54 protein-coding genes, 1 pseudogene and 1 CRISPR repeat array (1 of these 56 running past the window's edge) are annotated in these 57,671 nt (G+C 34.7%); of the genes and pseudogenes, 20 read left to right on the top strand and 35 right to left on the bottom strand.

The features are described 5' to 3' along the window. The 4 genes in view from fliI to fliF are tightly spaced (each overlapping or abutting the next) and all read right to left on the bottom strand, a layout consistent with a single transcriptional unit that may run on beyond the window. Nucleotides 1-202 carry the beginning of a flagellar protein export ATPase FliI gene (fliI, locus tag ACGH6S_RS08385; protein WP_411578658.1) on the bottom strand. The gene continues 1,178 nt to the left of window position 1, outside the view, so 202 of the gene's 1,380 nt are visible here — the first part of the coding sequence; its start codon is at nucleotides 200-202; its stop codon lies off the left edge, out of view. Beyond that, nucleotides 198-968 (bottom strand): flagellar assembly protein FliH, encoded by a 771-nt coding sequence (locus ACGH6S_RS08380; protein ID WP_411578653.1) that lies wholly within the window; start codon nucleotides 966-968, stop codon nucleotides 198-200. Before ACGH6S_RS08380 ends, fliI begins: the two co-directional genes overlap by 5 nt. Then, nucleotides 961-1,959: a flagellar motor switch protein FliG gene (gene fliG, locus ACGH6S_RS08375; protein WP_411578652.1), complete on the bottom strand. Its 999-nt coding sequence runs from the start codon at nucleotides 1,957-1,959 to the stop codon at nucleotides 961-963. The genes ACGH6S_RS08380 and fliG overlap by 8 nt, the downstream gene beginning before the upstream one ends. Beyond that, the gene (gene fliF, locus ACGH6S_RS08370; protein ID WP_411578651.1) at nucleotides 1,956-3,689 is read right to left on the bottom strand and encodes a flagellar basal-body MS-ring/collar protein FliF; all 1,734 of its coding nucleotides are present in this window, start codon (nucleotides 3,687-3,689) and stop codon (nucleotides 1,956-1,958) included. The genes fliG and fliF overlap by 4 nt, the downstream gene beginning before the upstream one ends. Before the next feature lie 175 nt (nucleotides 3,690-3,864). Between fliF and fliE the strand changes: the two genes are divergently transcribed. Together fliE and ACGH6S_RS08360 are read left to right on the top strand one after the other, a co-directional pair. After that, nucleotides 3,865-4,173 (top strand): flagellar hook-basal body complex protein FliE, encoded by a 309-nt coding sequence (fliE, locus tag ACGH6S_RS08365; RefSeq protein ID WP_085164710.1) that lies wholly within the window; start codon nucleotides 3,865-3,867, stop codon nucleotides 4,171-4,173. 284 nt (nucleotides 4,174-4,457) lie between these two features. Continuing rightward, nucleotides 4,458-5,582, top strand: a complete 1,125-nt coding sequence (locus ACGH6S_RS08360; protein ID WP_411578650.1) for a hypothetical protein — start codon at nucleotides 4,458-4,460, stop codon at nucleotides 5,580-5,582. Between the two features lie 67 nt (nucleotides 5,583-5,649). On the opposite strand, the gene fliT is transcribed toward ACGH6S_RS08360, so the two are convergent. Genes fliT through fliD form a run of 3 tightly spaced genes read right to left on the bottom strand, consistent with a single transcriptional unit; the run spans nucleotide 5,650 to nucleotide 7,833 of the window. Then, the gene (gene fliT, locus ACGH6S_RS08355; protein WP_411578649.1) at nucleotides 5,650-5,997 is read right to left on the bottom strand and encodes a flagellar protein FliT; all 348 of its coding nucleotides are present in this window, start codon (nucleotides 5,995-5,997) and stop codon (nucleotides 5,650-5,652) included. Nucleotides 5,998-6,009: 12 nt separating this feature from the next. Further along, nucleotides 6,010-6,390, bottom strand: a complete 381-nt coding sequence (fliS, locus tag ACGH6S_RS08350) for a flagellar export chaperone FliS (RefSeq protein WP_034909484.1) — start codon at nucleotides 6,388-6,390, stop codon at nucleotides 6,010-6,012. A gap of 9 nt (nucleotides 6,391-6,399) precedes the next feature. Then, a complete protein-coding gene (gene fliD, locus ACGH6S_RS08345) occupies nucleotides 6,400-7,833 on the bottom strand; it encodes a flagellar filament capping protein FliD (protein ID WP_411578648.1) in 1,434 nt (477 codons plus the stop codon). Between the two features lie 330 nt (nucleotides 7,834-8,163). Here fliD and ACGH6S_RS08340 point away from each other — a divergent pair, with 330 nt between their 5' ends. From ACGH6S_RS08340 to flgL, 8 genes are all read left to right on the top strand, one after another. Next, the gene (locus tag ACGH6S_RS08340; protein ID WP_174799235.1) at nucleotides 8,164-8,979 is read left to right on the top strand and encodes a flagellin; all 816 of its coding nucleotides are present in this window, start codon (nucleotides 8,164-8,166) and stop codon (nucleotides 8,977-8,979) included. Nucleotides 8,980-9,161: 182 nt separating this feature from the next. Further along, nucleotides 9,162-9,878: an RNA polymerase sigma factor FliA gene (locus ACGH6S_RS08335; RefSeq protein ID WP_065590621.1), complete on the top strand. Its 717-nt coding sequence runs from the start codon at nucleotides 9,162-9,164 to the stop codon at nucleotides 9,876-9,878. Nucleotides 9,879-10,059: 181 nt separating this feature from the next. Continuing rightward, nucleotides 10,060-10,389, top strand: a complete 330-nt coding sequence (flhD, locus tag ACGH6S_RS08330; RefSeq protein WP_034909475.1) for a flagellar transcriptional regulator FlhD — start codon at nucleotides 10,060-10,062, stop codon at nucleotides 10,387-10,389. Between the two features lie 13 nt (nucleotides 10,390-10,402). After that, nucleotides 10,403-11,011 carry a flagellar transcriptional regulator FlhC gene (flhC, locus tag ACGH6S_RS08325; RefSeq protein ID WP_065609920.1) on the top strand — a complete coding sequence of 203 codons (609 nt, stop codon included), beginning with the start codon at nucleotides 10,403-10,405 and terminating at the stop codon, nucleotides 11,009-11,011. A gap of 51 nt (nucleotides 11,012-11,062) precedes the next feature. Continuing rightward, a complete protein-coding gene (gene motA / locus ACGH6S_RS08320; RefSeq protein ID WP_411578647.1) occupies nucleotides 11,063-11,950 on the top strand; it encodes a flagellar motor stator protein MotA in 888 nt (295 codons plus the stop codon). Continuing rightward, nucleotides 11,950-12,843: a flagellar motor protein MotB gene (motB, locus tag ACGH6S_RS08315; RefSeq protein WP_065590618.1), complete on the top strand. Its 894-nt coding sequence runs from the start codon at nucleotides 11,950-11,952 to the stop codon at nucleotides 12,841-12,843. The genes motA and motB overlap by 1 nt, the downstream gene beginning before the upstream one ends. Nucleotides 12,844-12,985: 142 nt before the next feature. After that, on the top strand, nucleotides 12,986-14,629 hold the full coding sequence (flgK, locus tag ACGH6S_RS08310; RefSeq protein ID WP_065590617.1) for a flagellar hook-associated protein FlgK: 1,644 nt from the start codon (nucleotides 12,986-12,988) through the stop codon (nucleotides 14,627-14,629). 14 nt (nucleotides 14,630-14,643) lie between these two features. Further along, nucleotides 14,644-15,600, top strand: a complete 957-nt coding sequence (gene flgL, locus ACGH6S_RS08305; protein WP_411578646.1) for a flagellar hook-associated protein FlgL — start codon at nucleotides 14,644-14,646, stop codon at nucleotides 15,598-15,600. 331 nt (nucleotides 15,601-15,931) lie between these two features. Here flgL and flgJ read toward each other — a convergent pair whose 3' ends face one another. From flgJ to flgB, 9 genes are read right to left on the bottom strand one after another with little or no spacing between them, the layout of a single operon-like run. After that, nucleotides 15,932-16,957 carry a flagellar assembly peptidoglycan hydrolase FlgJ gene (gene flgJ, locus ACGH6S_RS08300; RefSeq protein ID WP_065590615.1) on the bottom strand — a complete coding sequence of 342 codons (1,026 nt, stop codon included), beginning with the start codon at nucleotides 16,955-16,957 and terminating at the stop codon, nucleotides 15,932-15,934. A gap of 11 nt (nucleotides 16,958-16,968) precedes the next feature. Next, entirely contained in the window at nucleotides 16,969-18,078 is a 1,110-nt protein-coding gene (locus tag ACGH6S_RS08295; RefSeq protein ID WP_296317766.1) for a flagellar basal body P-ring protein FlgI, read from the bottom strand. A gap of 11 nt (nucleotides 18,079-18,089) precedes the next feature. Further along, nucleotides 18,090-18,779: a flagellar basal body L-ring protein FlgH gene (locus ACGH6S_RS08290; protein WP_411579495.1), complete on the bottom strand. Its 690-nt coding sequence runs from the start codon at nucleotides 18,777-18,779 to the stop codon at nucleotides 18,090-18,092. 10 nt (nucleotides 18,780-18,789) lie between these two features. Then, nucleotides 18,790-19,572, bottom strand: coding sequence for a flagellar basal-body rod protein FlgG (gene flgG / locus ACGH6S_RS08285; RefSeq protein WP_065590612.1), 783 nt, complete (start codon nucleotides 19,570-19,572; stop codon nucleotides 18,790-18,792). Between the two features lie 29 nt (nucleotides 19,573-19,601). Beyond that, nucleotides 19,602-20,357: a flagellar basal body rod protein FlgF gene (locus ACGH6S_RS08280; RefSeq protein WP_411578645.1), complete on the bottom strand. Its 756-nt coding sequence runs from the start codon at nucleotides 20,355-20,357 to the stop codon at nucleotides 19,602-19,604. A gap of 14 nt (nucleotides 20,358-20,371) precedes the next feature. After that, nucleotides 20,372-21,583, bottom strand: coding sequence for a flagellar hook protein FlgE (flgE, locus tag ACGH6S_RS08275; protein ID WP_411578644.1), 1,212 nt, complete (start codon nucleotides 21,581-21,583; stop codon nucleotides 20,372-20,374). Between the two features lie 16 nt (nucleotides 21,584-21,599). Beyond that, nucleotides 21,600-22,319 (bottom strand): flagellar hook assembly protein FlgD, encoded by a 720-nt coding sequence (locus ACGH6S_RS08270; RefSeq protein ID WP_034909450.1) that lies wholly within the window; start codon nucleotides 22,317-22,319, stop codon nucleotides 21,600-21,602. Nucleotides 22,320-22,332: 13 nt separating this feature from the next. Continuing rightward, a complete protein-coding gene (gene flgC, locus ACGH6S_RS08265; RefSeq protein ID WP_034909448.1) occupies nucleotides 22,333-22,740 on the bottom strand; it encodes a flagellar basal body rod protein FlgC in 408 nt (135 codons plus the stop codon). A 2-nt stretch (nucleotides 22,741-22,742) separates the two neighbouring features. Beyond that, nucleotides 22,743-23,153: a flagellar basal body rod protein FlgB gene (flgB, locus tag ACGH6S_RS08260; protein WP_034909444.1), complete on the bottom strand. Its 411-nt coding sequence runs from the start codon at nucleotides 23,151-23,153 to the stop codon at nucleotides 22,743-22,745. Nucleotides 23,154-23,305: 152 nt separating this feature from the next. Here flgB and flgA point away from each other — a divergent pair, with 152 nt between their 5' ends. The 5 genes from flgA (at nucleotide 23,306) to flhA (ending at nucleotide 28,177) form a co-directional block, all read left to right on the top strand. Next, nucleotides 23,306-23,965: a flagellar basal body P-ring formation chaperone FlgA gene (flgA, locus tag ACGH6S_RS08255; protein ID WP_411578643.1), complete on the top strand. Its 660-nt coding sequence runs from the start codon at nucleotides 23,306-23,308 to the stop codon at nucleotides 23,963-23,965. Between the two features lie 78 nt (nucleotides 23,966-24,043). Continuing rightward, the gene (gene flgM, locus ACGH6S_RS08250; RefSeq protein WP_297224443.1) at nucleotides 24,044-24,337 is read left to right on the top strand and encodes a flagellar biosynthesis anti-sigma factor FlgM; all 294 of its coding nucleotides are present in this window, start codon (nucleotides 24,044-24,046) and stop codon (nucleotides 24,335-24,337) included. 28 nt (nucleotides 24,338-24,365) lie between these two features. Next, on the top strand, nucleotides 24,366-24,800 hold the full coding sequence (locus ACGH6S_RS08245; RefSeq protein WP_296302131.1) for a flagella synthesis protein FlgN: 435 nt from the start codon (nucleotides 24,366-24,368) through the stop codon (nucleotides 24,798-24,800). A gap of 141 nt (nucleotides 24,801-24,941) precedes the next feature. Then, nucleotides 24,942-26,072: a flagellar biosynthesis protein FlhB gene (gene flhB / locus ACGH6S_RS08240; protein ID WP_065590606.1), complete on the top strand. Its 1,131-nt coding sequence runs from the start codon at nucleotides 24,942-24,944 to the stop codon at nucleotides 26,070-26,072. Between the two features lie 17 nt (nucleotides 26,073-26,089). Continuing rightward, the gene (gene flhA / locus ACGH6S_RS08235) at nucleotides 26,090-28,177 is read left to right on the top strand and encodes a flagellar biosynthesis protein FlhA (RefSeq protein WP_411578642.1); all 2,088 of its coding nucleotides are present in this window, start codon (nucleotides 26,090-26,092) and stop codon (nucleotides 28,175-28,177) included. A gap of 162 nt (nucleotides 28,178-28,339) precedes the next feature. On the opposite strand, the gene ACGH6S_RS08230 is transcribed toward flhA, so the two are convergent. The 9 genes from ACGH6S_RS08230 to carA form a co-directional block, all read right to left on the bottom strand. Further along, nucleotides 28,340-29,278 carry a hypothetical protein gene (locus tag ACGH6S_RS08230; RefSeq protein WP_411579494.1) on the bottom strand — a complete coding sequence of 313 codons (939 nt, stop codon included), beginning with the start codon at nucleotides 29,276-29,278 and terminating at the stop codon, nucleotides 28,340-28,342. A gap of 598 nt (nucleotides 29,279-29,876) precedes the next feature. Beyond that, nucleotides 29,877-31,224: a CRISPR direct-repeat array (repeat unit 28 nt; unit sequence TTTCTAAACTGCCTATACGGCATTGAAG). Between the two features lie 137 nt (nucleotides 31,225-31,361). After that, nucleotides 31,362-31,931 (bottom strand): type I-F CRISPR-associated endoribonuclease Cas6/Csy4, encoded by a 570-nt coding sequence (gene cas6f, locus ACGH6S_RS08225; protein WP_065561650.1) that lies wholly within the window; start codon nucleotides 31,929-31,931, stop codon nucleotides 31,362-31,364. A gap of 5 nt (nucleotides 31,932-31,936) precedes the next feature. Beyond that, the gene (csy3, locus tag ACGH6S_RS08220) at nucleotides 31,937-32,944 is read right to left on the bottom strand and encodes a type I-F CRISPR-associated protein Csy3 (protein ID WP_411578640.1); all 1,008 of its coding nucleotides are present in this window, start codon (nucleotides 32,942-32,944) and stop codon (nucleotides 31,937-31,939) included. 35 nt (nucleotides 32,945-32,979) lie between these two features. Continuing rightward, complete coding sequence (gene csy2 / locus ACGH6S_RS08215) at nucleotides 32,980-33,903, bottom strand: type I-F CRISPR-associated protein Csy2 (RefSeq protein WP_411578639.1); 924 nt, start codon at nucleotides 33,901-33,903, stop codon at nucleotides 32,980-32,982. Continuing rightward, the gene (gene csy1, locus ACGH6S_RS08210; RefSeq protein ID WP_411578638.1) at nucleotides 33,903-35,282 is read right to left on the bottom strand and encodes a type I-F CRISPR-associated protein Csy1; all 1,380 of its coding nucleotides are present in this window, start codon (nucleotides 35,280-35,282) and stop codon (nucleotides 33,903-33,905) included. Before csy1 ends, csy2 begins: the two co-directional genes overlap by 1 nt. 397 nt (nucleotides 35,283-35,679) lie before the next feature. Then, on the bottom strand, nucleotides 35,680-39,003 hold the full coding sequence (cas3f, locus tag ACGH6S_RS08205) for a type I-F CRISPR-associated helicase Cas3f (RefSeq protein WP_411578637.1): 3,324 nt from the start codon (nucleotides 39,001-39,003) through the stop codon (nucleotides 35,680-35,682). Next, complete coding sequence (cas1f, locus tag ACGH6S_RS08200) at nucleotides 39,000-39,953, bottom strand: type I-F CRISPR-associated endonuclease Cas1f (protein ID WP_411578636.1); 954 nt, start codon at nucleotides 39,951-39,953, stop codon at nucleotides 39,000-39,002. Before cas1f ends, cas3f begins: the two co-directional genes overlap by 4 nt. Nucleotides 39,954-40,118: 165 nt before the next feature. Next, complete coding sequence (gene carB / locus ACGH6S_RS08195) at nucleotides 40,119-43,334, bottom strand: carbamoyl-phosphate synthase large subunit (protein ID WP_411578635.1); 3,216 nt, start codon at nucleotides 43,332-43,334, stop codon at nucleotides 40,119-40,121. Between the two features lie 2 nt (nucleotides 43,335-43,336). Then, nucleotides 43,337-44,494: a glutamine-hydrolyzing carbamoyl-phosphate synthase small subunit gene (gene carA / locus ACGH6S_RS08190; protein WP_411578634.1), complete on the bottom strand. Its 1,158-nt coding sequence runs from the start codon at nucleotides 44,492-44,494 to the stop codon at nucleotides 43,337-43,339. A gap of 270 nt (nucleotides 44,495-44,764) precedes the next feature. On the opposite strand from carA, the gene argF reads away from it, so the two are divergent. Both argF and ACGH6S_RS08180 read left to right on the top strand, forming a co-directional pair. Beyond that, the gene (gene argF, locus ACGH6S_RS08185) at nucleotides 44,765-45,775 is read left to right on the top strand and encodes an ornithine carbamoyltransferase (RefSeq protein ID WP_296299979.1); all 1,011 of its coding nucleotides are present in this window, start codon (nucleotides 44,765-44,767) and stop codon (nucleotides 45,773-45,775) included. A 99-nt stretch (nucleotides 45,776-45,874) separates the two neighbouring features. Next, nucleotides 45,875-46,372, top strand: coding sequence for a phosphatidylglycerophosphatase A (locus tag ACGH6S_RS08180; protein ID WP_034947327.1), 498 nt, complete (start codon nucleotides 45,875-45,877; stop codon nucleotides 46,370-46,372). A gap of 55 nt (nucleotides 46,373-46,427) precedes the next feature. On the opposite strand, the gene nadK is transcribed toward ACGH6S_RS08180, so the two are convergent. Beyond that, the gene (gene nadK / locus ACGH6S_RS08175; protein WP_411578633.1) at nucleotides 46,428-47,306 is read right to left on the bottom strand and encodes an NAD(+) kinase; all 879 of its coding nucleotides are present in this window, start codon (nucleotides 47,304-47,306) and stop codon (nucleotides 46,428-46,430) included. 158 nt (nucleotides 47,307-47,464) lie between these two features. Here nadK and grpE point away from each other — a divergent pair, with 158 nt between their 5' ends. After that, on the top strand, nucleotides 47,465-48,049 hold the full coding sequence (gene grpE, locus ACGH6S_RS08170; RefSeq protein WP_034909401.1) for a nucleotide exchange factor GrpE: 585 nt from the start codon (nucleotides 47,465-47,467) through the stop codon (nucleotides 48,047-48,049). A gap of 44 nt (nucleotides 48,050-48,093) precedes the next feature. Here grpE and def read toward each other — a convergent pair whose 3' ends face one another. Beyond that, nucleotides 48,094-48,606, bottom strand: a complete 513-nt coding sequence (gene def / locus ACGH6S_RS08165) for a peptide deformylase (protein WP_065590597.1) — start codon at nucleotides 48,604-48,606, stop codon at nucleotides 48,094-48,096. A 156-nt stretch (nucleotides 48,607-48,762) separates the two neighbouring features. On the opposite strand from def, the gene dprA reads away from it, so the two are divergent. Continuing rightward, a complete protein-coding gene (gene dprA / locus ACGH6S_RS08160) occupies nucleotides 48,763-49,869 on the top strand; it encodes a DNA-processing protein DprA (RefSeq protein WP_411578632.1) in 1,107 nt (368 codons plus the stop codon). Nucleotides 49,870-49,957: 88 nt separating this feature from the next. Here the strand turns inward: dprA and rraA are convergent, their stop codons facing one another. The 5 genes from rraA to ACGH6S_RS08135 all read right to left on the bottom strand — a co-directional run bounded on the left by rraA (nucleotide 49,958) and on the right by ACGH6S_RS08135 (nucleotide 54,853). Continuing rightward, the gene (gene rraA, locus ACGH6S_RS08155; RefSeq protein ID WP_034909391.1) at nucleotides 49,958-50,449 is read right to left on the bottom strand and encodes a ribonuclease E activity regulator RraA; all 492 of its coding nucleotides are present in this window, start codon (nucleotides 50,447-50,449) and stop codon (nucleotides 49,958-49,960) included. Nucleotides 50,450-50,538: 89 nt separating this feature from the next. Then, on the bottom strand, nucleotides 50,539-51,441 hold the full coding sequence (locus ACGH6S_RS08150) for a 1,4-dihydroxy-2-naphthoate polyprenyltransferase (RefSeq protein ID WP_065590595.1): 903 nt from the start codon (nucleotides 51,439-51,441) through the stop codon (nucleotides 50,539-50,541). A gap of 141 nt (nucleotides 51,442-51,582) precedes the next feature. Next, nucleotides 51,583-52,743 (bottom strand): ABC transporter permease, encoded by a 1,161-nt coding sequence (locus ACGH6S_RS08145; protein ID WP_411578657.1) that lies wholly within the window; start codon nucleotides 52,741-52,743, stop codon nucleotides 51,583-51,585. A 17-nt stretch (nucleotides 52,744-52,760) separates the two neighbouring features. Then, the gene (locus ACGH6S_RS08140) at nucleotides 52,761-53,882 is read right to left on the bottom strand and encodes an ABC transporter permease (protein ID WP_296317330.1); all 1,122 of its coding nucleotides are present in this window, start codon (nucleotides 53,880-53,882) and stop codon (nucleotides 52,761-52,763) included. After that, the gene (locus tag ACGH6S_RS08135) at nucleotides 53,882-54,853 is read right to left on the bottom strand and encodes an HlyD family secretion protein (protein ID WP_411578631.1); all 972 of its coding nucleotides are present in this window, start codon (nucleotides 54,851-54,853) and stop codon (nucleotides 53,882-53,884) included. Before ACGH6S_RS08135 ends, ACGH6S_RS08140 begins: the two co-directional genes overlap by 1 nt. Before the next feature lie 337 nt (nucleotides 54,854-55,190). Here ACGH6S_RS08135 and ACGH6S_RS08130 point away from each other — a divergent pair, with 337 nt between their 5' ends. Then, a complete protein-coding gene (locus tag ACGH6S_RS08130) occupies nucleotides 55,191-56,480 on the top strand; it encodes an NAD(P)/FAD-dependent oxidoreductase (protein ID WP_411578630.1) in 1,290 nt (429 codons plus the stop codon). A 135-nt stretch (nucleotides 56,481-56,615) separates the two neighbouring features. Here ACGH6S_RS08130 and ACGH6S_RS08125 read toward each other — a convergent pair. The 3 genes and pseudogenes from ACGH6S_RS08125 to ACGH6S_RS08115 form a co-directional block, all read right to left on the bottom strand. After that, nucleotides 56,616-56,687, bottom strand: a pseudogene (locus ACGH6S_RS08125) (hypothetical protein); the annotation flags it as partial. 46 nt (nucleotides 56,688-56,733) lie between these two features. Then, nucleotides 56,734-57,243 (bottom strand): hypothetical protein, encoded by a 510-nt coding sequence (locus ACGH6S_RS08120; protein WP_411578629.1) that lies wholly within the window; start codon nucleotides 57,241-57,243, stop codon nucleotides 56,734-56,736. Continuing rightward, nucleotides 57,218-57,316, bottom strand: a complete 99-nt coding sequence (locus tag ACGH6S_RS08115; protein WP_411578656.1) for a hypothetical protein — start codon at nucleotides 57,314-57,316, stop codon at nucleotides 57,218-57,220. Before ACGH6S_RS08115 ends, ACGH6S_RS08120 begins: the two co-directional genes overlap by 26 nt. Between the last annotated feature and the right edge of the window lie 355 nt (nucleotides 57,317-57,671).

Genomic DNA, 57,671 nt, shown 5'->3' with positions numbered 1-57,671 from the left:
ACTCAACGGGCTCAATTCGACCGTCGGTTTGTCGTTCAACCAAGCAGTTAGACCCCAAAGGTAACTTTAGTCCAATAGCTTCTAGCACAAGTCCCGATGCTTTAATCAATCTTCCATATTGGCGGATTAGTGATAGTGATTCAAGTTGTTGTGTAGCTTGGTCAATTTTATTTAGCCATTGTGCAGAATATCTCACGTTAATGATTGTCCTCTTTTAGGCTATCAGACATTATTTGCCAGTGTTGATCGATATTTGCATCAATTTCATTAGTTTCGGTAAATATCTTGCATCCACCCTGTTCTACGTTAGGATCGGCAATAAGTTGCCAATGATGTTGACTGATTTCATCATTCAGCATGGGTTCTAACCACAGTAAATCAGCTGGATTTAGGTGCAATCCCATAGGTTCAGACAAAACTGAGCACTGTTCAACTAATGTTTTTATGGTATAAATAAGCTGTTTTTGCTTAGCTTTTGGTATCGTGCCTACTGTTTTTTGCGCAGCAATCAATGCTAAATCAAGCAGTTTAGGAACAATTAATTCATCGATCTCGTTAATCGAATTTTGAAAATTAGCTATTAAATTAGCTATAGCTTGAACGGCATTTAATTTTTCTTCATTAAGTTGTTGTTCAATGAACTGGCGCCCTTCTTGCTCGCCAATTTGATAGCCTTCATCATAACCAGCCTGTTTACCTGCATTGAAACCTTCTTGTTGACCTAAATTAAAACCGTCCTGATAAGCCTGTTTTTTTACCTCTTCTTTTAATTGCTCTAACTGTTGTGCCTGATTTAACTCTGGTTCAATTACAACATTATCTATCTCGGTAGCAGTTAGTTCTGTTTCAGGATCATCAGTTCCAACGTTTATAGCAACTTCATTTTTACTTAATTTCGGTAATTCGGGTAAAGAGAAATCTTGAAAACTTAATGGTTCCCAATTTAATCTATCTGGCCGATTACACATATTCATCATCACCGCTACTTAGGATCACTTCACCACTTTCTGCTAATCGACGAGCAATAGCCAGTATTTTTTTCTGTTCAGTTTCAACTTGAGATAAACGTACAGGAGGTCTATTTTCTAAATCTTCACGTAAGATAGATGCCGCTCGCTGTGACATGTTACTCAATAGTTTTTCTCGTAATTCAACCGATGCACCTTTCAATGCAATTATTAATATTTCATTATCGACTTCTTTAAGTAAGCGTTGAATACTTCTATCATCCACTTCAACAAGATTTTCAAATAAGAACATTTCATCAATAATTTTTTGGGTTAACTCGCCATCATAATCACGCAATGCATTAATAACTTGCTCTTCTTGCTGCGTTTTCATTAAGTTAATAATTTCTGCCGCAGTACGTATACCACCAAGATTATTAAGTTTGATATTTTGACCATGTAGTAAAGTCGATAATGAAGTTGAGAGTAATTGAAGTGCAGAAGGCTCTACTCCTCCAAAAGTTGCAATACGTAACATGACATCGTTTCGTAATTCATCATCAAATAGATTTAGAATTTCTGCCGCTAAATCACGATTTAGATGAACTAAAATAGTTGCAATAATTTGTGGATGTTCTTTTTTGACCAAATCAACTGCTCTTGTAGCATCGACATAGTTGAGCATTTCAAGACCATCGGTTGCTTCTTCTTTTCCTGTATCTAATAATTCATCCAGTAAACGTTCGGCTTTTTCACTACCAAGAGATCGACCCAATATTGTACGTAAGTAACCATCTGGATCGGTATTTAAAACAGCGCATTCTTCAAGAGCAACTTGGCACTCGTTAAGTATACCTTTCAACTTTTCTTGCGAAAATTGAGGTAATGACATCATCGCACTACTAATTTGTTGCACTTCTTTATGGTTAAGATGTTGCATAACTTGTGCCGCTAACCCTTCACCTAACACCATTAAAATCGCAGCTACTTTTTGAGATTCACTTAATATCATTGCTCAGTGTCCTCCTTATTTATCCAATTACGAATAATTAGTGCCATTACACGCGGTTCTTTTTCAACAATTTTCCGTATATGCTGTTGTTGTTGCGTATTATCTTCAAATATTTTTTGCTGTTGTTTACTGTGAGCTTTATAATCTAATTTATCGTCTACGGTAGATTGAGAAACTAATGATTCTCCATTATCAATAAGGAATTTACGTTGTAATTTTATCCATACCGAACGTAAAACCTTACGCCACGCAAACCATAAAATAATAATATAAATTAGATATTTAATTACTGTTTTAGCAGAATCATAAAATTCAGGAGTTTTCCAAAATGCCATATTATCGTTGTCATTAAGTGTTTGATCGGTAAATTTCAAATTTGCAACAGTCAAGCTATCACCACGTAAATCAGAAAAACCCATTGCCTGACGGGCTAATGCTTCAATATTTTTCAGTTCATCACTATCTAGTTTTACCCATTGTTCAGTTATGGAAGATGACTTGTCATTGTCATTGTCATTGTCATTATCACTGTCAACATCCTCAGATTTAACATTATCTGGCTCGGTTGTAACAAATTTATAATTCACCAAAACAGCAACCGATAAACGTTTAATACGACCTTCAGGTATTTGACTGTGTATAACCTTTCTATTTACTTCAAAATTAACGGTATTATTTGATTGCAAGCTGTAATTTCCTTGCTTATCGTGTTTTTCAGTCGATTCTTGTTCATCGATTGGCGCGCTAGATGCAGGTACAGGTTGATTAGACAACGCTCCTGGCACACCACCTACACCATAGCTTTTAGCTGATTGACGATTTTCTACTTGTTGCTTACTGCGAATAGTTTGATTAGCAATATCACTATTAGGATCATAAGTTTCTGATGTTGATTCTTGTCGACTGAAATCAATATCAGCATTCACTTGTACCTTGACATTATTTTTACCCAAAATTGGCGTGATAATTTTTTCTACTCGTTCACGAATATTATTTTCAATTCGCTCACCAAATTCGAGTTGAGCAACATTTGTGTTTCTATCACGATAACCTTCACCAGTTAACAGGTGACCATGCTGATCGATAATGGTCACTTTATCTGCTTGTAATTCTGGCACACTACTGGAAATTAAATGGATAATGGCATCGATTTGACCTTGTGATAAGGATCGCCCAGGAAATAACGTTAACGCCACCGATGCAGAAGGAGATTTCCTTTCCCTGACAAATAAAGAAGGTTTAGGCATCGCTAAATGCACTCTAGCATCATCAATACTACTGATGATGGATATTGTTCGGGATAATTCGCCTTCTAAAGCTCGTTGATAATTTATTTGTTCATTGAATTGGCTCATACCAAAACTTTCTTTGTCGAGCAATTCAAAACCAACTGCCCCACCTTTTGGTAAACCCTGCTGAGCAATACGTAATCGGGTATCGTAAACTTTATCTTGCGGAATTAAGATTGTGGAACCAGAAGACGAAAATTGATAAGGAATATTCATCTTATCAAGTTGGCTAATAATTTCACCACCATCTTTATCATTTAAATTACTGAATAAAACTGCATAAGACTCATCTTTAGCCCATAAATAAATAAAACTAATAATGGCTATTATAATTACAGCAGCAATTAACAATGCCATTTTGGTGTTTTGTTTTAGTTGATTTATAAAAGGCAACTTATTTAATATTGATTCACCTTTATTATTGACTGTTTGACTAGCCATTGGCACCCTGACTCTAAACTATTTAGATTAACTCTGTTCGTTATTATCCATGTATTTAAAAAATTCAATGGCGAGAAAAGCGTGCACTTTTTCCCTTACTTGTACCCTTTGTTTTTTTATTTATATGTTAAATTTAGCCATACAGTAACAAAAGAGCTAAAAAGCAGTTATCAAAATGAATACAATCAATACATTCAATCCAATTGAGCTAACTGATTTAAATAAATCAACGTCAATATCTCCAAAAACGCATTTTGCAGATAAAAACTTTGTTTCAGAATTAAAAACCGCTTTAGATAACATCAGTCAAATACAAATACAGGCAAATAATGAAGCAAAAGCTTTTGAAATGGGAGATACAAATATTTCATTGAATGAAGTCATGGTTAATATGCAAAAGTCATCGGTTTCATTGCAGTTTGGTATTCAAGTACGCAATAAACTGGTTGCTGCTTATCAAGAAATTATGAATATGAATGTTTAATTAATGACATCGAATACAATTCCTATATTCTAAATTTTGCATTTTACTTTTACAGATAACTATTAATTCTGGTCTAAATGCGATAATCAACTCATCACACGATTCAAGTTTAAAATAAGCATCGGTCATATTTTTGATGCTTGTTGCCCTACTAAATATATTATTTTTGTTATCAACTGATGGCTCAGAAAACTTTACCATTTTTACTGTACTATTAAAAAAAATAACGACATAATGCCGTCATTTAATAAAAAATAATCAATTAAATACATAAGGGATTCAAAGTGATAACACTAAAAAAAACCAATATTTCTTTAAATGAACAGCATCTCAATTACCCAACATTAGGGCAACTCATTGTTCTGACAACATCGCTTGATGGTTTTTCTATAACTGAGGCTATTTGTTATCAAGAGAAGCTTGTGATTTCTGCTAACTTTTATCCTCAAAACAAGTACGATTATAAGGTTATATATGTCGTAATTGATCTGGATAAAAAAAACACGCATTATTATCATGAATCAGATGGCATTACCCCCCATTTTTTTGTCAGCCCTACTGGTAAGGATTATGTGTCTATTACTGTGTACCATCCAGATAAAGATTTAGAAATTATGCTCCCATTATTTGATAGAGAAAATATCACCTATCCAAAGCCCAAACGCCCTATTGTCGGCGATTTTAAGGGAATATGTCATGATTTTTCTATTTTCCATTATGTTGATCTTTTTTCAGAAACAAAACCAGATAAATTGATTGCAGTTGAATTTAAAAATGATGATATAAAAAAAACCTATACCAATAAAATTCCGCTTCCAAAACATAACAAACTTTTTATTGATTCTTTGAATAATCAAATACATCTACTTGCTTGTGTTGACAAAGGTTGGTTACATCGTCAAGTTGATGAGATGGGGAACGTTTTACAGTCAAGAAATATAAACACAGGAAAGCGTTTTTATCTAACTTGCGTATTGAATTTAAGCTTTTCTAATACATCAAGTATTTTAAATATTGATGAAAAAGGTAAGTTTTATTTAATCAATATTTCACCCGAAGGAAAAATAGAACAAAATTTATTGTTTGATATGGAAAGGCTAATTTATTCTATTTGGGAACCGATAAAAGTTGCTGCAGAAACGTTTGTTATGCGATTCACAGATGAAATCGGCAATGGGTGGATTACAATTCAAAATAATCAGGTGATCGAAGCCTTTTCTCAGGAAACCGTTGGTTGCTATATAAACCTGCACACAAAAGAAGTGTTTAAATTATCCACAAAAGAATTAATCATTAGTGAGATCGTCAAAACCAAAGATGCCAATTATACTGTTGTTTTTTACGGAAAAGAAGAAGACAATCACTCAAAAAACAAAGAGTTAATTATTTTAAATCGCAATATTGATTAAGGCTGTTTAACGGAATGCTTGGTTGGTTCCTATCGATGAATAAGATTCAAACAAAGCATCCACAGACTTACATTATACAGGCAATTTTTTGATAGCTACCAATTTTAGTTTGATAATCGGCATGCTTACCAATCAACTCTCTAAGCTGAGAATGACGAGTAATCATTAATTGGGTTAACTGCTGCTGATAGCTAAGTATATTTTTGATATACATTCTAATCATGTCTTGATGTTGCAATGGTAAGTTTTCAATTTTTGCAAAATCATCAACCAACATAATACCTTTCGATAATTGAAGGTATTTTGCCTGCCAACTCAACAATAAGTCCCATTTTCCATTCTGTGCATTAACCAACATTTGTTCCACAACATAGTTGAATTGTTCGTATTGTTCTAATAAGTTATTTCCTTGCATAATCATCCTTTTTTACTTAGCTATCTCACGCCACGACTCAGCAATATTGTTAAGTAAATCGAAACAAGTCTGTAATTTTTCTTGATCATTATGTAAATTAGCCAATAACAATTGTTGGCTAATATAGTGATATAAACGATCTAAATTTTCGGCAATTTCACCGCCTTTTTCTAAATCTAGACAGCTTTTAAGACCATTATCAACAATATTAATCGCTTTAGAAATTGCGTTACCTTTACCAACAATATTGCCTTTTTGAATATATAAGCTAGCCAATTTAATGGCGTTAAGTGCACCATCAAATAATAAGACAATCAATTGATGGGGAGACGCTTGACTAATACGTGTTTCTAAATTCACTTGCTCGTAAGCATGAGATCCCATTTTATACATTACTATTCTCTATTTTTTTAAATTTGCCATCATATCAAATTGGGTAGTTAAATAATTACTCATACTATCTAATGAGTTGATTAAAATATCCAATTTAGTAAATTGAACTCGGTAACGCTCAATAGTTTGCTCAATAGAACTGCTTACTTGTTCATGCCGTTTATCTAATGATTTTAAGGTAGAATTTAAGCCATTGGTTGCTGAATCAATCATGCCATCACTATCAATAAACCCTCTCACTTTGGAAAAAATTTCATTAGCAATACCCGTTGTTTTACCATCACCAGTAAATAATATTGCCACCGCTTCACTGTTTTCACTGAGTGCTTTTTGTAGCTCGCTTTCTTTAATCGTTAACATGCCATTTTTGTCCATGTTAATGCCGATTTGAGCTAAAACAGAAAATTCTCCGTCTTGCCCTTTGGCAAATATTGAGCGGATACTTTGATCTATATTACGTAATGTTGAATCCCCAATAAGCGGACCATTATTGCTATTTAGTTCTTTTGAATTTGTCTCTTCTGCGGTGAATTTTGTTAATGTTGATATTGTTGTTTGTAATTGATTAAATGCCTCGACCCATTCTTTAATGGCTTCTTCCACTTTTTCATTATCCGCTGTTATAGCAAGATTCTGACTAATTGTTGTGGTCTGTTTTAATGTAATATCCACACCTTGAACCACATCTTTAACAGTATTAGAATTACTAGTTATGGCAATACCATTAAACGAAAATTTAGCATCTTGCGCTTTTGCAACTTCATTCATATGACTATTGCTAGGTTGATTAATATCAAATCCAATAACATTATTTAACATTTCGTCATCTGATGAAATAGAAGTAATGCTTTGTTGTTCACCTGTTTCTTTCGATGTGATGACTAATTGATAACCATCTGCTCCAGAACGAATAATGGCAGCATTCATTGTTGAAGGGCTGGTTGTTCCATCTTCATTAGTAACTTTGGCATTATTAATGGCATTTGCTATTGATTGCAAAGATGTCTCATCCTGAGATAAGGTTACATCAAGTTTTTGACCATTAGCTTGTTCAATCATAATAGTTCGTGTTTGGTTATCATTACCTAACTTAGCATTTTTATCATTGATCGTCGATGTAGCAATACCATGAGATGTCGCTAATTGATCAACTGTCACTGTATAATTACCTAATGCTGCTTTGCTATTTGCTTTTACCGAAAAATAATTGTCATTTCCTGTTGCTATTCGGCTTTGAAAAAGCTCTTTTTTTTGAAGTTTTTCCGTTGCAGTATTAAATGTTGTTAATGCACTTTTTAATTTACCAAAACCACTAATTTTCGCATTAATTGCTTTTTGTTGCGTTGTAATTGGGGTTAAACGTGTTTTTTCAGCCACTTCTAGTTGATCTAAAATACCATTAAGATCGATTCCAGAACCAATGCCTAATGCGCTCATTGCCATGATTTAATCTACCTATAACAATTATTCAATATTGTTTATATCGGCTGACAATTAAAAAAATTTAGTCTTCTTTTAAATATTTATTTAATAAATTGATAACAATCTATTTTTTTGAATAAAAAATTATTGGGAAATTTTCTAAAAAAAATAACAGTATGATTTATTTAATAATATTATTTTAATTTGCAACTAAACTGCTACTATAAAAAAATAATCATCAAAAATATTAAAGTTCCCTGTTTTGTTACCGATAAGTTATTTGTCAGCAAGAATATTGAATTAAATTTAAATATCTTGTTGATTTTAATATTTATATTATTGGAGATAAAAATGGCACAAGTAATTAATACAAATACAATGTCTTTAATGGCAAAAAATAACCTTAACAATTCTCAAAGCGTTCTTAGTACTTCTATTGAGCGCCTTTCATCAGGTATGCGTATTAATAGCGCTAAAGATGATGCAGCAGGTCAAGCAATTGCTAACCGTTTTTCATCAAACATCAAAGGATTAACACAAGCTGCTCGTAATGCAAATGATGGTATTTCACTTGCACAAACTACTGAAGGTGCATTAAACGAAATCAACAACAACGTACAACGTATTCGTGAATTAACTGTTCAAGCGGCAAATGGTACCAACTCTGAAAGTGATTTAGTATCAATTCAAAATGAAATTGATCAACGTCTAGATGAGATTGATCGTGTTTCTAACCAAACTGATTTCAATGGTTCTAAAGTATTATCTGAAGATAAAACACTTAAAATTCAAGTAGGTGCAAATGACGGCGAAACCATTGAAATCCATTTGAAAAAAATTGATAGTACTGAACTTGGCTTAAAGGGGTTTAAAGTTTCAGGTGAAGATGTAACAGAAAATCCATTAAAAACAATTGATGAGGCATTATCAAATATTGATGCATTACGTGGTCAATTGGGTGCTGTACAAAACCGTTTCGAATCAACAGTTAATAATATTAATAATACTGTAAATAACCTAAGTTCTGCACGTAGCCGTATTGAAGATGCGGATTATGCAACAGAAGTATCAAACATGACTCGTGGTCAAATTTTACAACAAGCAGGTACATCTGTATTAGCACAAGCTAACCAAGTACCACAATCTGTACTTTCTTTATTACAATAATTCTATTTTGATTTTTAGTTATTTTAACTCTGTCATATAGTCATGATAGCCATAACGGCATTTTATAATGCGGTTATGGCTAATAATGATAATTAGCTATTTTTTAGCCCTTTATTCAACCCATTAAATTTGCTAACCATCGTCATAATAATGTTAGATATTTTTTTAACATTGGTTCAAAAATGGATGATAGCTTATATAACTCACGCGGTGTAATACACCAAATCGATTGGCAACAATATATTCATTTGGTGCGTAATGAAGCTTTAAAATTAGCTGTCCGTTTACCAGCAACGGTCGAACTTGATGATTTATTACAAGTTGGCTATATCGGTTTATTAGACACTATAAAACGTTATGACTCATCTCAAGGCAGTGCTTTTGCTACATTTGCCATACCAAGAATTAAAGGAGCAATGCTTGATGAATTACGTAGCCGTGATTGGTTACCAAGACAAACTCGTAAAAAAATTAGAGATGTTACAACCGCAATTAATGAATTAGAACAGAAGTTAGGTGCACCCCCTAGTGATTATCAAATTGCTAAATACTTAGAATTACCTATAAGCGAATACCGAAAAATTTTATTAGATTCAAATAATAGCCAAATATGTTCGTATGATGAAATTCATAAAAAACTGGGTGATAACATTGATACCATTATTAAATGTGATGAAGATAATAATCCTTTTTCAGCGCTAATAGATGAGGAAATTCGTAACACAATTATTCAACAAATAGAAAGACTACCAGAAAAGGAAAAACTTGTTTTATCACTTTATTACCAAGAAGATCTCAATTTAAAAGAGATTGGTAAAGTAATGAATATCAGTGAATCAAGAGTAAGCCAATTACATAGCCAAGCGATCAAAAGAATACAAAGTAAAGTTAATTTTTAGAAAATATAAAAAGGCAATTAAAATAAAGTGTAATTAAAAGAAAAAATAATTGAAATTATTTTTTTATTGACCTTTTGCATTTAAAAATGTAATTTTAAGCAAAAAAAAACTAATACTATTTAATTTTACTAGTTATTCGTTTTTTTGTGCGAAACAAAACAAATATGAATTGGTGACTAAATTGGGAAATTTATTAGATGACGATATTCTTAAATGTATACATCATTTGAATCTATCAACACTACTATTAAGCCAGAAAATGATTGAAAAAGATAAAGTTATGGCAATGTATCGATTAGGTATTGACGAAGAAACTGCTGACATACTTAGCCGTTTAAACACATCTCAAATGTTGATTCTATCAGAAACAAATCAATTAACTTTTCAGTTACGATTTGAAAATGCTGAAATGATGAAAAAACTTACTGAAGAATCTCGCATTGGTGATATTAAACAGATGCATACAGGAATTCTTTTATCAAGTTTGCTATTAGATTCAATCAATAAGTAGCTAAGGAACTAAGATGACAAGTACAAGTATTATTCAAAAATATGAGGAAACTCAACTCGCTATCAAATTGATTTCCCTAGGTGGAAGAATTCAAATGCTGGAAAGTGAAACCAACTTAAGTCGAAATAAACTTATCAAGCTTTATAAAGAGATTCAAGGTTGTCCTCCACCTAAAGGTCTATTACCATTTTCAACCTCGTGGTTTATGACATGGGAACCTAATATCCATGCGAGTATTTTTTATAACGCATACTCTTATTTAGTTAAAAATGGTCTAAAATCAGGCATTCAAACTATCTTAAAAGCTTATCAACTTTATTTAGAGCAATGCCAATTTTCATCACATAAGGATAAACCTGTTTTAGGTTTAACCAGAGCTTGGATATTAGTCAAATTTGTCGAAAAGAAAATAATGCAACAATCATGTTGTAACACATGTCGTGGACGTTTTATTACACACGCTTATCATCCGCAAAATACTTTTACTTGCAGTTTATGTCAGCCTCCATCAAGGGCAGATAAGAATAATAAAACACAAAAAGAAAACGACGAAAAATGCATGAAAGTGTTATCGAAACCAAGTTATTTAAATTTATCAGTTGCCAAACAGATCACTGCTTAAATAAATATTAAAGCAATTCAGCCGTTATTTTATGGAGAAAGAAGAAAGTCAATGCTAATAGTTATAGGATATATCGTAGTGATCGCTTCGGCGCTACTTGGCTATGTACTCAGTGGTGGTTATTTAGCCGTACTATTTCAGCCACTCGAATTGCTAATTATTGGTGGTGCTGCTATAGGCGCTTTTATTGTTAGTAATGAACAAAAAACAATAAAAGCCACACTTAAGTCTTTAGGTCAATTGTTTAAAACATCCAAATATAATAAGAATCTATATTTAACACTCATTAATTTTATGTATACCATTTTGACGAAGATTCGCCAAAGTGGAGGGCTATCCATTGAATCAGATATTGATAATCCGCATGAAAGTGAATTATTTAAACAATATCCACTTATTTTAGCTAATCCAAGAATTTGTGATTTTATCACTGATTACTTACGTCTTATGATTAGTGGCAATATGGATGTATTTGAAATAGAAACACTGATGAGTGAAGAAATTGAAACATTTGTCCACGAACTTGAAAAACCTGTAGATGCCATTTCAGGAATTGGTGATGGCCTACCTGCATTTGGGATCGTCGCTGCTGTAATGGGCGTAATTAATACACTTGCTCAAGCTGATAGACCAGCAAGTGAGCTCGGTGAGCTTATCGCTCATGCTATGGTAGGAACTTTTTTAGGAATTTTGCTTGCTTATGGTTTTGTTTCGCCATTAGCTGCTTTATTAAAACAAAGAAACGCCGATACAGTGAAAGTTCTAGAATGTACCAAAGTAATACTTATTGCCGGCATGCATGATTATGCGCCACAAATTTGTATTGAATTTGGGCGAAAAACGTTATTTTCTCATGAAAGGCCATCATTCTTTGAATTAGAAAAATACATACAAGAAGTTAAAGACAAAAAATCTAATCCAAATGAAAATAAAGAATAATGAAAGATAAATCTGTAAGAATAATTATAAAGAAAAAATCAGGGCATGGTGGTGGACATCATGGCGGTTCGTGGAAAATCGCTTATGCCGACTTTATGACCGCAATGATGGCGTTATTTTTAGTCATGTGGTTAATTTCTACATCTACCCCTCAAGAATTGAAAGGGATTGCTGAATACTTTAGAACCCCTTTAATTCTTGGCTACAATGGTGGTAAAAATATTAGCGATAGTGAAAGTCCGATTCCTGGTGGTGGTGATGATGTTAGTAAACAACTTGGTGAAGAAAAGAGCTATCATTCTACCCTATCACAGAATGAAGTTGAGAAACAGCAACTTGAAAAAATACAGATGATTGAAGCGGCACGTAAAATTTATGATATTTTTGAAATTGATGAACGTCTAAAGAAATTAGCACCTAATCTTATTATTGAATTAACTGAAATGGGGTTACGGATTCAAATTTTAGCTTCAGATGATAAACCCATGTTTGATGTTGGTAGTACAACCATTGATCCTAATATGCAAGAAATTCTGCATGCATTAGCGCCAATTATCAATTCTTTACCAAATAAAATCACTTTGTCAGGCCATACTGATGAACGCCAATATACAACAGGTGATAGAGGATATAGCAATTGGGAACTATCTGCAGATAGAGCTAATTCATCAAGAAGGGAGCTTATAGCTGGTGGATTAGACTCAAATAAAATTATTCGAATTATTGCACTTGCCGATACAGTGAATTTAAACAATCCTAATTACAGTAAAGATGCTAATCGTCGTATCAGTATCTTAATTTTGAATAAAATAGCACAGCAATATATTGAAGAAGAAAATAACATGACCGGAACCGATTTTCTAAGACAATCACAACGGACTAAATCAGAATAAATTTATTTTTGAAAAAATGTATTTATTTGAAAACTTTTTTAAAACACGCATAAGAATTATTAAAGTTTTGTGAATTTAACCCGATATAAAAAAGACTTATTTTAATTGATATTATGAACTCAAACTATATTGAGAGGATTTTATGGCGAATTCATTAATGAATACTGGTATTAGTGGGTTAAATGCAGCACAAAATATGCTGAATGTAATAAGTAATAATATTAGTAATGCTCATACAACTGGTTACAATCGTCAACAACAAATTTTACGCCAAGCAAATGGAACTCAGCATAGTTTTGGGTTTGTCGGTAACGGTGTTTGTGTATCATCTGTTAATCGCGCTTTTAATAATTTTGTTGTAGGACAACTGCGACAATCACAATCACAAAATGGTTCTATCAAGGCTTATTATAATGAATTATCTAAAGTAGATAATCTGTTAGCAGAGAATGACAATAGTATTTCATCTCAAATCAATAATCTTTTTGCCAGTTTAAATAAACTTGCATCAAATGCTAGTGATGCATCGACAAAACAAACTGTTATTAGTGATCTGACATCTTTAACTAGCCAATTTAATAAAACAGAAACAAATTTAAAGAACCAAATTGCCAACGTTAATACTGAATTAAATAGTAATGTTGATAAAGTTAATACCTATACTCAACAAATTGCCGAACTGAATCAAAAAATATCACAACTACAGTCGGTAGGCGGTGGAAACGAACCTAATGCATTACTTGACCAACGCGATCAGTTAGTCAATGAATTAAGCGAAATCATTGGCATTACCGTTACTGAACAAAATGGACAATATAATCTTTCGCTCGCTAATGGTTTAAATTTAGTTCAAGGCTCTTCTATTAACTTATTATCAGTACAACCTTCAACAGATGATCCTTCTTTAAATACTATTATTTATACTCACCCTTCAGGTGCAACACAAGAATTGACAAGCCAAAACATTACATCAGGTACGTTACACGGCTTATTAACCTTTCGTGATGGACCATTAACCGAAGCCCGCAATCAACTAGGCTTAATTGCATTAAATTTAGCGGAACGTTTTAATGAAGTGCATATGTCGGGTATTGATATTAATGGTAATCAAGGTGAAAAGTTGTTTGATTACAATCATCCTAGTTGTGTCACGAATACTAAAAACCAAGGTAATGCTTCAGCCAAAATTGAGTTTAATGCTTTGAATGAAGTAAAAGCTTCTGATTATAAAATAGAATTTGATGGTAATAATTGGATCGCCACAAGATTATCTGATCATCAGCTAATTACTCCTGAAATCAAAGATGGTAAATTGTTTTTTGATGGACTGACCATTGAGATAAGTGGTAATGCGGTTAATGGAGATTCGTTTATCATAAAACCTGTTGCCGATATTGCTTCGTCATTACAACTGCTAGTGAAAGATGTAAATAAACTAGCAACAGGTATTAACGATGAAGAAAATGGTGCTGGTGATAATCGCAATGTAACCAAATTATTAGAAATCCAACATGAAAAACTTGTTAATGGTACAACAACATTAAAAAGTGCTTATACCCGCTTAACTAACTATATTGGTAGTGAAACTCAAACAGCAAAAATTTCTGCTCAATCAAGCAAAAATATAACTCAGCAAATTTATGAACAAAATCAATCGATTTCAGGGGTTAATATTGAAGAAGAGTATATCTCTATGCAGGTTTATATGCAGTATTACCAAGCAAATGCCAAAGTGATTGATGCGGCAACAACACTATTTGATACCATTTTAGGTTTAACTAAATGATTAAAGGATAAAAAATGCGCCTTAGCACAAACTCAATTTATCAAAAAAACTTAAACAGTATTTTAAACACCAACAGCAAATGGCAAAAATCGGGGTTGCATTTGGCAACAGGTAAAAAGATTTTAACTCCTTCTGATGATCCAATGGGAGCTTCACAATCATTAATAATAAAGCAAGCGCAAGCACAAAATGAACAGTTTCAAGCAACACGCGAAAATGCCGATAAATCACTTAGCCGCCAAGATACGATCTTATCGGAAGCCAATACTGTTATCCAAGCAATTCAGGAAACATTGGTCTATGCATCAAATGAAACCTTAAATGAAGAAAATAGACTCGACCTTGCTAATAAATTACAAAGTTTGAAAGATCAACTTTTATCATTAGCTAATGCAAAAGACACTAATGGTAACTATCTTTTTGCTGGTAAGAAAAACGATACACCTCCTTTTGTTATGAATGAATTAGGTGAAGTGAGTTACGTAGGCGGTACAACTTCTATCAATGTATTAATCGATGACTCGCGAGAAGTATCGCTAAGTTTTACAGGTATTCAAGTATTTATGACTGGCTCAAATGTTAAAGAATCTGATGGTTCACCAGCAGAAAGTAACATATTTGCAAGTATTGATTATGCAATTGAGGCATTAAAAATAGATCTAGATTATGATAATGATGATACCGTTGAACAATTTAGATCTGGGTTGTCAAAAGCACGTCATGGAGTAGACAATTCTTTTAATAATATTTCGACACTTAGAGCAGAAGGCGGCTCGGTATTATCCGAAATTGATAGATTAACCACATTGGGTAAAACATTAGATATTGAATTTCAAACTCAAATCAGCCAACTTGAAGACGTCGATTGGTACGAAGCCATTTCAGAATATGTAATGCTACAAGCTAATTTACAAGCTGCACAATATACCTTTATGACTATGCAAAGTATGTCACTGTTTCAAATGAAATAAGGTTTTGTAATCTAATTTTACTTAAGCAATGTTTTTTTACTCTAAGTCGTGAATCGCCTCAAACTATTCATCCCATCCAAAGGAGGTTTACCGCCTCCTTTTTTATTATTGCTAAAAAGTTTCAAAAACAATGTCATTATGCAATATAAACCATCAATTTAAACGAGTGACGCTTAATTATAAAAAATTCAATAAAATCAATGTTCTACCTGAAAGTTTTTTGTTGATTTATTTCTTATTTAATCCATAATTATTTGTTTTTAAAATTAATTTTATGATATTTTTACTAGCAAAATATTGAGCATTGTATTCAAACCGAGTGATCCTATTATTAATTAAACGCAATTTTCCTAAATCCTGATACAGTGGTTAACTGATTATTTTTTGCAATTTTTTCAATACGACCAATGATTTGAATAAGCTTATCACTATAATTTGGATCAGTTGCGTAATGTGCAGCTTGTAATTCTTTAGCAGCTGTTCTGGCATCAGGAGCTTTAATAACTGCATGATAACGAGGACTTTTAGTTAATAAATTGAGGTAGTCGGTTAATGCATGATGTTTACTATTATAGACTCTAAAATTATCTTCAATTTTCATCATTTTATTATTAACAAATTCATGTGTGGTTAAACGAGTTGAATTGCCATTCCATGATGATGTTGCTTTGACACCAAAATAATTGTGGCTTGATTGATTATTAGCGGTTTTAATTTGCTTTTGCCCCCACCCAGTTTCTAGTGCTGCTTGGGCAATAATAACCTCATACGGAATACCAGATTTTTTAGCAGCTTGCCTAGCTGGCTCTAGCCATTCCATAACAAATTTTGTGACATAATCTTCGTTTACATTATCAAATTGTGTTTTTGATATTGCCTCGTTATGTTTAATTTCAGCTGCTTTGTTAGCATTATAGTTACGATATAGTATTTGCCCTAGCGCTTCAGGCGATAAATTAGGTGATGCATTACTAAATAAAGATTGAGCTAATTGCAGATTTTGCTGAGTATTGGTTGTATTAGATTGTAGGTTAACATTAATTGATGGTGAAACTTTATTAGTTAACTGTTTAATAAGCATATCTGCTAATCCAAATCCTTTACCCGCTGCTTGCTGTGTAATTTGTTGGTCAAACATTGAAGTAAATAGTTGTGTAGCAGACTGGCTAAATAAACCACTTTCAGGTACAGCCTTTCGCATACTTTGCATCATCATATTAATAAATAATGACTCAAACTGCTGAGCAACTTGCTTAATACCTTCAGCAGAGCCATTAACTACATTTCGCTTTAATTGATTAATATCCGAAAAATCATAAGCGAAACGATTCAAAGATTGTCCAATTTTATTATTCATAAAGTCTTTTTTTAGATAGTTTCTAAGGAAGCATGTAAACAACCAGCTGTTTTTAGCGCTTCAAGTATTGACATTAATTCTGTAGGATTAGCTCCTAATACATTTAGCGAATTAATAACATGATTTAAATCAGCGCTAGAGGATATATTGTGTAAAGCCCCTCCTTCTTGTGCAACGCTAACTTGATTATCTGGTGTAACGGTTGTTGCACCACCTGCTAATGGAGTGTTGGGTTGACTTACCTTTAATTTGTTATTTACCACAACAGATAAATTACCATGTGCAACTGCACAATTATCTAATTTAACCTTTTGGTTCATAACTACAACACCGGTTCTAGTATTTATAACGACTTTTGCTGAAACTGGCGTAGCGCTAATTTCAAGATTTTGTATTCGTGAAAGCAGTTGTACTCGTGCACTACTTTCTTTTGGCATATGTAATGCTATCGTTGTACCATCTAATGCTACTGCAGTATTTTTTTGTAACCTATTAATTGCATTAGATATTTTCAATGCTTGAGTGAAATCAAATTGATTAAGGTGTAAATGGATAATATTTTGTTCATCTAAACGAGTTGCAAGCTCTCGTTCTATGGTTGCACCATTAGGTATGGTTGCCCCAGCAGTTTGATTCACACTTACACTGCTACCTTTACTACTTGCACCCATTCCACCTACAAAAAGGTTACCTTGCGCAATAGCATATACTTGATTATCGACACCTTTTAGTGGTGTCATAATCAATGTGCCTCCACGCAAGCTTTTTGCATTACCTAGCGAGGATACCACCACATCAATTTGTTGCCCTACTCGAGAATAAGAAGGTAATTTAGCCGTAACCATAACAGCAGCAACATTTTTTAATTGCATATTGCTCCCAGACGGTACGGTAATACCTAATTGAGATAACATGTTAGTAATACTTTGAATGGTAAAAGGTGTTTGTGATGTTTGATCACCTGTACCATCAAGACCGACAACAATACCATATCCAACCAAGGCATTTTCTCTTACACCTTGAATGGTGACTAAATCGCGGATACGTTCAGCATGGCTCGCTGGTATCACTAATACCATCATAAAGACAAAATAAACAAAAATACGCAATTTTTTTAACATAATGATACTCGTTAAAAAGGGGAAAGATTTAAAAATAGGCGCTGTAACCAACCCATCGTTTGGGCTTCATCAATGTATCCATTACCAACATACTCAATTCGAGCGTCAGCAACTTGTGTTGAGATAACAGTGTTATTTCCACTAATTGTTCTTGGATTAACTACCCCAAAAAAACGGATAAACTCGGTACCTTGATTAATCGCAATCTGTTTTTCACCAATCACTTTTAAATTACCATTGATCATGACATCCTGAACCGTGACGGTGATTGTGCCATTAAAGGTATTTTTAGCGTTAGCCCCGCCTGATCCCTTAAAATCATTATTTCCAGACATTTCAGTACTAGCTTTACCTCGACCCACTAACCCATCAAGAAATTTAGGTATTGTTTTTACCCCTAGATCCACCGAACCATTTCGTCCTGCATTAATCGATGAACTTTTACTAGCACTCACATTTTCTTGTAAAACAATGGTTAATACATCGCCAACATTACGCGGGCGACGATCTTCAAACATTGGTTGGTAACCATAGCTACTAGGCTGAGCAGCTTGATAAATTGAACCTGTCGTATTTACATTGTCTGGCAATTTGGGGACAACACTTGTTTCACCTTCAACTAAAGGCTTTTTAGGCAATTGTGCACAGCCACTGAAAAAAAATGCTATTAAAATATAAAAATATCTCATTACCTTTAGCATATTGTTAACTTTACAGTTGATTTAAACGTTGTAGCATTTGATCAGAGGTTGATATCGCTTTGCTATTAATTTCGTAAGCACGTTGAACTTGGATCATATTCACTAGTTCTTCAGCAACATTAACATTAGACGTTTCGGTATAACCTTGATATAAAAGCCCTGCACCGTTTAGCCCTGGCGTATTTTCCGTTGGCGCACCTGAACTTTCGGTTTCTAAGTAAAGATTTTCCCCCATACTTTCAAGTCCAGCATCATTAATGAAAGTATGTAAAGTTAGTTGCCCAACTTGGACTTGTGTTGATTGATTAGCTAATGTCACATTTACTACACCATCGCGCGCTACCGTCATTTTAATTGCATTGGATGGAATACTAATTGTTGGTTGAATTTCGTATCCTGCTGCAGTCACCAATTGACCATTTTGATTGACTTGAAAAGCACCACTACGAGTATAAGCTTGTGTACCATCGGGTAATAAAACTTGGAAAAAACCTTGCCCATTAATAGCAATATCACTACTGTTATCAGTTGCCTCTAAATTACCTTGGCTATGAATTCGTTCTGTCGCAACAGGGCGAACTCCTGTACCAATCTGTAACCCAGAAGGTAATGTTGTTTGCTCAGATGATTGTGCTCCAGGTTGGCGAACAGTTTGGTATAATAAGTCTTCAAATACCGCTCTTTGTTTTTTAAAACCATTGGTACTAACATTGGCTAAATTATTGGAAATAATATCCATATTCATTTGTTGTGCCGTTAAGCCTGTTTTGGCAATCCATAATGATTTAATCATTGTTATTCCTGTCTAATGTATTGATAAATTTAAGTTAAAGATAAAATTTGGTTTGCTTTTTGTGCATTTTCATCAGCAGTAATAATTTCTTTCATTTGCATTTCAAACTGGCGAGCATGACTAATTAAATCAACCATAGCCGTAACAGGGTTCACATTACTCCCTTCTAATACACCTGACATAAGCTTAGCTTTTGGATTGTCTGGCATATTCTCACCACGTTCATTACGTGTTTCTTCCGTTAGTCGAAAAAAACCATCATCACCACGTATAATTTCATTATGCTCAAGATGGATTTTCTTTATTTTACCTACTTGAGCAATGGTCGTAGGTTTATCACCTGCACCTAATGCGGAAAGTGTTCCATCACTACTAATACTGATTTGAGATCGTTGAGGCACCGTCAAAACACCATTATCACCAATTAATGGATTACCTTGTATGTTAAGAGTACCATTTTCATCAATTTGAATTGCTCCATTTCGTGTATAAGCTTCGCTACCATCAACTAATTGTACAGCTAGCCAGTGATCCTCAGTTAAAGCAACATCCAAGTTTCGGCCTGTGTAATTAAATGCCCCCATTGTTGAATCAAAAGTGGGAGTTGTTGCTGTTACCATGGTTCGTGTAGGTGTATCATTCCCCACAACAGGAACTGCTTTCATCGTCGTTAACTGTGCACGAAACCCCACTGTGGATACATTAGCTAAGTTATTAGTAGTAATTGATTGCCGATTTAATGTCTGGCTAGCTGCTGACATTGCTGTATAAATAACACGATCCATAAATAACCTTTAAATTAACGCAAATTGACTAATGTATTTAGAATTTGATCCTGCGTTTTAATTGTTTGTGAATTAGACTGGTAATTGCGCTGAGCAACAATCATATTCACTAATTCCTGACTCATATCAACATTTGACGACTCTAGTGCACCGCTCGCTAACGAACCAAAAGTACCAGAATTTGCACTGCCCAATACTTCTATACCAGAATTAATAGTTGTCCTCCAGTTATTGTTGCCAGCAGGTTCTAGCCCATTAACATTGGCAAAATCAGCCATTGCTATCTGACCTAATAACATTGTTTGTTGGTTAGAATAGACACCATAAATAGAACCATCATCATTAATGCTATACCCGACCAAATCTCCAGGAGCATATCCATTCACAACAGGGTTTTTAATACTACCCAATTCTTTTCCCATATTTTGTTGAGAACTTTTGGCTAATGATAAAGTAAAGCTATTATCAGCAGATCCATTTATCCCATTAATATCGATGGTCATTTCGGGATCACTAATCAATTTACCAGAAGAATCAAATTCCATTTCTCCCGCTTTTTGCAAACTTCCATTAGGATCACTGCTATCAAGATAATGAACATCCCATTGGTTATCAGCGGTTTTAACGTAAAAGAGCTGAATATTGCGTTGATTACCAAGCGAGTCATAAGTAGTAATGGTCGTAGAATAACTAAATGTATCAGCATCAAGAGCATTGACAGGTTGTTTTGCCGGAACTTTACTATTGGAATTTAAGTTTGTTTGCAAAGAAGCCTTGGTTGTCGCTGATGCATTTAGCATTTCTTGCGAAATTTTTAATGTACCTGGAGCTGCACCTTGCTGCACTTGAGGTGGAGTTCCGGTTGCAAGATAGCCAGTCAGATAAAGACCATCAGCAGAAATAATATTTCGTTCGGAATCTAATTGAAACTGTCCATTGCGGGTATAATAGGCTTGCCCATTACTATCCACTAAACGGAAAAATCCATTGCCAGAAATAGCCACATCTAAACTATTGTTGGTTGTTGTAGCTATCCCATCATTAAAGTTTTGCATAATCGCAGCCACTTTAACCCCCATACCAACTTTTGAGCCAGCATAGATATCAGCAAATGAGATACTAGCACTCTTAAATCCTACTGTTGCTGAATTGGCAATATTATTCCCAATAACATCTAATTGCTTTGATGCAGCATTCATACCACTCACTGCTTGAGAAAATCCCATCTGAACTTTATCTCCTTTAAAGAATTTGACGTACTTCGTCAATACTAATTGAACCAAGTATTCCTAAATCAAGTAATACTTTATTATTAACTTTACTATTGATAACACCATATACTACTGAATAAGATAATGATGTTGATGATACTTTTTTCCCGTCATAACTTGCATTAACTGAAAAAGTATAACTACCATCTAGTGCATTCGTCCCATCATTTAGCACACCATCCCAAGTGAAAGAACTAACGCCTGCTGGAATTGCGCCTAAATCAACTTCACGAACTACATTGCCATTTTCATCTTGAATAGTAATAATTACTGAGTCAGCTTCATGTACCAACTCAAAACCAAATGGCGTGGTAACGGTTTCTTCTTTTGAGTCTGAACTTTCAGATTCTGAGGTTGCAACCAAAATTTTATTGCCAGGAACCATCACTCCCTTGCCAATCATATTACTGGCATTGACTGATAAACTATCATCAATCTGACCAGAAACCATTCCTAACGTTGTATTAAGACGTTCTATACCTGCTAAAGTATTGATTTGAGCTAGCTGTGATGTTAGCTGACTATTATCCATTGGATTAGTTGGATCTTGGTTCTTCATTTGTGCAATTAATAACGTTAAGAAATTATCTTGTAATTCTTTACTTGAGTTACCATCAGATGCCGTTTTTTGTGTCGTTTGAGGTTTTGTTATCCCCGATGATTCTGAAACAAGAACATTAGCTATACCCATCAACCACTCCTTTTTATTGCCCTAATGCCAGTGTTTTTAACATTAAATTTTTGGCGGTATTAATTACTTCTATATTTGCTTGATAACTTCGTGATGCTGAAATGGTATTAACCATTTCGGCAACCACATCAACATTAGGTTTCTGAATATATCCTTTAGCATCGGCCAATGGATGATTAGGTTCATAAACCAAATTCATTGGTGAAGGATCTTCAATAACTTGTGACACTTTAACCCCTGCAATTGGGTTAAGTTCACCATTATCATCCACTTGAAAAATAACCTGCTTAGCTCGATAAGCTTTGCCTGAAGTACTGGTAATACTGTCTGCGTTAGCTAAATTACTAGCACTTACATTCATTCGTTGTGTTTGTGCCAATAATGCCGAGCCTGAAATTGCAAAAATAGAAAAACTCATCATGATTATCCTTGCTGTAATACCGCCATAATATTTTTAAATTTTTCACCTAAAAACGTTAAATTACTTTGGTAGTGAATACTATTATCAATAAAAGCTGTACGTTCTTGATCCATCTCGACCGTATTACCATCTGCCGCAGCCTGATAAGGTATACGATAAAGTACATCATGATTTGTCATGATTGGTGCTTTTATCTGAATATGATGATTTGAAGTGATATTAAGCCCAACGTTATTAATCTTATTCTGATTGTTAAGTGCTTTGCTTAGCTCAGCATTAAAATCAATATCTCGAGCCTGATAGTTAGGCGTATCGCTATTTGCAATATTTGCAGCTAATATATTTTGTCGTATTTCACGTATATTTAATGCTTGCTGATGAAAATTAACCCATGTATCTAATTTATCAAACATAAAATCATCTCATTTTTTTTGATAATGAGAATTTTAAGCGAATAAAAAAAAAGTTATTGCGCAAATAACGATAAAAATTGCCCTTATTTCAAGATTCATTTCTTGCAATCATAAAGTAAAATCAGCTTATGAATAATTTAGAATAAATAAGCATGATTAAAATCGCAAAATTGATACTCGCTATTTTTATACTATTTAGTTGGAATAATGTTTTAGCAAATTCGCTTGATAAACAGATTAACAATTTAATATCACAGCAATTTGGTCATAAAGCGGACGACATTTTAATTACTTATCTTACTGCTAAACCGCAATTAAATTGTAAGACTCCAACACTCTCTTTATTAAATAAAAAAAAACAGTGGGGCAACATGACTATCAGTGCCCAATGCAATAATAAAAAAAAATTTATCCAGATTAATGTTGCTGTCAAAGGGAACTATATTGTAGCTAAACAAGCAATAAGTGCAGGGACGGTAATCAACGAAGATTATATACAGATACAATCAGGTTGGTTGGATAAACTACCTTCGACTGTTATTTTGGATGGAGTTGACGCAATTAATCATATAGCTTTACGAAATATCAATTTGGGTGAACCAATAAAAACAACAATGCTTCAAAAAAATTGGCAGGTGAAAGCAGGACAAATAATTAAAGTAATAATAAATGGAGAAGGTTATGAGATAACAACTAATGGCAAAACACTTAACAATGCTATATTAAACGATAAAATAAAAGTTAAACTAAATTCTGATAAAATTGTTGAAGGCACGTTAACTCACCAAGGTGTAATTATTTTCAATAAATAATATTAATGATTTTTTTATTATTGCCGATAATAAAATTATACAAATCACTTAAATCTTAAATTTGATTAAAGGTATTTTATGACTATAGATGCAACTAAATCCGTTACAGCCATAACAGGGCTAGTAAGCCGCGATGTAATTAACGAACAACAAAATACTCACAATGCATCTGTACAAACTAAAAACAGTACTAATGTAAGTACTAACGTGAGTATAAATCAAAATTCAATACACCTTTTACATTCAACCAACAAAGATATCGACGCAGAAAAAATTGAAAAAATAAAACAGTCCATATCCAACGGAACATTGGTTATTGATACACATAAAATTGCAGATAAATTAATTAAACAATTACTAGAAGATTTTTAAAAATAAGACAGAATTATAAGGATAAAAAATGTTAGCACTTAATGACATCCTAAATAAAATAGCTGAGATGTTACAAACAATTTCAGAAATTCTACAATCAGAGCAAAAAATATTAATTGAAAATAGTTCAACAAACCAGTTAAGTGAAACTATTAACAAAAAAAGCCAATTACTAATTCAACTAAAGCTACTGGATGAAGAACGCATAAAACTAAGTGAACAATTTAATATTCAACCACCCTATAAAGAAAATCCTACAATCGAAGCTCTTTGGCTATCAATTACTGATACAACAAAATTATTAGCAGATATAAATCGTGATAATGGGCTAATTATTCAAAACCGCATGAATCTAACCCAGCAATCAATCAACTATCTTAAAAGTATTAAAAGTCCTACTGTTTATACTAATAGTGGCTATCAACAAACTGAAATTATTTCGTCAAAACGAGCCAAAGTTTAAAAAATTAATATTTATTGACGGTAAACGCCATAAATACCCCCTAAAATGCCCTCTTATTAAGCCAACAACCCAGTAGTAATTAGTTCATACTGTTAGTATTGTAAATCTTTATTAAACTATAGCGTTTTATTTAACTTCATCATGGCTGACGATAGTGATCTAGATAAAAGCGAACACCCCACCGATAGCAAAATAAAAAAAGCTAGAGAAAAAGGGCAGATCCCTCGTTCTCGTGAATTAACTTCGTTATTAATTTTGTTAATAGGTATTATTTTATTTGGATTAATGGGATCACACTTAGTTAACCAGTTAACTACGATCATTAAAACAGCAATGAAGTTTTCGTATAAAATAGAGGATGATAAGTTAATCGTCTTCAATTTAGTTAATTTATTAACCGATGGTTTTTGGGCAATTGTACCCATTTTTTTTGGTCTAGTTATCGTTGCTATATTTGCACCACTTTGTGTCGGCGGTTTACTATTTAGCCTGCAATCAATTAAGCCTAATTTTCAAAAACTAAATCCGATATCTGGATTTGGTAGAATATTTAGTATTAGAGTTTTTTCTGAATTACTAAAAAGCATACTTAAAGTTATTTTTATTTCTATAGCTTCAACATTGTTTGTAATGCACCATTTTCCCCACATGCTTTCTTTACCCAATATGCATTTAAATAGCGCATTAACTAAAGCAATACAGCTAGTGATTCTTTGTGGAATTTTTAGTGTTATATCTTTAATACCCATGGTTGGTTTTGATATTTTCTATCAAATATGGAGTAATTTAAAGAAACTGAAAATGTCAAAACAAGAAATTAAAGATGAATTTAAAGAACAAGAGGGAAACCCACAAATCAAAGGGCGTATTCGTCAAATGCAACAGACTATTGCTAGACGCCGTATGATGAAAGATGTACCTAAAGCCAATGTGATTATTACCAACCCAACGCATTATGCCGTCGCTCTGCAATATGATGAAAAAACAATGATTGCTCCAAAATTATTAGCGAAAGGAACAAATAAAATTGCGTTACGCATCAAAGAAATTGCTAATGAACATAATATCCCTCAGTTAGAAGCTCCACCGCTTGCCCGTGCTTTATACCGTCATGGTGAAATAGGCGAAACAATACCAACCGAATTATATACCGCGGTTGCCCAAATTCTAGCGTGGGTTTATCAATTGAAACATTGGTATAAATATGGTGGCGATAAACCAATAGCGCCAAATAATTTACCCATACCTGAGTCATTATCCGTAAATAAATAAAGGTAATAACTAGTCTTATGATTAAATCTAAACTACTTAATTTATTATCAACCAATACATTAAAAAATGGGCATTATCAAGTCTTAGCTGGACCATTGCTAATTTTATTGATTCTTTCGATGATGGTATTACCACTACCTGCATTTATTTTGGATCTGTTTTTTACTTTTAATATTACATTATCAATTATCATCTTGATAGTAGCATTGTTTACTAAAAGAGTGCTTGATTTTGCAGCATTCCCGACCGTTTTATTATTTGCAACTTTATTAAGATTATCGTTAAACGTTGCTTCTACGCGGGTCGTTTTATTAAAAGGTCACACAGGTAGTGCTGCTGCTGGGCGGGTTATTGAGGCTTTTGGGCACTTTTTAGTTGGTGGTAATTTTGCTATTGGTATTGTGGTATTTATTATTTTAGTCATTATCAACTTTATGGTCATCACCAAAGGAGCAGGTAGAATAGCTGAAGTGGGCGCACGCTTTGCGTTAGATGGCATGCCCGGAAAACAAATGGCTATTGATGCTGATCTGAATGCGGGTTTAATTGGTGAAGATGAAGCTAAAGCCCGTCGAGCCGAAGTTTCTCAAGAAGCCGATTTTTATGGGTCAATGGATGGTGCCAGTAAATTTGTACGTGGTGATGCGATTGCGGGATTATTAATAATGGGTATAACCATTATTGGGGGGTTATTAGTTGGAGTTGTTCAACACGGTATGGCTTTTTCTGATGCTAGCGAAACCTATGTTTTACTAACTATTGGCGATGGTTTGGTAGCACAAATACCATCACTCATTATTTCAACCGCAGCTGGCGTTATTGTTACTCGAGTCACATCACAAGATAACATCAGTGATCAAATGATTACACAGCTTTTTAATAATCCACAAGTATTGATTTTAACAGCTGTCGTCATTGGTTTACTTGGACTAATTCCGGGTATGCCAAATTTAGTTTTTCTACTCTTTACTGCTATTTTATTAATCATATCTTGGTGGTTAACTAAACAGAAAAAGACAGAACAAAAAATGGCACCCAAACAAGCTAATGTACAAGCAACCACGCCAGCTAATATAGAAGCAACATGGTCAGATGTTAATATTGAAGATATATTGGCAATGGAAGTTGGTTATGGATTAATTCCCATGGTAGATCAAACTCAAAATGGTGAGTTGTTAGGGCGAATTCGTAGTTTACGCAAAAAATTTGCTCAAACACTGGGTTTTTTACCACCTCAAGTTCATATAAGAGATAATCTTTCATTAGCACCTTATCAATATAAGATATTTATAAAAGGTGGTGAAATTGGCAAAGGTGAAATTGTTAATAATAAATGGTTAGCGATCAATCCCGGTAATGTAACTGAAACCATTGAGGGCATTCCAACAACCGAACCTGCCTTTGGATTACCAGCGATATGGATAGATGAAAGTAATAAAGAAAATGCACAAATATTGGGGTATACCGTTGTTGATACAAGCACCATGATTGCTACTCATTTTAATCATTTATTACAGCAATTTGCTAGCGACTTATTAGGACGTTTAGAAACTCAAGAACTGCTCGACAGAATAAAACAAGATATGCCGAAATTAGTGGAGGACTTTATTCCTGGTGTTGTTACACTAACCACATTTCATAAAATATTGCAAAACTTGATCGCTGAAAAAGTGTCAATCCGTGATATGCGTACCATTATTGAAACCATCTGTGAGTACGCACCAACCCAAAATGATGCTTATCAGCTACTAAGTATGGTAAGAATTGCTTTAGGAAGAGTCATCACACAACAATGGTTTCCTGGATCTGAGCCAATCAATGTAATAGGATTAAATATCAATTTAGAACGTTTGTTATTACAAGCACTCCAAAATACCAGCAATGTTGAACCAGGGCTAGCCGAACACATTGTCGAGCAAATTAAACAAGCCATTCATCAACAAGAAGCTATCGGTGCACCACCAGTGTTATTAGTGAACCATGCATTAAGACCTATGCTTTCACAATTTTTAAGGCCTAACTTTCCTCAATTAGTGGTATTGTCAAATTTAGAAATCACCGATAATCGAGAGATAAAAATGAGCACGCAAATTGGCGCAGAATAGTTACTTTATAATACTAATAATGAAGTGTTTCAGTTAATAAAAACTAGAAACACTCATTTCTAAACCGCCTACACGGCGGTAAACAATTTTATGATAGTTAAAGTATCAAAATAGGTATTTCTAAATATTGGCCTCGGCGACCTAATGACTAAGAAATAAGAACTAAGGTTTAAGGTTTGAGACGCAAGTAACACGTCCTTCCATTTCCCGGGAGGTGGGGGGCAGGGTCCAATCAAAGATTCTGCCATCACTCGAGAACACAGAGAACCTGCGCCCCCTCACCTCGCTCGTCCAATAGAAGCTGGGAAAAAAGCGAGAACAACCACTAAAACTGTCAATACAGTCGTAATCGTACAAGTCGCCCCACTCGGAAAAAAAACCTACATCAATATGACGCGTGTAATGATTACCTGGTGAAGATGGATTAGCGCCTACTATAGATGGACCAAATTTTGTAGCATTGGTTAAATCCCTGACCCTTGGCATCTGGTAGCCTATATTATTACACCATGCTAAATGGTCACTATAGGTTCTCGTTCGAAAAGGAAGATGACCATCCCGCACGACGAACCACTGCTTCAACACAAATCCATATTTTACTACCTCAATGCCATATCTATCTCTACCCACTAACTCAAACGTCTGCGGTAACTTTGGCTTAGCAATTGGATTAGGATGAGGATTGTCCCATTGATTTATTGCATCTGGACCTGTTAACTCAACACGGGTGACAAATCTGTCTTCAGTAGGAGTCCAATAGTCAGAAGCACTATTAGTTGCAACACTTGTCACTGTTGCTGTAATTCCCTCATGCGTAACAGGTTTCCATTTCAAGTCTCTCACATCTATTCCTGTTATAATTAAATAAAAACGTAAATTATGTGCTCCTGTAGTTGGGAAATTGAGGTTGTATGATTCAGGATTGGTTGATTGAACTAAGAAGCCCTTCTTAGGACTCCATATGTCAGCTGGACCTGCGTATCTACCTTCGCTAAAAAATAGATTCGGCCTTGCATAATGGATAACTGCCGACGGTATTATTATAGCATCACTACGATTACCCGTTCGAACCTCATTCCATAAAGAAGACAATAATAACAATATCAATACTAACGGAACTTTTCGGAATAATTTTGATAATAATTTGAAAAATAACTTTGAAGATATAAACGTGGCGGGGTTAAAAATCCAACTAGTGTGTTTATCTGATAAATTTAAGACATAGGTTTGCCATGTTTGGTGTTTGGTGTTTAAAATGATAATGCATTACGGTTCACCTGTCAAGTAAATTAATGATTTATTTTAATTTTTATGTTTATTTGATTGTTTAATAAACTATTCCTTTAAGCAGGTTAAAGTATAGCCATTTTAAAAAAACTTGGCTAGTTTTTTTATGCAATTTTTTAATTAGAATACGGTGTTAGGTTTTGTAAGTCTTAACTTTTGTGGAAATAATGAATATTGGTGATAATTTCTAAACCAAGGAATTAGTGAATTACCTAACAACCAATGAACATATAATCCTTACCATGTTATAAGATGTATTACGCCCATAAAATCGTTCAGGTAGAGCATTGATTTTATTTAATTTTTTATTTTTATTAAAATCAACCAGTTATACAGAAATTTCTACTTTTATACAAAAGACCACCTATACGGCATTGAAGTTCATTATCGATTCTTTGATGATGTGCGGAATTTTCTAAACTGCCTATACGGCATTGAAGAAATCGGGTTAGCGTTAAAATGAAAGGAGGCGTTTCTAAACTGCCTATACGGCATTGAAGCAGGCACTAATTTACGTGATTACGAACAAAATTTTCTAAACTGCCTATACGGCATTGAAGAGTTTACCCCCGATTTCGCACTAAAATTATTTTTTCTAAACTGCCTATACGGCATTGAAGTCGTTTTTTTTAATGGTAGCCAGCTCCTCGGATTTCTAAACTGCCTATACGGCATTGAAGTATCCTTTGTATTAGTTCGCCATGTTCAACATTTTCTAAACTGCCTATACGGCATTGAAGAAGTAGTGGCAATTTCGGACGAAACCAATCTATTTCTAAACTGCCTATACGGCATTGAAGCTGCTAAAAAAATCCGTGATGATGTTCTGGAATTTCTAAACTGCCTATACGGCATTGAAGCGTGTGGTAAGGAAACAAACTGGTGGCAAGTGTTTCTAAACTGCCTATACGGCATTGAAGGATTTATTATTTTGATGAGCATTACATCGATTTTTCTAAACTGCCTATACGGCATTGAAGGCTAATATTTTTTCAGATTCGTCACTAATCGATTTCTAAACTGCCTATACGGCATTGAAGCCGTTAAATTTACGCAAAGCCTTTTCCGATAATTTCTAAACTGCCTATACGGCATTGAAGCGCATTAGAAGCAATTTTTTATAATCCTCACTTTTCTAAACTGCCTATACGGCATTGAAGGTGTTGCTGTAAAAACGTGCTTCCATTCTTCTTTTCTAAACTGCCTATACGGCATTGAAGATAAAGAAGCTGCTCATATTTCAATCCCGATTTTTCTAAACTGCCTATACGGCATTGAAGTTGTTTATGCTGATTCGATGGATGTTAGAAGTTTTCTAAACTGCCTATACGGCATTGAAGATGTTAATTGTGTTGTCATCTTGTCCACCTTTTTTCTAAACTGCCTATACGGCATTGAAGTTGGGTTTGCTGAGCCAAAGCGCCTATAACGTTTTCTAAACTGCCTATACGGCATTGAAGTGGCCATGGTTGAGGAATGCCGACTGGCAGCATTTCTAAACTGCCTATACGGCATTGAAGATTCGATACCCTTGATTATTTGATAGTGCTTTTTTCTAAACTGCCTATACGGCATTGAAGACATAGTTACGTAACGTTATTTTTAAGTCTCTTTTCTAAACTGCCTATACGGCATTGAAGAATTAATCCATCATCATTTACTAGTCCATCGGTTTCTAAACTGCCTATACGGCATTGAAGGAAAACTTTTTTATAGCTTTTTTCAGAGAATATTTCTAAACTGCCTATACGGCATTGAAGTAGAATTTTATCTCAATAGGACCTTATTGTAAAAGAGCATACTGCACTTTTCCCAATTTTTACCCTTTTTTTGAGTCTATTTTAATATCAATAATAATCAATATGTTAAAATTATCCCCAAAAAAAGGGTTAATGATTTAAAAATCAGGAACAGTGGCTGTTTGGCTTAATCCATAGCTATTAAATGTGCCTTGCACTGGCTCTGGGCATTTTTCTTGTTTTAACCACAAAATAAATCTTTGACCTGTACTTTTACTATTCAAATGAAGATGTGGGTATTGCAAATGAACGCTTCCCCACTTTTCAACCATTTTATTTTTCACTTCAGGTGTCCATTTACCTTGTGCAGTTAATCTTTTTTCGGCACGTCTTAACGCACTCTGACCTTTAGGATTAACACGGCTCAAATGCAAATAGCCTTTTATCGTTGCCGGTACTGTTGTGATAGGCATCAATAAAGCATAATCACTTATCGATGATTTTTGCTGTATATCTGCTTTAAGTTTTTGCAATTCCTGCTCGGTACCAAATAGGCGAATCACTCCGCCTAATGTTCGGTGTACATTGTAACAAGGAAAACTAATTGCGATATTTCCTTGTTGATTAACCAAGATTTGGTGCAGTGACTGCATGACTTGATTAATCACGTCCACCTCGGTTATCTCAATTTGCGAAATAGCTCGCAGCTCTAAATAGTGTGAGTGCATATAATTTACTCCTTGCCACTAGCACCAAAAACACCACCACGAATTAATACCGCAATCACATAATGTTGTTGCTCAAGCAATGGTTTTTCACCTTTTAATACCCAATTATCAAATAAGGTATAAAAGTCTAATTTCTGTTTTGGTTGTCTAAAAGCATGCCCCATTGATGTCACCGAGCCATACGGTTCTATTGCTATTGGGAATTGAGCATTATCATACCAAGTATCGATAGTTCGAATTGCATTGCTGATTTTTTGTGAATGCATGGCGGCTTGTTTGTTCTTCTCATACAATACTTTACTTTTAGTTTTGCCAGTATCTAGAATTAATTCTTGTGACGGGTAGACTTCTTGACCTAAACCCATTTTCAGTTTGGCTTCAACGCTAAAAATAACAAACTCTTTACCACATAATCCTGCTTCAATCAGTGTAGCAAGATCATTCACCGATTTATCATCATAATCAAATGAGTTCAGTTGATATTGTTTAACATCACTGACTTCAATCATTGGTTTTTTTTCATCTTTTCGAGTAATCGAAAGGCTAATTTGCTCTGCTGCCATACGGTTACGCCATAACCAACGGCCACTTAAGATATTAATAGCATAACGCTTAGCTAGTGCTGTCAATCCTTGCGTTTGAATATAACCCTGCGTTGTTTTTTCTAGTTCTTTTTGATATTCGATATCATTACATACTGATGGTTTACCTAAAAATGGCAACACTTTACAGCTCCATGTAACTACCAAAGTATCTTTATCGGCATCTAACGAAGCGACATCTACTGTTTGTAAATTTGGTTTTTGTATTTCAGCATCTAATTTGGTTGGATCGTTTGCCACTGCATTTTTAAGACGATTTGAAATAGTGCCTCGGACTGATTTTTCAGTAACTACAACAGGGGATAATTTATTGGTATCCGTACTACTTTGCTGTGCAAAAATTGCATCTGAAATATCAAAACTACGTTCAAAAGCAAGTACGCTTGCCGTTGTCATTTTATCTTTACTCATAATGTATTCCTTAGTCTATAATTTTCTAAATTTACTTAATTGGTTTCTTGATTGATAATATAAATTTCTGCATCATTAGATTGCAATTCACTGCATTTATAACGCCAAAAAGCCTGTGATAAACTCTCTGTCAAACGTAAAGGAAAGACCCATTTACCAAGCCCATAAATACACTCCACAAATTGCGTAGCATGCTCATTACTGCGTGCATGTTCAACCTTACCTGCTGAAAATAACGGTGAAATAGCTTGATAGCCCAAATGTAAAGGGACAAGCCAACCACGACCTTGCTTAACCGATGTGGTTTGCCAGTGATCTTTTTCTTGTGGATGATGATGCAACATCGCTGTTTCAATCAGGGCATCAAGCGCTGTAGCATTAGGATCTTGTTGCTGTAATTCAGCAGTAATATCTTGCAAATCTTGTGGTGCTTCAACTAAAACAAATGCGGGTAATAGTGCATTGATTAAGTTTTTATTTGATTCTGATGCAGAATATAGTGCGACTGATTCAATATCAACAACCTGCCCACCAGCAACACGCTGCTGGTAAAGTTTTTGTTTCATCTGTTGGATAAATGCTTGCTGTTCATCTGCATCATCTAATGTTTCACGATCTTCAATTTTTACCTCAACAAGCAATGAAACATCTAGATGAACTCGCCCTTCTTCAATAATTGAACGAGTACTACCATTTTTAGCTAATGGATTGCGTGTTAATCGAAACGTATAATCGGCATAGTTGTTTGGTCGATAAACTTGTACATCACATTCATGACATGCAATTAACACACCATCTAAGTAAATAGGATTTTCTGATTCAATTTTACGACTTAAAGCATGAATAGCGCCTAGAAACCCCGAAATAGCTGGGAATCCATACGTTAATGGGCTAGAAATCGCATTGGCATTATGGATTTTAACATGATCAAATAATAAATAATAACGTAATGATGCCATTAAAATATCCCCTCCCTTTTACGTTGACTTGCTTTTACCGCTGCATTAAATTCACGGCGCCATTCGCTAAATTCAGGATCAGCAAATTGCTGTTTAAAATTTTTAAATTTTTCTTTTAAAGCATTTTGAACCCAAGTTGCAAAAAGCTTTTCTAGACTTTGTTGCCAATCACCTTGTTCATACTGCTTTTTAAAATCCTCTTCATTCTCTAATTGGACTCGCTGTGGATCAAGCCAAAGTTTTTCATCAAAATTGAGTGAATAATCACGACTCCAACCAGCTGGTTGAGTAGTTTGAATATAGCGAGCAAACTTAAGTAGTAAAGATAAAATCACCGCAAACGCATCTTTACGATCATCTCGTTCTTCTACAATATTTTTTGGCGCTTCAACCATATCAAACAGTAATTTAAAACCAAATCGACAAAAATATTGCAGTGCATTATTGAAAATTGTTTCTTGTTGTTTAGAAATCGATGGGAATTGAGATTTTTGAAATATAGGAGGCATAGAGGGTAATAAAAAATTGCGCCCCATTTGACTACCAATAAGTTGGCTTGCATTTTGAGCATTACTGCCACCTAGTTTAACAACGGCTAAATCATGAAAAGAAAAATAAGGTTGATACTCAACATCTTTTTTTCTACGCAATTCTCGTGCATTTTTATTTTCATCCGAAAATCTGCTTTGTATCTTTTGATAAACTAAATGGCATAAAGCACTAGGATGTAGTGGAATCAGTAAGCGGTAATTATTTTCATGCTGTGACAAATAAGTTTCTTCACTATTCGGCCAGAAAAATTGCTTATTAAGTTCTGAAGCCTGCGCATCACTCCAATTATCTTTAAGTAACTGCTTAAAATTTTCCAAATAAAGAGCAGACTTATTTTTATCATCAGATAAAGCTTCTTGAACAGCAGGGTGATTATTAATAATAAGCTGTAAAATTGTTATATCATTTTTAACGACTTGGTTTAAAAGCCCAAATATATCTAAAGCAGCAGCGCCACTGGCATCGAAAGGCAAAGAGTTCACTGTAGCAGATGATACTAAATTATTCAGGTTATTAGGCTTTATCTGTGTATTGTAATTTGCGTTACAAGCCTTCGAGCTCGGGTGAACTCCTTTAGCTATATGGGTAGCAATAAGAAGCCATGAAATTCTTCTAATTGCCGCGTCTTCCATCCACGTTTCAAAATCAAACCGTTTAGCAAGTTCAGCTAACTTTTGCTGAGCTTCATTAACTGCGACCTGATCGCCTAACTCTTTTGCTTTTTCCAGCTTAGCGGTTTCACTTTTATAATTACTATTATTGGCAAGCCGTTGTTGCAGAAAATCTAAAATTACTTTTCTTATATCTTGCCAAGATATGTTATTCATTGACCCTCCTTATTTATCTTAAATTTTAATAAAATGAGAATAAAATAAATCTTACTAAAATTCAAGCAAAAAATCAAAAAATAATCAAAAATAACAAACAAAAAAAAGAAAGAAACAAAGTAAAGAATAAAACTTAAAAGGGAATAATATAATATTAAGCTCAACGAGCCAACTAATTTGGAGGGTGGAGCTTAATCCTTTTATAAACCACTTATTCAGCGGTGAAATATTCTTCAAAGGAAAGAGAATACTTAAAATTTCTCAGCAACCTATACGGCTGTCCGTTCAGAGTATAAAAGAATTACCTCACTTTTACTAGCAACCATTATGCACCTGACGATATTTTGTCAAAAAGTTTCAGGTAACTATGTGTTTCAGTATAAAAACTGATATTCTTTTATCCTTTCTTTTCATAAAATCCTAAATAAGGATGAAAATACCAACTGCTATTACGATATAAGCTTACGCTACAAAATTCATTCGCTAATCGATATGGCGTTTTATTTGGGAAATATTCGGTTATTTTTGCTATGGCTTGCTCGACACTATTTTCTAACCACGGTTTAACTTGCGGATTTTCAAATAACCAACGTTTGTATTCAATTTGGCTATTTTGTTTGCTTGGACAAGATTCATCTGGAGTCTGCCATGCTACATCTGCATAGCTAAATTGATAATCGCCATCGTCGTCAAGTTGGCAAATATATTCATCTTGTGTCTTATCATTTCCTCTAAATGGCGAAATCGCCTGTAAATGCACACAATGGTGATGAGCTAAGCCTTGTTGCCAATAGCTGGTCACATAATTACTTTTACGGGCATTAATTGCAAAAAGATCTGCCATGACCTTATGCTCTAATTCAGCTAGCGTTAGCCCATCTTCAGGGCAAGACTGAATACGTGGAACCGCATCTATATTAACTAACTGATAAGCTGGAATTAGTTCATTTGTTTTATGGGTTTTCAGCAAAAATAATGACTCTTCTTCAAATCCTGGTTTAGTAAAACAGGCCTTATCCGTACGATACTTAGATTCAATTGCTTTTAAATTCGATCCTAATATCGCCACATTGGCCTTTTGTGCCATTTTTTGTGGTCGGTGACGCCATACTCGCCCTACTAACTGAATAATAGATCGCATGGATGATGGTTCGACAATCGCCCAATCATAATCGTGATCACGCCCGACTTCGGTGACTGGTGTGCCAATCACAATAAAGATATGATTTTCTTTCTTGCTACCTTTTATAGATTGGAGAATTTCGGGTTGGCTAAATAGAGCCTGTTCATCACTGCGATTTAAAATTCTATCAAGTTTTTCTTCTAATTGGCTACGCAATAATAGCAGTTGTCGAGCATGATAAACCACGATATGAAAAGCAGTATCACTAGGTAACTTCTTTTGTTCGTAAATTTGTTCGGTAAGTGAAATAACATCTTCTGTATGGGCAAAACGCATTAAACCGATACTTACCTTTTTTTGTGATGTTTTATCAATTTGATGATGATCTTGGTGAAATTGATAAGCTTGATCTAATAATTGTTTAGCTAGCACACCATAATTAATTTTTTGGTTTTCTGTTTTATTTTCTTGGTAATTTAGTAGATCTAAGATATGCCCTTGGCGACGAACTGCGCTTTGTGCTAATTGATGAATGCGCATTGCTACAAATTGTTGATGATGATCGCTAAACGTTTTAGTATCAGCAATTTGTGATATCGACTGTTCATATTCATCAAACCAACCACATACAATGGCATTATTGGCATATTGGTTATTTTGATTCCAAATTTTTCGCCCTGCTTGGTAAGCATCAAATAATCCAGCAATTAAATCTGGTGTTAAGGTCGCCGATGACAGTAGTACTTTGCTACCAAACAATCCAGCTAAATGCACTAAACGCGCCAGCGCTGGCAAGTCGTGTTGATCAAAATCATCAGGTTCATCTAAAATCAAATCTGAGGTTAACAATCTTAACGTTGGTGCAATATATTTACCGCCTCGGCTACATTCGCTAGCTTGAATAATATGGTCAATTGTACATGTCACAATAGGTGCATAAAGTAATTGCCGTGCTTTACTGTCTTCAATAATAGTACCTAATTCACAATCAGCAATACCACTTTCTGCTACATCAATATATTCATCAAGTAACGATTCGATAGATTCACTACCTTGGTTTTCTGATTTTTTTTGAGAATCGTTTTGTTGAATTTCTTCACTACTCAGTTCAAACAAGGTTTTTGTGGCTCGCCCACCCACTAAAATCGCCAGATGTTCATCACTTAAGTGTAATCTTTCTCTTAATGCTTTACCTGTTTGCAACGTTAAAACACGTAATCCCAATGCAATGGTAAAACGCACGCCCCGTTTTGGATTTGAAAGCGCATACATAATCCGCCCATTGGCTAAGGTTTTACCACAGCCAGTCGATGCCATGTTAACACCAAAAAAGCCACATTCATCAGTTTGTTGTTGATAACTTTTTGCTAAATCAAAAGCATGATTTTGCCACTGGAAGCGTTTTATAGTTGTTCGTTTGGTAAAAGGTTTATGTTGATTAATTGCGGGTAATTCCGTGGTTATTTTAGGTAATAAACGAGCAAATCGGGCTGAAAAATTAGCTACACCGATTAAATGATCATCTAAACGTTGCTTCGCTTTTTTTAGGTAATTCGTGTTAGCAATCAATATTGCTTCATTTTCTTTTGCCTCTTCACATGCTAAAGATAAACTTGAGTAGTTATGATCAGCCACCATTAAGCTTAAACGTGAAATATGCAATAAAAACTCGTCAATATTAGACAATTGCATTAAAGGCACATGATTTAGGGCTTTGGCTGCATAACGGCTTAGTTTTTTCAGCCAAGGCTGACTTAAGGTAATATCGCTTTTAAGCTGCCAAAAATCGTTGGGTGAAGTGTGTTGACTATGACTATTTTTAACCCATTTATCAATTGCCTTAAATGTTTTATAAAAACTTCGGATAGTTAAACCAGATATATCAAAATCTATTTTCTGTAAATTTTTAATATCCCCCGTTAATGAATCCGGTAAAAACGGCATTCTATGATGCGACACAATGAGCCACGCAATCCATTGTGCCAATAACGGTAACTGCGTGAGATCATTTTTGTCGACTTTGGTTAGTTGCTGGTACCAATTAGGATTCTGTTGTCGATATTGATCAAAATGCGCTAATCGATCAAATAAGGCTTCGTTCGTGGTGCAGCCTTGAATCATTAATAAAAATAATTGTAACGAAATCCACTCATGTCGGTAAGGATCAGCCGCCACAGCCGTTTCTGCTCGTAATTTAGATTGAAAACCAATCGTTGCTTTACCTAAATCATGAAGTAGTGCCGCTATGGTAGTAATTAATTGAATGGTGGTTGCATATTGCCAACAATTTTCGCTGTCACTGCGTAAAATATTGCGTTTAGTACGATTAGTTGGGACTCGTCCCTCTTGATTAAACTGACTGCGATCGCCCACAATCCACAAAAGATCAGTTAAATTTTTACCATGTGTCCAATAACATGCAACAGCAGTATTTTTTCGTGCAGTTTTGCGTAATAATTTATAGAGCGTTTGTAACCCTGCTTCAGTCATTGGGCTTTGCCATGTTCGTTCACCGCAGCGCTCAGCGAACTGATCGATAATCCGCCTTGTTTCGGTTAAGGCATTTTTTTTGCATTGACTAACAAGTAAAATATTCATATTTGATCTGCTATCTGTTTTAAAGTATCAATAATCCTATCAAGTGCACCTAATTGAGCAAATTGCGCAATACATGCCATACGAAATTCTTTTTCACTATCGCCTTGTTTGGCTGATAAAAAGGCCTGAGGTAATACAATGCCATCTTTAATAATATCTGCCGCATCAAAAACTAATCCACCCCGGCGAGTTTTTCCGTGTAAAATAGCAAGTCCATGAGGGAGACCTAACACCCAACAAGCCGTTGCGCCAAGTCCATAGGCTAAATAGTTACCATGGTCTAAAAATTGATTAGCGGGATCATGACTCTTGCCTCGTGAGCCTTGTTCTCGTTTAAATTTATCATCTTGTAAGGTTAATTGATTTGCCATGCTATAAAGACGTTTGCTAATTCGCCCTTCTGCGGCTAAAAGTGCTTGGCTATTATCAACATCGGTAAATTGTTGTGTTGCATCAGTAAGAATATGCGTTAACTGCGTTTTATCAACATCCCAATCAAATTGCGGCCAACACTCACTAATAATATTAAGCCGTGTTTGTTGCAATAATTTAGCTGCTTGTAATCGACGTTCATCATCAAACCAAAATTGACACCAGCTTTGTAGATATTCTGTCGGGCGATATTCACTTTGTGGCGAAAAAAATTGACAAGCGAATTCAGATTCGGTTGATGAAAATAGAGGCGTTCCGCCTCCTCCACAAAAGCCAATCATGACACCTGCCCGTGAAAGCTCTCGCACTGCCGCTTGCGTTAATGATGTTCCCGTGCCTAATAAAATACAGGTAGTATTAGCTATTGGGATATTCCAATATAACGATTGTTGACCTTGCTCAGTCACATACTCAACTCGCCCGCCATTAACCAAAACACGGCAATGCTCTAAATAATAAATATTGGCACGCTTGGAATGCATGATCGTTTTTAGATCAGAAGAATGAATCATATCCATGATAATAACTAATTAAATTGATTGAAATATAGCAAATAAATTAACATTATTCTGTATCAAAAACGAGCATTTTATTGTTTATTAACAACAATTGCATGATTTCTAAGTTATTATATTGTGGATGGAATTTTTAAAGACGAGTGATACTCGTCTTTATCTTTGTGATTAGCAATAAAGTTGCTGTAATGGCGTTACAGTTTGTGCTGGATCGTAATCTAGCGCTGCAGTTGTAGCATAAGCAGCATTCATCGTGGTATCGTAATGTACCTTATATTGAATGGCACTTCGACGTAATACTTTTGAGGCTTCAATAGCTGCTCGCCCAGAGGTGGTATTAAGAATATAGCTATATTCGCCATTTTTTATATGGTCATGGATATTTGGTCGCCCTTCGTTTTCTTTTTTTACGACTTGGCATGGTATATTTGCTTGTTGTAATACCTTTGCCGTGCCAATAGTTGCATCAATACTAAACCCATGAGTAATTAACCGTTTAGCTACCTCTAACAGCCTTGTTTTATCCTGATCGCGAACCGATAATAATGCTTTCCCTGATTTTTTCATATTGGATAAACTACCTAGCTGGGCTTTAGCAAAGGCTTCAGCAAAGGTTTTACCGATTCCCATTACTTCACCAGTTGAGCGCATTTCAGGACCTAAGATTGGGTCGACGCCACTGAATTTATTAAACGGTAATACCACTTCTTTTACCGAATAATAAGGAGGAATCACCTCTTTAGTCACATTTTGCTTGGCAAGTGATTGCCCCGTCATCACGCGAGCCGCTATTTTCGCCAATGGTAAACCTGTTGCTTTTGAGACAAAAGGTACAGTGCGAGCTGCACGAGGATTGATTTCGATCAAATAAATTTGATTATCTTTCACCGCAAATTGCCCATTCATTAAACCTTTTACATTGAGTTCAAGTGCTAATTGTTTGGCTTGTTGTCGTAGTTTGTCTAAAATATCTGCAGTTAAGGTGTGGGTTGGCAGTGAGCAAGCAGAATCACCAGAGTGAATGCCTGCTTGTTCAATATGTTCCATAATGCCACCAATCAGGATTTGCTCACCATCAGCAATTACATCAATATCAACTTCAATTGCATCATCTAAAAAGTGATCAAGTAAGACTGGTGCATTATTTGATTCGCTTACCGCTGTTTTAAAATAACGCCTTAAATCTTGTTCATTATAGACAATTTCCATTGCTCGACCTCCTAATACATAAGAAGGTCTAACCACTAATGGATAACCTATTTTTTCTGCTTCAATGACAGCCTCATTAATATCGGTCACTGTGGCGTTGACAGGTTGTTTTAATTTCAGTTTATCGACGACTTCTTGAAAGCGTTTACGATCTTCGGCTTTATCTATAGCATCAGGTGAGGTACCAATAATTGGTAGCCCTGCTGCTTCAAGCGCACGAGCAAGTTTTAGCGGTGTTTGCCCACCGTATTGCACAATAACACCATTTGGCTTTTCAACATGTGCAATTTCAAGCACATCTTCAAGCGTGACAGATTCAAAATAGAGGCGGTCGGAAGTATCGTAATCGGTTGAAACCGTTTCGGGATTACAGTTAACCATAATGGTCTCATAACCATCCTCACGCAGTGCCAATGCCGCATGTACACAGCAATAATCAAACTCAATACCTTGTCCGATCCGATTAGGACCACCACCAAGGATCATAATTTTTTTACGGCTAAATTGAGGATTAGCTTCACACTCTTGCTCATAGGTTGAATAAAGATAAGCGGTATCTGTTGCAAATTCAGCCGCACAGGTATCAACACGTTTATAAACAGGGTGAATTTGATATTGATGACGTAAATCGCGAACAGCTTGTTCTGTGGTATTAAGCAGTTTGGCGATGCGTAAATCAGAAAAACCTTTACGTTTTAATTGCCACAATGTTTCTTGATCAAGCTGTGCAAGTGATTGTTCCTTTAGCTTATTTTCAAGGTTAACCAACTCTTCAATTTGTACTAAAAACCAACGATCAATATTGGTTAGTAAAAAGATATCTTCTAAGCTGAATCCTGCTCTAAAAGCATCAGCAATATACCAAATCCGATCAGCGCCCGCTTCTTGGAGCTCATAACGAATTTTGGTGATATTTTTTTCATCAGCATAATTATCAATTTTAGGATCAAATCCTGAAGCGCCAACTTCAAGCCCTCGCAACGCTTTTTGTATTGATTCTTGGAAGGTGCGCCCAATGGCCATCACTTCACCAACTGATTTCATTTGTGTGGTTAAACGATCATTACAACCAGCAAATTTTTCAAAATTAAAGCGTGGAATTTTGGTGACAACATAATCAATTGACGGTTCAAATGAAGCAGGGGTTTTTCCGCCTGTTATATCATTAGATAATTCATCAAGCGTATAACCGACAGCCAGTTTAGCGGCGATTTTCGCGATAGGAAAGCCCGTTGCTTTCGAAGCTAAGGCAGATGATCGCGACACCCGTGGATTCATCTCAATAACAATTAATCGTCCTGTCTTTGGATCAACCGAAAATTGTACATTGGAGCCACCAGTTTCAACACCAATTTCACGCAGTACCGCGATCGAAGCGTTACGCATGATTTGGTATTCTTTATCAGTCAAGGTTTGTGCTGGAGCCACCGTAATTGAATCACCTGTATGAATACCCATTGGGTCGAAGTTTTCAATTGAACAAACAATAATGCAGTTATCATTTTTGTCTCGAACTACTTCCATTTCATATTCTTTCCAACCAATTAATGATTCATCAATAAGTAGTTCATTGGTTGGCGAAAGATCAAGTCCTCGAGTACAAATTTCGTCAAACTCTTCGGTATTATAAGCAATGCCGCCACCGGTGCCCCCCATGGTAAATGATGGACGAATAATGCAAGGAAAACCAACTTGATCAAGAACGGCGTAAGCTTCTTTAAGTGAATGAGCAATCCCTGATCGAGCGGTATCAAGACCAATTTTTTTCATCGCCTCATCAAAGCGTTTTCGATCTTCGGCTTTATCGATAGCATCGGCTGTTGCACCAATCATTTCAACATTAAATTCTTTTAATACACCTTGTTTTTCAAGCTCTAATGCACAGTTTAATGCTGTTTGACCGCCCATGGTTGGTAAAATGGCGTCTGGCCTTTCTTGTTCAATAATCTTACGAACGCTTGTCCAATGAATGGGTTCAATATAAGTGGCATCAGCCATTTCAGGATCTGTCATGATAGTGGCTGGATTAGAGTTAACTAAAATAACACGATAACCTTCTTCACGCAGCGCTTTACAGGCTTGAGCACCAGAATAATCAAATTCACATGCTTGACCAATAACAATTGGGCCAGCACCAATAATTAATATACTTTTTATATCTGTTCGCTTAGCCATGATTATTGCTCCTGCTTATAAATTTTAATTAACTCAATAAAGTGGTCAAAAAGTGATGCTGCATCATGAGGCCCAGGACTGGCTTCGGGATGACCTTGAAAACTAAAAGCCGGTTTTTGATTGTGATGAATACCTTGTAATGAACCATCGAACAGTGATTTATGCGTCGCTCGTAAATGAGCTGGTAAGCTTGCTTCATCTACAGCGAAGCCGTGATTTTGTGCAGTGATCATTACCTTATTATTTTCTAGATCTTTAACAGGATGATTACCACCATGATGACCAAACTTCATTTTGATAGTTTTAGCACCACAAGCAAGCGCAAGAAGTTGATGACCTAAACAAATGCCAAAAATAGGAATATCTGTGTTTAAAAACTGCTTAATGGCATCAATCGCATAACTGCAAGGTGCAGGATCTCCTGGACCATTAGATAAAAAGATCCCATCGGGCTTTAAAGCAAGGACTTGTTCTGCTGTCGTTTTGGCTGGTACGACTGTTAGTTTACAACCACGCTCAACTAACATGCGCAAAATATTGCGTTTTACGCCAAAGTCATAAGCAACAACATGGTATGGTAATTGGTTTTCTGGTATTAGATTAGGCTGTTGTTGCCTTGTCCATATGCCTTGTGACCAAATATAGCTTGTCAAACAAGTCACTTCTTTGGCTAAATCAAGCCCACTTAATCCTTTAAAATCGATTGCCTGCTGTTTAGCTATTTCGGCTTTTTCAAGTAAGGTCGTTTTGTCCGTTGCTGTTATGATGACGCCATGCTGTGCACCTTTTTCACGCAAAATACGGGTTAAGCGCCGCGTATCAATATCCGCAATGGCAATAACATTATGTTTTTTTAAATAGCTAGAAAGACAGAGTTCGCTTCGATAGTTGCTAGCTAATAATGGCAAATCACGAATAATCAAGCCTTTTGCATAAACTTGGTTCGATTCGGCATCGGTATCATTCGTTCCTACATTACCAATGTGCGGGTAGGTTAATGTAACCAATTGCTCACAGTAAGACGGATCGGTAAGAATTTCTTGGTAACCTGTCATTGAGGTGTTAAATACCACTTCCCCAACTGTTTGACCATCAGCACCAATTGATTTCCCGATAAATTGCGAACCATCTTGTAACATAAGGAGGGCATAAGTTTGCATGACTAAAAGATCCTTTGAATGAATTATCATTAATTTTGAATAAAAATTCAATTTTACCTAGCTACAAAGATACAATATTTGGTCATTTTATTACACTTTTTTGTACAAAAAAAGCAATATTATAAAAATTATTTTAATAATTAAGTCTAATTTTTGAGACTTATCTCAACATAAAGGTAAAATGTTAGGGTTATTATGATGTTTAACTTGAATTTGCATAATTATTCAAATAGAATCATTTACATCATTACGGTTATTAGGAGCTATATCATGCACGGTTTTTATCAGCGTCATTTTTTACGATTACTTGATTTTACCCCTACCGAAATCAATCAATTAATTAATCTTGCTATCGAATTAAAACAAGCCAAACAACAAGGGCAAGAACAACAACATTTGATTGGTAAAAATATTGCATTAATTTTTGAGAAAGACTCCACCCGTACACGTTGTGCTTTTGAGGTTGGTGCATTTGATCAAGGTGCAAATGTCACTTATTTAGGACCAAATGGTAGTCAAATCGGTCATAAAGAATCAATTGCGGATACCGCACGCGTGCTGGGTCGAATGTATGACGGTATTGAGTATCGTGGTTATGGTCAAGAGATCGTTGAAACATTAGCCCAATATGCTGGTGTACCAGTATGGAATGGCTTAACGACCGAAGCACATCCAACCCAAATTTTAGCCGATTTTATGACAATGAAAGAGCATATAGGCAATCGCCCATTAAGTAGCATTAAATTTGCCTATTTAGGCGATGCCCGTAATAACATGGGAAATTCGTTAATGGAAGGTGCGGCTTTAATGGGAATGGAAATTCGTTTAGTTGCACCAAAGGCCTGTCATCCCGAAGCCGAACTCGTACAAAAGTGCCAAGATATAGCAAAAAATACGGGTGCAAAAATTATCTTAACCGAAGATGTTGCCAAAGGAGTTAAAGACGTCGACTTTTTATATACTGATGTATGGGTATCAATGGGTGAGCCTAAGGAAGTTTGGGATGAGCGTGTTAAATTATTAACACCTTATCAAGTGAATGAAAATGTTATTAAACTTACCAATAATCCAAATGTCAAATTCATGCACTGTTTACCCGCTTTTCATGATATGAACACTACCGTCGGTAAACAGATGGCAGCTCAATATGGTTTAACCAATGGACTTGAAGTGACTAATGATGTGTTTGAATCTGAACATAGTATTGTTTTTGATGAAGCCGAAAACAGGCTACATACCATTAAAGCGGTAATGGTTGCAACATTAGCCAAAGATGAATAATATTGTCATAATCAATACTTAAATGCTTAGCTAAAAAATTAGGCACTTTCTTTTTGCCGGCTTAATGTCGGCAAATTTTATTTAAAAGAATATTAGATTATGACAAAACAAGAACGAAATAAAGATTTTAAAAAATTCCTCAAGTTAACCAATCCCATTCATTTTTTAGCTGTAGGACTAGGTAGTGGTTTATCTCCAATTATGCCCGGAACAATGGGATCGTTAATGGCGATTCCACTTTGGTTATTATTTTATGGTTTACAACCAGCTTTATACTGGGTATTTATTTTAGTGACTTTTATTTTTGGTTGTTTTATTTGCCAAAAAACATCGGATGATACCCATACGCACGATTCAGGGCATATAGTATGGGATGAATTTGTTGGCATGTGGATCACCCTATTTTTTATTCCACAACTTTCTGTTATGTGGATTGCGATAGCCTTCGTAGCATTTAGGATTTTTGACATGGCAAAACCGTGGCCAATTCGTTGGTTTGATAAACGTATACCTGGCGGTTTTGGTATTATGGTGGATGATGTGATTGCAGCTATCTTTTCATCATTCACCGTTTATATCATGACATTGGTTATTTAAGATGTAATCTTATACTAAAACACATACTTTCCTGAAAGTTTTTTACAAAAATAGATTAAAACATCTTTTGCGACCATCCTAACTTAGTCGAAAGATTATTAAAATAATCATAATCTTTGGTATGAATTAAATTAAATTCATATAAAGATCGGCGAATAATCACATCTTGCGTTGGTTTGACCGGTAAAATAATTTGGCTATCACAGGCAATATTTAAATCAAGCGCAGTAGTTGGAAATTTAAGATGAATTGGGTTATTGCCTTTGATAACCAAAGGTCTAACTGCTAACGAATGCGGAAACATTGGCGTAATAATTAATGCATCTAAATGAGGCGCTAAAATAGGGCCTCCAGCCGATAACGAGTAAGCGGTAGAGCCTGTTGGCGTTGCAATAATTAACCCATCAGCTCGCTGTGAAAACGCATTACGTTCATTAATGTAAACATCATAGTCAATCATATGCGCTACAGTGTTAGGAGTGACGACAATTTCGTTTACGGCGAAACTCGAATTAATCAAATTACTATTATCATAAATGGAAACTTCTAATAAGAAACGAGGATCATCCTCATATTCACCGGCAATAACAGGACTTAATTGTTCAATTACTTGTTCATGCGAGATATCCGTTAAGAAACCGAGATTACCTCGATTAACACCAATCACTTTGATTTTATAGTGTGACAAGTACCTAGCTGAACGTAGCATATTTCCATCACCACCCACAACAATGGCTAGGTCAGCTTGCTGGCCAATTGCTTCTAACGAAGCGTAATGGCTAACTGGAAATTGAATATGATCCGCTAAGCGATCTTCAACTAGCACATGAATACCAAGACTAACAAGCCAATCATAAAGCACTTGATGAGTTTCGATTGCCTCTAATTTACGAGGAAGTCCAATGAGACCAATGCATTTAAAAGGTGTATTCATAAAATATCCTTGTTATTCTTTTATATAAACAATATGTATTTTTTCGTCACAGGTCAAAAAATTACATATCAATTTACTGATAAGCTTGTAATCATAAAAATTGTCCCCATAATAACCGTAATTCACTAAGTTTTCGACTACATTATTTGGAGTACCTTATGACAGAGCAAGATAAAAATATGTCAGAAAATGAAACTAACATTGACACACCAGCTGAAGAAACAACAGAGCAAGAAGCTCCAGCGCAACCAAGTCTAGAAGAGCAATTAAACGCAAAAGATGCACGTATTGCAGAGCTAGAACAAGCATTACAGTTGGCTAAAAAAAATGAAAGCGAAGCCATGATTCGTGCGCGAGCTGAAATTGATAATGTTCGTAAACGTGTTGAACAAGATGTTGATAAAGCTCGTAAATTTGCACTAGAAAAATTTTCTAATGAATTATTACCCGTTATTGATAATTTAGAACGAGCTTTAGAATCTACAGATAAAACCAACCCTGAGCATAAAGCTACTGTTGAAGGGTTAGAGCTGACATTAAAATCATTCCTAGATACTGTCAAAAAATTTGGTATTGAAGTGATTAATACTGAAGATTCACAACTAAATCCTGATGTGCACCAAGCAATTAGTATGGTTGAATCACCAGAACATCAATCAGGTCAAATAGTAAATACCATCCAAAAAGGCTATACCTTAAATGGCCGGTTAATTCGTCCTGCGATGGTAATTGTTGCTAAATAGTTATCTTTAGATAGGTTAACCGCCAATCACTGTGGCGGTTAATTTTATTGATTCCGTTGCTCCTCACGAGCAAGTTTCTTCATTTTTTGTTCAATTCGTTGACGTTTTAATGGTGAAAGGTAATCAACAAAGAGTTTACCTTTTAAATGATCCATTTCGTGTTGGATACAGATAGCAAGTAACTCATCGGCATCAAGTTCGTAAGGATTGCCATGGCGATCTAGGGCTTTAATTTTGATTTTTTCTGCTCTTGGCACAAATCCACGACAATCAGGAACCGATAAGCACCCTTCCTCAATACCCGTTTCACCTTCTTGGCTTATCACTTCAGGATTGATGATCACATAAACTTGGCTTTTATCTTCTGATACATCAATAACAATAATTTGTTCATGTACATCAACTTGGGTTGCTGCAAGCCCAATACCATTTTCGTCATACATGGTTTCGATCATGTTATCAATGATCGTTTGTAGCTCAGGGGTGAACTTGGTAACAGGCTTAGCAACTTTGCGAAGTCGCTCATCAGGAAAACGTAATACCGGTAAAATAGCCATAAATTCTTCGATCTACTCCTCAAATTTCAGGTTTATTCAAACTATTGCTCATTGTAAACATTTATCATACTGATGAATAGCCCTTGTTGGCTATTGGTAGTATTTATCTTATCAATTCAAGATATCTAAATCATTTAAAACGAGTGCGGAAAGATTATGATGAGTAAATATGAATTCTTATTAAGAATTTCAATGGTTGGATATGGAAAACAAAATATTTTTGAAAAAATTGGACAGCTTTTTGCTAACGGTTTACCAAGTAGCATACAAAATGTGTCTTGTTTGTTAAATAAACTAGGATTGTCGGATGTTCAATTAGTGCGTTTTTATGAAACATCATATCTTCATTTAGAACCAATACTTCAATGGTTAGAATCACCCCACCCACAAAAATACCTTATTGCTTATTGTGATAACGATTATCCTTTATTACTTAAACAAATTTGTTCTCCGCCTTTATTGTTGTTTGTTTTAGGTAATCGGCAGTTATTACATTCACCTCAATTAGCTATGGTTGGAAGTCGTGAATTTAGTGAATATGGAGCACAGTGGGGACGATATTTTGCTAGTGAATTAGCTATTAATGGTTTAACAATTACCAGCGGTTTAGCGCTTGGATTAGATGCTATTTGCCATCGTGGCGCACTTGAAGTATCGGGCCATACCATCGCAGTGTTAGGCAGCGGTTTAGCAAAAATTGCACCAAGATCAAATTTAAACTTAGCCAATGATATTTTGGAGCAAGGTGGGGCTATTGTGTCCGAATTTTTTCCATTTGAAAAAGCCAGATCCGTCTATTTTCCTCGTCGGAACCGAATTATTAGCGGGTTAAGTTTAGGAACTTTCGTGGTTGAAGCTTCAGAAAAAAGCGGCTCGTTAATTACTGCGCGCTATGCACTTGAACAAAATCGAGATGTATTTGCCTTACCAGGTGATATTAACAATGAAAACTGTAGTGGAACTCACTATTTAATTAAACAAGGCGCTTATTTAGTTTCTAAACCAGTTGATATTTTAGAGCATTATTATAGTTATTTATCAGCAGTAAATAGTTCGTGTAATCAGCTTAAAGAAGAACAGAATAATTCTATTTTGTATCCTGAAATTTTTGCAGTGATTCATCATCAACCTATCCCTGTTGATATTATTGCTCAACAAGTAAATATGTCGATTTCAGAATTGAGCGTCAAATTATTAGATATGGAACTAGAAGGTTTAATAAAGACGGTAACAGGTGGTTATATTCGTAATCGAGTGATTTAAAATTAAAGATTTTTTGTTAAAAAGTTTCAGGTAAGTATACGTTTAAGTATAAAAACCACCGATATGTACCGGCGGTTCACACTATTTTTTATTTATCTTCAATTTCAAGAGCAATTTCAGATAGGATGATACCTGTGTTATCAGCATAGACAAAATCACCTGAGAAGAAAGTCACTCCACCAAAATTAACACGAATATCAATTTCACCAATGCCTTGATCTTCAGCACCAACAGGAATAGCTGCTAGAGCTTGAATGCCAATATCGGCTTCAGCTAGATAATCAACTTGGCGAACAGCACCATAAACAATTATTCCTTCCCATTGATTTTGAACAGCAATATCTACTAGCTCTGCATCAATTAGCGCTCGACGAACAGAGCCGCCCCCATCAATAACAAGGATTTTTCCTGAGCCGTCTGATTGCAAAATTTCGTATAGTAAGCCGTTATCTTCAAAACATTTAACTGTTACAGCTTGACCTGAAAACGATGCTACGCCACCAAAATTACTAAATATTGGTTCAACTACGTTAACATCTTCTGGGTAATAATCGCAAAGAATTGAAGTATCAAACTCCATTATCAAGTCTCCTTTTGCTGTGATATATAAGTTTATTTAGTATAACGCTAATGCCAAGTAAAATGATATTAAAATTAAATAAACGTGAACTAGCTCAAAATAATCCCCAAACAATAAAGTAAATTAGTCAATAAAGCAAGTTTGACCATCTGTAATAATAAAGGTACCCCTTCTTTGTGCGTATTAAATTGAAAAACCATATAAATATGCTTAATAAATAACGGTAATGTTAATATAAACAAACCGCTCCAGATTGTTTGTAATTTATTGTATGCAAATAAACTTAGCGAACAAAATGCTATGAGTAATAGCAATAAATGATAATATCGCCCCATACATTTACCAATCATTACCACTAAAGTACGCTTATTACTTTTTCGATCTAGTTCTATATCACGAAGGTTATTGATATTAAGCACAGCAACGGATAACAAACCACAGCCTAAAGAAGGTAAAATAATGGATAAAGAGAATACCTTAGTTTGCAAGTAGAAACTACCCATGACACCAATCAAACCAAAAAAAGTAAGTACTGATAGATCGCCAAATCCAATATAGCCGTAAGGTTTTTTACCTATGGTATAAGTTATTGCGGCAACAATAGATAATAATCCTAATAATATAAAAATAAATAATTCATAAATATTATTACAGGCAAATATAAGCAAAATCAGCCCAAATAAAATACATAAAAAAATATTAATCCATAGCGCTATTTTTAGCTGCTTAAGTGTAATTAAGCCTAATTGTATACCTCGATTATGGGCAGTAAGATTGTTTTGATCGCTACCTTTAATTTCATCTCCGTAATCATTGGCTAGATTAGAAAGAATTTGTAACAATGATGCTGTAATTAATGAAAACAGTAGTATCCAAAAACTAAATTGATGTTGCCAATAAGCTAGTGCATTACCGACTAATATCGCAGAAAGAGAAAGAGGTATGGTTTTTAACCGTAAACTAATAATCCATGGGTAAAATTTATTGTACATTCAATAACTGTATTATTTTTAGTGAAAACTATAAATCATAATAACAGGAATACTGAATCAATTCACTGTGTTAGTAATAAAAAGCTCCTTCAGTAAAACTCAGATTATTTTCCGTATATGCACTTTACCCATATTTATCATTTAGCTACGCATTTTTAAATATCGAAATGTTTTCATTTTTCTAAATATACTTCTAACTTTTCCTTCTCGTAAGGCTGATATAAAAATACCTAACGAGCTATATATTACTCCTAGTAAAAGTATCATAAATATATTTAGCCAGTTATCTGATAAGCTTAACCCCATTTGATTCACTCCTGCAATCATATTGGTTGCCCAAGTTGAAGGTAGAGAATAAGAAACACATTTCACCCATAATGGCATTGCATCAATAGGCCAAATTGTTCCTGAAAGATAGAAAACAGGTGTGGTTAAAAATGCTAATGTAAGATATATCATCTCAGTACGGCGTAAACATTCTGTTAGTAATTTGCTCAAACCTAGCGCACCAAGCAATAATGGAAATGTCATGATTAATATTTCGGGAATGCTAGCTAATTGCCGATAACCAAGTATCCAAGGCCATAAACCAAATAATACAATAGATAAAAATAACCAGATAGGTAATAACCCACATAAACTGCCAAAGACAACAATTTTAGGCGGTTTGCCTTGAGGTAACGAATTTAAAGTGATATTAGTACGAGTTGAAGCAATTAAAAAAGAGTGTTGTAGCAACATGACTAACAAACCTGGAAAGGTAATGGCGGCAAAACTGATGCCTGCATTATAAAGTGGTTCGGTTTGACCTTTTATAGGTGATAAAATAATATTGATCTGTTTATCTGAAAATCCGTTATTACGCATTATTTTAGTATTATATTCAGTCAATATCTGCTGATATATCCCTTTTATATCAACTTGTATTAAACCATTAGCTAAACGACTTGAAGCATCACCATATGCAGGAATTGTAACTTCTTCACCACTTATTAGACGCTTTTCAAAATCTCTTGGAATTGTGATCACAGCAAAAAGTTTACGATTATTGATATCATCATAAGCTTGAAGAGAGCTTTCATAAATAATCGTATCAATTTTTGAACTTGTTTCTAATGAGCGAATTAAACCACGGCTTGTTGGAGTATGATCTTGATCAACAATTGCTATCGGTAAATTAGTGATAGTTCCATTAATATAAACAAGGCTCATTAATGATACTGACAATAGTAACAATAACCACATTGGTCGTCCTAACAGATAAAAGAATATTTTTATAAATGAAGACCAAAATATTTTAATCATCTAAATTTATCCTCTTACTGTGAATGTAAACGTCTTACTAGACGCTTTCTGACTAACACGGTAATAATAATTGGATAGATCATTAAAATTCCGCATGTTTTTAACACCGACAAATAACTAGAGTGACGCAAAAACAGATCGAACAGTTTATTTAGTGCATAAGTTAATGGTTCAAGCGAAGAGATAAATCTAGCAATCCATGGCATGGATAGTTCAGGTACAACAACACCAGAATAAGTTAATGCAAGTCCAACTAAAATACCTATATAAGTATAGGCATCAATAGGAGTTTTAGTAAAAGTGTATAGCAAAATACCAATGCTTTGTGCTGCAATAACATAGAAAAATACCACTATCATCATGGCAAACGGAGAACCTGATACACGCGCATTAGAAAACAAAACGAGCATGGCAATTTCAAAAATAAGCAGCATAGTAAACCAAATTGTATAAGGTGCTAATTTCCCTAAAACAAAAGGGTAGCTAGGACGAGTTCGCTTTGGCAACTGTGCTAAAATGTGAATTGTTGTGGTTACAACAAATAGCTGCAATAAATGCACTACTGCGGAAAATTGTTGGAAGTACATTGAGTTACCACTAGCATTAAATAAACCATCATAATTAAAGTTAACTTTTGCCAATGGGGGAACTGGCATGCCAATGCTAGTAGCCATGGTGGTTCGATATTGGGTATTGATTGTTGCTATCAACCCAGAATAATCCATGATCGAATATAATCCAGCACTATAATATAACGCATTATAGTAAAGCATTGGTGTAGGTTGGCGACCTGATAATACATCCGCTTCAAAATTAGGTGGAATATAAAGTAGCGCATAAATTTTTGCTTTTTGCAGATCACGCTCAGCATCAAAAAGTTGGCTATCATAATTGATAAGATCTGCATGTGCTGCAGCATTAAGATTACGCACGAGTTCGCGTGATAAAGTACTCTTATCTTGATCAAGATAACCTACTGGTAAATCATATAATACGCCTCGATAAAAAATACTACTAATTAGCACAAAGATAATTAGTGGCATAATCCACATTAACCAGTGAAAGGTAAATCGCCTAAAAATTTGTGGTATTTCGGCGTTAAACGCCTCTTTAAAACGATGCCAGAAATCTAACATTATTTGTCTAGCTTCCATAATGTGCTCATACCTGCACGTAAACCTTCAACAGGTGCAATAGGATAGAGTCTGACTTCAAAGGTTTTTAAATCAAAATCTCCTGTTGCTCTTGTTGCACGTTTAGTTGCATAATCGCCCATCGGTGCTATATAACGAATTTCGGCTTCAATCTCTTTGTGATTGAGTGCAGGTACTTCAAGTATAATATGATCGCCTTTGCGAATATTAGACATAATATCTTCACGCAAGTTAAATACAAAATAAGCTTGAGGTAGTTGAATCACTGTTAACAATGGGCTGTTAGCATTAAACAATTCGCCGATTTCAGCAGGAATAGAACCAATTTCACCTGCTACTTGCGCTTTAACTTGTAAATCATCATATTGTATTTGTAGCTGTTTAAGTTGTTCTTCGGCTTCTTCCAATTTGGCTGCATAAATTTCACGTTGCTCAATACGATCTCCATTTTTAGCTTGGTCTAAATTAGCTTGTGCTGATTGAACTTGTTGAAAAGCTGAATCGCGTGTTTTTAGAGCATTATCTAAGATAGATTGAGAAACATAGCCTTTAGCCGAAATAGCTTTGTTACGCTCATATTCTTTGGAAGCATTATCATATGTTACCTTTGCTTGCTTAAGAATTGCTTCATAATAACGGATGCTTTCTTCACGAGTTCCATGCTCCGAAAGTGCTAATTGAGCTTTTGCTTGGTCTCGCGCAGCTTCAGCCGCTTTGACTTGAGCTAAAAGCTCAGGGCTATCGAGAGTAATAACAATATCACCAGGTTTAACGTCATCACCTCGATGAACATGAATAAATTGCACTCTACCTTTGGCTTTAGACGCAACGTTAACATTCGGTGCATCAACTTCACCTTGTAGGATAAACTGACTATTGTGTGAGCGAATTAAAATCGTCATTGATATTAAAATAACGATTAACGCAATAATAGTAAAAACTTTTTTGTTCATAAAATTTTGTATAGAGTGGTATTAAAGAGATAAGAAATAGAGAATTAAAATTATTATATACTTTGTAAAATAAGCATATGTAAAATTTACTCTCTCCCATTATACGAAAATTGCTTTATTTACGCAGAGCATATCAATTTAATTTAAAAATGAATTAATATCAATACTAAGTTATTATAGTGGTAACTGATTTTTTATATTTACTTAAAATAAATTTTATTAATTATAAAATAATACTTTAATAGGTTTTATTTATAAGTGATATTAGTCAAATGAAATAGATAAAAACCTACTTATTTAGTAAACTATTAAAAAATAAAAATTTAAGGTATTTAATATGGTTAAAATAATTATTATTGGTGGTGGCGCAGGAGGATTAGAATTAGCAACTGATCTTGGCGACAAATTAGGGAAGAATGATCAAGCTGAGGTTACACTAATAGATAAAAATACTTATCATATTTGGAAACCTTTATTACATGAAGTTGCTACCGGTATTCTAAATGAGCAAGCTGATAAAATTGATTATGCTGAACAAGGACAACAACACCATTTTCAATTTATTCAAGGCACGTTTACTAATCTTAATCGTGAAGAAAAGCATGTTATTATTGAGAATTCAAATAGTGAATCTATTTCTGTACCATATGATACATTAGTTGTGGCAATAGGAAGTACTTCAAACGATTTTGGCACACCAGGAGTTAAAGAACATTGTATCTTTTTAGATGACCAAAACGCTGCAATTCGTCTACGTGAAACACTGATTACAAAATTTGCTAGTTTTTGTTCAATTATTGATGAACATGAAACGACGACTGAAGATAAAATTCGTATTGCTATTGTTGGTGGTGGCGCAACAGGTGTTGAGTTAGCTTCTGAGTTACCTCATATGGTTGAAACATTTGGTAACTGTGGACGCAATAAAATGTGTTCTGATTTGCTTGATGTATCTATTATTGAAGCAACTGACCGTATTTTACCTGCTTTACCTGAAAAAACGGCATTAAATATTACCGATACCCTTCAAAAACGTGGTATTCATGTATTAACAAAAACCATGATAACCAAGGCGGAAAGTGACGGCTTTTATCCAAAGGAAGGCGATATTATTAGCGCAGATATTATGATTTGGACTGCAGGCGTAAAAGCACCTGACTATTTAAAAGATATTGCGGGTTTAGAATCAAGCCGTTCGAATCAACTGGTGGTTAAACCAACATTACAAACAACGCGCGATGATAATATTTTTGTTATTGGTGACTGTGCTTATGCTATGCAAAACAGCGGGCGAGCCTCGCCAGCTACTGCACAAGCCGCACATCAAATGGCAAAAATATGTTATGAAAATATCATTAACATGTTAAATAATAAACCAATGAAATCATTTAATTATGTTGATAATGGAACGATTATTTCTTTGCATGATACAGCTCAAGGTGTGGTTAAAATTGCTGGTAAAGGCGAAATGAAAGTTAAAGGGTTCTTTGCTTTAATGATCCATCGCTTGTTGTATCGCATGCATCAAGCAAGTCTGTTAGGTATTGTCAAAACAATTCGATTTGTTAAAGCTAGCAAAGAAGTGTATAAAAATAAATTTGCCTCTATTTTTACTCATCAAGACTAGTTTCCCATTTAGATAGCTACTTACAAATACTATTTTATAAGTAGCTATTTTATAATTTATAGGTAAGAGAAATTTAATAAGTTTTATTTGCAGGAAAACGTCGAATTGTTTACACCTCATAGCTAAAATAATTTTCTAAAAACTTATAAGCGTTTTCCCTGAAATTGCTTTATGCGGTTTAACCGTATTATAAAAATTAATAAAGCGTTTAAGTTTTTGTTTTCTCTCTTTTGAATCGCTAAATCTTTGCCGATTATGTCACATCGCAATTCAAAGTTCGTATCACTCTTTTGGTTTTTCTATTCGTTTGTGGGCAGACAGGTTTGGTCAATTTTTGATTAATATGATGGTTATTACACGTTTTAACAAATAAGTGTTCAGTTGTGTCTTGATATTCACATCCATTATCGGAATAAATACAGGTGGTGATATAAGGACATTGTGCTAATGCATTATTTTGTAAAAACTGTGCTGAGCTAAATTGGGATTTATCGGGGTAAATTCCCGCATAAAACTCACGTGAAAAATCATCAATACCAACAAATAAATATTCTCTAGTTTGCTGTTTCGTTTCACTTTTAAGTAAAAGCAAACGTTTGGTATCAACGTGTAGCATTTCACCTGGATAGATTTTGTTATAGCGTTTAGCTTGCCGTCTTAATTTATTCTCAATCAATTTTTTGACTTTAACCAAACATTTAATACCATAACAAATGGTTTTATAACGTTCATTCTTACTAGTTAATGGAACAGAATGCTTCAAACGAGCTTTCTTTATTTAGTACGTTATAAATGGTTGGACGACTAACCATAAAACGTTTGACCAAATCAGTGATCGTTATTTTCTCTTTATGATATAAACGCCATATCTCTTGTCTGTGATAAGGCGTTAGTTTTGTTTTCTTATGTATATTTATTACAGTAGTTTTTCAAATTACTGTAAACAATACTAGCAAATCCTATAAAAACTATTAGATCGATTGCGTTGTTACATCTATTAACTAAACAAACTTCGAATAAATATTGCCATTATCTTATTTGGATATACATAATGCATAGAACTGTTGGTCATTATTAGGGGGTAAATGTAAGGCCGCATCATTCATATTGGATAGGCTACACTAATTCATACAACTTTTTTAAGGGGTAAGGTAAACTTATCACAACTAAAAAAGGAACAAATATGAATAA

The organism is Gilliamella sp. BG3, assembly GCF_046635605.1.
Classification (GTDB): Bacteria; Pseudomonadota; Gammaproteobacteria; order Enterobacterales; family Orbaceae; genus Gilliamella; species Gilliamella bombi.
Note: the sequence above shows the minus strand (reverse complement) of the source record. Positions and strands in the feature narration are given on the sequence as shown.

Excerpts from the sequence above, each read along its gene's own strand:
- ACGH6S_RS08380 (WP_411578653.1), bottom strand. The coding sequence starts at position 968 with ATGTGTAATCGGCCAGATAGATTAAATTGGGAACCATTAAGTTTTCAA.
- fliG (WP_411578652.1), bottom strand. The coding sequence starts at position 1,959 with ATGATATTAAGTGAATCTCAAAAAGTAGCTGCGATTTTAATGGTGTTA.
- fliF (WP_411578651.1), bottom strand. The coding sequence starts at position 3,689 with ATGGCTAGTCAAACAGTCAATAATAAAGGTGAATCAATATTAAATAAG.
- fliE (WP_085164710.1), top strand. The coding sequence starts at position 3,865 with ATGAATACAATCAATACATTCAATCCAATTGAGCTAACTGATTTAAAT.
- fliT (WP_411578649.1), bottom strand. The coding sequence starts at position 5,997 with ATGCAAGGAAATAACTTATTAGAACAATACGAACAATTCAACTATGTT.
- fliS (WP_034909484.1), bottom strand. The coding sequence starts at position 6,390 with ATGTATAAAATGGGATCTCATGCTTACGAGCAAGTGAATTTAGAAACA.
- fliD (WP_411578648.1), bottom strand. The coding sequence starts at position 7,833 with ATGGCAATGAGCGCATTAGGCATTGGTTCTGGAATCGATCTTAATGGT.
- ACGH6S_RS08340 (WP_174799235.1), top strand. The coding sequence starts at position 8,164 with ATGGCACAAGTAATTAATACAAATACAATGTCTTTAATGGCAAAAAAT.
- ACGH6S_RS08335 (WP_065590621.1), top strand. The coding sequence starts at position 9,162 with ATGGATGATAGCTTATATAACTCACGCGGTGTAATACACCAAATCGAT.
- flhC (WP_065609920.1), top strand. The coding sequence starts at position 10,403 with ATGACAAGTACAAGTATTATTCAAAAATATGAGGAAACTCAACTCGCT.
- motA (WP_411578647.1), top strand. The coding sequence starts at position 11,063 with ATGCTAATAGTTATAGGATATATCGTAGTGATCGCTTCGGCGCTACTT.
- motB (WP_065590618.1), top strand. The coding sequence starts at position 11,950 with ATGAAAGATAAATCTGTAAGAATAATTATAAAGAAAAAATCAGGGCAT.
- flgK (WP_065590617.1), top strand. The coding sequence starts at position 12,986 with ATGGCGAATTCATTAATGAATACTGGTATTAGTGGGTTAAATGCAGCA.
- flgL (WP_411578646.1), top strand. The coding sequence starts at position 14,644 with ATGCGCCTTAGCACAAACTCAATTTATCAAAAAAACTTAAACAGTATT.
- flgJ (WP_065590615.1), bottom strand. The coding sequence starts at position 16,957 with ATGAATAATAAAATTGGACAATCTTTGAATCGTTTCGCTTATGATTTT.
- ACGH6S_RS08295 (WP_296317766.1), bottom strand. The coding sequence starts at position 18,078 with ATGTTAAAAAAATTGCGTATTTTTGTTTATTTTGTCTTTATGATGGTA.
- ACGH6S_RS08290 (WP_411579495.1), bottom strand. The coding sequence starts at position 18,779 with ATGCTAAAGGTAATGAGATATTTTTATATTTTAATAGCATTTTTTTTC.
- flgG (WP_065590612.1), bottom strand. The coding sequence starts at position 19,572 with ATGATTAAATCATTATGGATTGCCAAAACAGGCTTAACGGCACAACAA.
- ACGH6S_RS08280 (WP_411578645.1), bottom strand. The coding sequence starts at position 20,357 with ATGGATCGTGTTATTTATACAGCAATGTCAGCAGCTAGCCAGACATTA.
- flgE (WP_411578644.1), bottom strand. The coding sequence starts at position 21,583 with ATGGGATTTTCTCAAGCAGTGAGTGGTATGAATGCTGCATCAAAGCAA.
- ACGH6S_RS08270 (WP_034909450.1), bottom strand. The coding sequence starts at position 22,319 with ATGGGTATAGCTAATGTTCTTGTTTCAGAATCATCGGGGATAACAAAA.
- flgC (WP_034909448.1), bottom strand. The coding sequence starts at position 22,740 with ATGATGAGTTTTTCTATTTTTGCAATTTCAGGCTCGGCATTATTGGCA.
- flgB (WP_034909444.1), bottom strand. The coding sequence starts at position 23,153 with ATGTTTGATAAATTAGATACATGGGTTAATTTTCATCAGCAAGCATTA.
- flgA (WP_411578643.1), top strand. The coding sequence starts at position 23,306 with ATGATTAAAATCGCAAAATTGATACTCGCTATTTTTATACTATTTAGT.
- flgM (WP_297224443.1), top strand. The coding sequence starts at position 24,044 with ATGACTATAGATGCAACTAAATCCGTTACAGCCATAACAGGGCTAGTA.
- ACGH6S_RS08245 (WP_296302131.1), top strand. The coding sequence starts at position 24,366 with ATGTTAGCACTTAATGACATCCTAAATAAAATAGCTGAGATGTTACAA.
- flhB (WP_065590606.1), top strand. The coding sequence starts at position 24,942 with ATGGCTGACGATAGTGATCTAGATAAAAGCGAACACCCCACCGATAGC.
- flhA (WP_411578642.1), top strand. The coding sequence starts at position 26,090 with ATGATTAAATCTAAACTACTTAATTTATTATCAACCAATACATTAAAA.
- cas6f (WP_065561650.1), bottom strand. The coding sequence starts at position 31,931 with ATGCACTCACACTATTTAGAGCTGCGAGCTATTTCGCAAATTGAGATA.
- csy3 (WP_411578640.1), bottom strand. The coding sequence starts at position 32,944 with ATGAGTAAAGATAAAATGACAACGGCAAGCGTACTTGCTTTTGAACGT.
- csy2 (WP_411578639.1), bottom strand. The coding sequence starts at position 33,903 with ATGGCATCATTACGTTATTATTTATTATTTGATCATGTTAAAATCCAT.
- csy1 (WP_411578638.1), bottom strand. The coding sequence starts at position 35,282 with ATGAATAACATATCTTGGCAAGATATAAGAAAAGTAATTTTAGATTTT.
- cas3f (WP_411578637.1), bottom strand. The coding sequence starts at position 39,003 with ATGAATATTTTACTTGTTAGTCAATGCAAAAAAAATGCCTTAACCGAA.
- cas1f (WP_411578636.1), bottom strand. The coding sequence starts at position 39,953 with ATGGATATGATTCATTCTTCTGATCTAAAAACGATCATGCATTCCAAG.
- carB (WP_411578635.1), bottom strand. The coding sequence starts at position 43,334 with ATGGCTAAGCGAACAGATATAAAAAGTATATTAATTATTGGTGCTGGC.
- carA (WP_411578634.1), bottom strand. The coding sequence starts at position 44,494 with ATGCAAACTTATGCCCTCCTTATGTTACAAGATGGTTCGCAATTTATC.
- argF (WP_296299979.1), top strand. The coding sequence starts at position 44,765 with ATGCACGGTTTTTATCAGCGTCATTTTTTACGATTACTTGATTTTACC.
- ACGH6S_RS08180 (WP_034947327.1), top strand. The coding sequence starts at position 45,875 with ATGACAAAACAAGAACGAAATAAAGATTTTAAAAAATTCCTCAAGTTA.
- nadK (WP_411578633.1), bottom strand. The coding sequence starts at position 47,306 with ATGAATACACCTTTTAAATGCATTGGTCTCATTGGACTTCCTCGTAAA.
- grpE (WP_034909401.1), top strand. The coding sequence starts at position 47,465 with ATGACAGAGCAAGATAAAAATATGTCAGAAAATGAAACTAACATTGAC.
- def (WP_065590597.1), bottom strand. The coding sequence starts at position 48,606 with ATGGCTATTTTACCGGTATTACGTTTTCCTGATGAGCGACTTCGCAAA.
- dprA (WP_411578632.1), top strand. The coding sequence starts at position 48,763 with ATGATGAGTAAATATGAATTCTTATTAAGAATTTCAATGGTTGGATAT.
- rraA (WP_034909391.1), bottom strand. The coding sequence starts at position 50,449 with ATGGAGTTTGATACTTCAATTCTTTGCGATTATTACCCAGAAGATGTT.
- ACGH6S_RS08150 (WP_065590595.1), bottom strand. The coding sequence starts at position 51,441 with ATGTACAATAAATTTTACCCATGGATTATTAGTTTACGGTTAAAAACC.
- ACGH6S_RS08140 (WP_296317330.1), bottom strand. The coding sequence starts at position 53,882 with ATGTTAGATTTCTGGCATCGTTTTAAAGAGGCGTTTAACGCCGAAATA.
- ACGH6S_RS08135 (WP_411578631.1), bottom strand. The coding sequence starts at position 54,853 with ATGAACAAAAAAGTTTTTACTATTATTGCGTTAATCGTTATTTTAATA.
- ACGH6S_RS08130 (WP_411578630.1), top strand. The coding sequence starts at position 55,191 with ATGGTTAAAATAATTATTATTGGTGGTGGCGCAGGAGGATTAGAATTA.